Origin of the sequence: Thioclava electrotropha (assembly GCF_002085925.2) — a bacterium.
GTDB classification, from domain to species: Bacteria; Pseudomonadota; Alphaproteobacteria; order Rhodobacterales; family Rhodobacteraceae; genus Thioclava; species Thioclava electrotropha.
In genome coordinates this window covers 290,001-347,671 of the sequence record NZ_CP053562.1, presented here as the reverse complement: position 1 = coordinate 347,671, position 57,671 = coordinate 290,001, and the positions used below count along the sequence as shown (strand labels likewise).

Here is a 57,671-nt window from a genome sequence, read left to right as displayed (position 1 = left end):
GCTCGTCGGCATGGAGAGCGGGAACGTCACCCATATCGGCGAAAGCTGGACTTTCGATCCGACCGTTTCCGACTGGCTGATCCAGACCTTCGACAAAAATGGCGACGGAGCCTTCACCGGAGACGAGCTTGCGCCGCTGCAAGATGCGGCGAAGCAGAATTCGGAAGGCTCGTTCTTCTACACCCGGTTCTGGAAAGGGGCCGAGCAACTGCCCGACCCGCAAATCTACGGTTTTCAGGCGACGGTGAAGGATGGGGCCGTCACGATGGCCTTCGCGCTCGCCCTGCCCCAGGCCGAGAACCCGAACGATCTGCGCATCGAGATGTATGACCCCGAGAACCTGACCGGACTGGTGCCGGTGAAATCCGACCCGGTGGTGATCCGGGGGCTGGCCGACGGCGCGACCTGCGTGCCGAACGTGTCGGTCAATCAACCGGATGTGCATGGCGGGCCGGACAATATCCCGATCGCTCTGACGCTGGCTTGTAACGGGTGACGCCCGCGCGCGCTGGCGTGCAAAACTGAAGTTGGGAGGGGGCGCTGCCCCCGCGCTGACGGCCCTTCGCTTGCGCTTCGGGCGTTCGGCGGGGCGTCCTTCCACTGGAAGGCCGCTGATCCCGCCTCACCCCCCGGGATATTTCCGCCAAGAGGAAGAGGCTAGTCGGCCTTTAGCTTCGGGGCCGGTTTCGGATCGGCAAGCGGCGTGTCCGAGAAGCGGATCGGCGTGCGGATGCCGGGGATGCCCTCGGCCTCGATCCGCATCCCCCGCGCCTCAACCTGCGGGTCGGCGAAGACCTGATCGACGGAGTTGATCGGGCCCGCGGGGACGGTCGCCTTCTCGAGCGCCGCGAGCAGATCAGCGCGCGGCCATTGCGCGAGCGTAGGCAGGAGCGTTTCGCGCATTGCCGCGCGATTGGCCACGCGGGCTTCGTTCGTGGCGAAGTCTGGATTGGTCGCAAGATCGAGGCCCAGCACCTCGCACAGCCGCTTGAACTGCCCGTCATTGCCGACCGCGAGGATCAGGTCGCCATCCTTGGCGCTGACCACCTCGTAAGGCGCGATGTTGGGATGGGCATTACCAAGCGATGCGGCGCATTGCCGGTCGCGAGGAAGTTCATCCCCTGATTGGCGAGCACGCCCACCGCGCAATCCAGAAGCGCCATATCGACCAACTGCCCGCGCCCGGTGCGCGCCCGCGCGGCCAGCGCCGCCTGAATGCCGATCACCGCGTAAAGCCCGGTGAAGATGTCCGCGAAGGCGACGCCCACCTTTTGCGGCTGGCCTTGCGGGTCGCCGGTCAGGTCCATCCAGCCCGCCATGCCCTGGATCAGGAAGTCATAGCCCGCGCGGCTGGCATAAGGGCCATCCTGCCCGAAACCGGTGATAGAGCAATAGACGAGACGCGGATTGATCGCCGAAAGGCTCTCGTAATCGAGCCCGTATTTCTTGAGCCCGCCGAGCTTGAAGTTCTCGATCACCACATCGGCGTCCTTGACCAGATCGCGCACGATCTTCTGGCCCTCCTCGGTGCGAAAATCGGCCACGACCGAAATCTTCCCACGATTGGTTGCGTGGAAATAGGCGGCAGAGCGCCCCTCCGGCCCATCGCCTTCGCGGGCGATGAAGGGAGGGCCCCAGCGACGCGTATCGTCGCCCTCGGGCGCTTCGACCTTGATCACCTCGGCGCCGAGATCGGCCAGCACCTGACCGGCCCAGGGACCGGCCAGAATGCGCGCCAGCTCGACGACTTTCACACCTTCGAGCGGGGCCATTAGAAGAAGGCCTGCAGGCCCGTCTGCGCACGTCCCAGGATCAGCGCGTGGACGTCATGGGTGCCCTCGTAGGTGTTCACCGTCTCGAGGTTGACCATGTGGCGGATCACCTGAAACTCGCCCGAGATCCCGTTGCCACCATGCATGTCGCGGGACATCCGCGCGATATCCAGCGCCTTCCCGCAATTGTTGCGCTTGATGAGCGAGATCATCTCGGGCGCGGCGTCGGCCTCGTCCATCAGGCGGCCCACCTGCAGCGCGGCTTGCAGGCCCAGCGTGATCTCGGTCTGCATATCGGCGAGCTTCTTCTGGAACAGCTGCGTCTGCGCCAGCGGCTTGTTGAACTGCTTGCGGTCGAGCCCGTATTGGCGCGCGGCGTGCCAGCAGAACTCGGCCGAGCCCATCACGCCCCAGGCGATACCGTAGCGTGCGCGGTTGAGGCAGCCGAACGGACCTTTCAGCCCCTCGACATGCGGCAGCAGCGCGTCTTCGCCAACCTCGACGCCGTCCATGACGATCTCACCGGTGATCGAAGCGCGGAGCGACAGTTTCTGGCCGACCTTCGGCGCGCTCAGCCCCTTCATGCCCTTCTCCAGCACGAAGCCGCGGATCTTGCCGCCATGGGCCTCGGACTTCGCCCAGACGACGAAGACATCCGCGATCGGCGAGTTGGTGATCCACATTTTCGAGCCGGTGAGGCGGTAGCCGCCGTCGGTCTTCTCGGCGCGGGTCTTCATTCCCGCCGGGTCCGAGCCCGCATCGGGTTCGGTCAGGCCGAAACAGCCGATCCACTCGCCCGAGGCCAGCTTCGGCAGGTATTTCTGTCGCTGCTCCTCCGAGCCATAGGCGTAGATCGGATACATCACGAGGCTGGATTGCACCGACATCATCGAGCGGTAACCGCTATCGACCCGCTCGATCTCGCGCGCGATCAGACCGTAGGACACATAGCCCGCGCCGATCCCGCCATATTCCTCGGGGATGGTCGCACCCAAGAGCCCCATCTCGCCCATCTCGCGGAAGATCGAAGGGTCCGTGGTCTCATTCTCGAAGGCCTCGATCACGCGAGGCTGCAGCTTGTCCTGCGCATAGGCGCGGGCCGCATCGCGCAGCATCCGCTCGTCTTCGCTCAGCTGGGTTTCCAGACGCAGCGCGTCGTCCCAGGTGAACTTGCCCAGATCGGGGGCATCCTTGGCTTTGAGCGTGGGGCGGTCGGTCATGGCGGCTCCTCGGAGGCTATCTTTGGTTGCGTCGGACTCTAGGCATCGGGGCGCGCGGCGCAAACGATTAAATTTGCGAAGATGATGAGTTTTGCGCATGATCCAGCGAACCACAGCGGAGCACCCTCGCGACCATGCGCAAGAGCTATACCCCGACGATCAACGAGCTGCAGGCCTTCGCCGCCTGTGCGCGCTTGGGCACGACGACACGGGCGGCGGCGGAGTTGAACCTGACGCAATCGGCGGTGTCGCGCTCGCTCGGGACGTTGGAAGAGCGGCTGGGCGTGGCGCTGTTCGACCGGGTGCGCAAGCGGCTGTCTCTATCCCCTGCGGGTCAGGTTTTTCTGGCGCAGGCAGAGGAAATTCTGGGCCAGATCGACCGCGCCGCGATGGGAGCAATGGCTTTCGGCGGCGCGCGGGCGGTGCTGCGCATGGCGGTGCTGCCGAGCTTTGCGCGCTCGTGGTTGATCCCGCGGCTGGCGGGCTTCGAAGCCGCGCAGCCGGAGGTGAGCCTCGATCTGAGCGCGCGGCTCTTGCCCGTGGAGTTAGAGCATGAGCCCTTCGATCTGGCGATCATGCGCTCAAGGCATGAACCGGCAGGGGCGGAGGTCGAAAATCTGGTGGCGGAGGAGTTGATCGTCGTGGCCGCGCCGAACCTGATGGCGGGGCGGGCGGCGTTGGAGGATGACGCGCTGCTGGCCCTGCCGCTGTTGCAGCAATCGACGCGCCCGACGCTCTGGCTCGACTGGTTTCGCGAGAGCGGGCGCGATGCGCGGCATATCCTGCGCGGCGCGCGGTTCGATCATTTCGACATGATCCTCGATGCGGCGAGCGCGGGGATGGGGCTGGGGCTGGTGCCCGCGATCATCGCCGAAGGGGCGCTGGCCTCGGGACGGCTGGTGCAGGCGACGCCGCGCCGGTTTGCCACCGGCGAGAATTACGCGCTGATCCTGCCGGAGCGCGCGCGGGAGGCGCCGCATGTCAGCGCCTTCCGCGATTGGTTGCGGGCCGAGATCGGCGCTTAGTCGAAGACGATGACCTGCCGGATCGCCTCGCCCGCCGCGAGCCTCTCGAACCCCTCGTTGATGTCTTCGAGCTTGAGGCGATGGGTCATCAGGTCCGGGATCGGCAGTTGCCCCTGCACCATCATCTGCGCGAAACGCGGGATGTCGCGGACCGGCACACAGGAGCCCATGTAAGAGCCTTTCAGCGCGTGCTCATTCGCGGTCAGCGACACGGCGGGAATCTTGAACTCCGCCTGCGGGTTGGGCAGGCCAGCGGTGACGGTCGTACCGCCGCGCCGGGTGATGGCATAGGCGAATTGCAGCGCCGGGGCCGCGCCTGCCAGCTCGACAGCCAGGTCGACGCCGCCGCCGGTGAGGTCGCGCAGCTTTTGCACTGCGCCTTCTTCGGTCGGATCGATCGCGTGGGTCGCACCCAGTTTCAGCGCGAGGTCGCGTTTATCCTCTGCAAGATCGACGGCGACGATGGTGCGCGCGCCCGCCGCAACCGCGCCCAGCAGCCCCGCAAGACCGACGCCGCCAAGCCCGATGATCGCGCAACTTTGGCCGGTCTTCAGCCCGCCCGAGTTCAGCACCGCGCCGACGCCGGTCAGCACCGCGCAGCCCAGAAGGGCCGCCTGGTCGAGCGGGATCGATTTGTCGATCTTCACGCAGGAGGCCTCGGAGACGACTGCGTAATCCGAGAAGGCCGACACGCCGATATGGTGGTTCACATGCTCGCCGGCGACCGAGATGCGTTTCGATCCGGTGATCAGGCTGCCCTTACCCGCCGCGACGGCGGCAGGCTCGCAAAGCGCAGGCCGCCCTTCCGCGCAGGGCACGCAATGGCCGCAGGACGGCGCGAAGACGAGAACGACGTGATCGCCCGGTGCGAAGCGGGTGACATACGGCCCGACCGCCTCGACCACGCCTGCCGCCTCATGGCCCAGCGCCACGGGCATATCGCGCGGGCGATCGCCGTTGATGACGGACAGGTCCGAGTGGCACAGGCCCGCAGCCGACATCTTGATGAGCAGCTCACCCGGGCCGGGGTCGTCCAGCTCGGCCTCGACGATCTCCAGCGGCTTGCTGTCGGAATAAGGGCGCGCTTTGCCCATTTCGCGCAGAAGTGCGATCCGCGTTTTCATTCTTGCTCCTCCCCAAAACGATTTGGCGCAGCTTGGGAAAGTTCCGCGGAAGTGTCCATGCCCCTTTGACGAAGGGTCAGGCGGTGACGGTGAAGGGGGTGTCCAGAGGATGCTCTTCGAGGTTCGCGCTCTCGCCGATCCGGTCGACCACGGCGAAGAGACCGGGCGCTGCGAGCGGCGTCAGCACCCCGTGCCAGGTGCCGCGATGGAAGTTGATCCCCTGCGCACCATTGGTGAGAAACGCGCGCGGCGTACCGGGCTTGCCGTCCGCATCGGGGGCGACGATCACGAGGAACGGGTCCGCGCTCATCGGAATGAAAGCCTGCGAGCCTTCGGGGTGCCGCTCCAGCAGATCGCAGAGATAGGGCAGCGCGCGCGGTTCTGCCTTGAAGATCGAAATGCCGGCGCGACCGCCCGTCTCCGCCCCGAAATCGAGCTGCGCGCGGTCGTGATAGCGCCCGCAGAGCCCCGCATTGATGATCTTGTCGGGGTCGCCGGAGGAGTCGAGCACATCGCCGAACGGGGCAAAAGCCTCGGGTGTCAGCGGTTCGGCTTTGATCTGCATGGCGTGCCTCTGGGTTTGGGCGGAAGAGAGGGGGCGCTGCCCCCTCACCCCCGGGATATTTCAACCAAGCCGAAAGGGGATCAGCCCGAGATGGGCGAGCCGAGCTTCGGGTGGCGGTTCACATCCTTGTAGAGCAGGTAGCGGAACGGGCGGCGGCCCGCGGCGTAGCAGGCTTGCGGGCAGAAGGCGCGCAGCCACATGAAATCGCCCTCTTCCACCTCGATCCAGTCCTGATTGAGCAGGTAGACGCCCCGGCCCTGCAGCACGAAGATGCCATGCTCCATGACATGGGTTTCCGCGAAGGGGATGGTGCCGCCCGGCATGAAGGTCACGATATTGACGTGCATGTCGTGGCGCAGATCGTTCGGATCGACGAAGCGCGAGGTCGACCAGTAGCCCGAGGTATTAGGCATCTCGAGCGGCGGCTTGTCCTGATCGGCGGTGACGAAGCTTTCCGGCGCGTCGATGCCCGGCACGCGCTCATACCGTTTGCGGACCCAGACGAAGGTGCCGGGCGTGTCCTGATCATTGGCGACCGACCATTGTGCGCCCGGCGCGAGATAGGCGTAGCCACCCGCGTCCAGCTCATGGCCGACGCCCTCGATCACGAGGCGGATGTGACCGGCGAGCACGAAGATCACGCTCTGGCCCTCGGGGTCGGGTTCGGGATTGTCAGAGCCGCCGCCCGGCGCGACTTCGACGACCAGTTCGGCGAAGGTCTCGGCGAAGCCGGAGAGCGGACGGGCGAGTACCCAGGCGCGAGTGTTTTCCCAGCCGGGCAGCAGCGAGATGGTGATGTCGGACAGCACCCCGCGCGGAATCACCGCGTAGGAGGTGTTGAATTGCGCGCGCTCGCGGGCGCGCTGGTTCTGATCGGGCAAACCGCCCGTCGGGGCGTAATAGGTGTATTCCATCAAAGGTCCATGGCGTTCAGGCGATGCCACGCGATCCGCTCGACCTGCTTGCAGGCCTCACGGAATTCCGTCTCGCGGTCTTGGTCAAGCCGGCGGCGGAAGGCGTGGAGGATTGACGCCTTGATATTGTCTTTTACCGCAATGATGAAGGGGAAACCGAATTTTTCGGTATAGGCGGCGTTGAGAGCCTCGAATGTGGCGCGCTCTTCATCGGTCAGCTCATCGAGCCCGGCGCTGGCCTGCTCGGAGGTACTCTCAGCGGTGAGGCGCTTGGCCTGGGCGAGTTTACCCGCGAGATCGGGGTGCGCGGTCAGCACGCCGAGGCGTTCGGCCTCCGACGCCGAGCGGAAGATACGGGCCAGCGCCGAGGCCACGCCCTCGAGGCAATCATGCGCCGGGCCGAGTTCCAGATCGAAGGCACGCTGCGCGATCCAGGGCGAATGTTCGTAGATGCCGCCGAAGGCTTCGACGAAACGCTCCCGGCTCATCTGGCTCGGGCGTTCGCGGCGGGTATGCGGGTGGCTCGCAGTCCAATGCGCGGCAATCTCTCCCCGGGTCGCGAACCACACGCCCTCATGCGAGAGCGCGTAATCGAGGAACCGTTTCAGCCCCGCGACTTTGCCGGGCCGCCCGATCAGGCGGTTATGCAGGCCGACCGAGAACATCTTCGGGGCGCCCTCCAGCCCTTCGGCATAGAGCGTATCGAAGCTGTCCTTGAGATACTGGAAGAACTGCTCGCCCTCGATATAGCCCGGCGCGGTGGCGAAGCGCATGTCATTGGCTTCCAACGTGTAGGGGATCACGAGCTGATCTCGGGTGCCGACCTCGAGCCAATAGGGCAGATCGTCGTCATAAGTGTCGGAAATCCAGTCGAACCCGCCCTCTTCGGCGGTCAGCCGGACCGTGTTGGCCGAGCAGCGCCCGGTATACCAGCCGCGCGGGCGTTCTCCGACGACCTCGGTGTGCAGGCGGATGGCCTCGGCGATCTGGCGGCGCTCTTCGTCTTCCGCCATGTCCTTGTGCTCGACCCATTTGAGGCCGTGCGAGGCGATTTCCCAGCCTGCCTCTTTCATCGCGGCGACCTGTTCGGGGGCGCGAGCCAGCGCGGTCGCGACGCCGTAGATCGTCAGCGGCACGTTCAGCCCGGTGAACAGACGGTGCAGCCGCCAGAAACCCGCGCGCGCGCCGTATTCGTAGATCGACTCCATGTTCCAGTGCCGCTGGCCGGGCCATTGCGCGGCGCCCGCGATATCGGACAGGAACGCCTCGGAGGCCGCGTCGCCATGCAGGACGTTGTTCTCGCCGCCCTCTTCGAAATTGAGCACCATCGAGATCGCCACGCGCGCCTCGCCCGGCCAATGCGGATCGGGGGTCGTGCGGCCGTAGCCGCGCAGGTCGCGGGGGTAGCGGGTCATTAGGTGGCTCCTGTCTTCGGGTCGGATCGGGACAAGAAAGAGCAAAACGCGCGAAAGGGAAAGCCCTCTCTCGGCGTCGGAGAGGGCTTGGCAGGCGGGGCATAGAATCGTTGCGCGATTTGAGGGCCCTTGGCATGATTTCGGGCATCAAGACATTGCGTACCCTGCCCTTTCCGCTCTGCCCGGAGGCCCTCCCATGCGCCAATTACTTCGTCTTATCGCCACCACCACCCTGCCGCTTATTGGATTTCCCGGCCTGTCAGCCGCACAGGACTGGACTCAGATTGCGGCCTACTCCGCCTTCATCGGCCCGCAGGACATGCGGAATTCGAGGCGCGTGGCTCTGAGCTCTCTTGGTGCGGCCTTGCAGCAGGATCGGGCGAATTTTCATCGCTTCGGGCTAAGGGATGCGCGCGACGAGTCTGATCCGGTCTTCGCGGATCGCGCCACGCGGGCGCGTATTCCCGCGATGGTCGAGGCGGGCGGCGATACGCGGGGCAGCTTCACGCAAATGGTGCGCGCGGGGCAGCCCTTCGGCGTCTATGTCTTCGTCTGCGGCTACGGGCGCACCCCGTCTGTGATCTATATCGCCGGCTGGGGCGAAGATCACTCGGGCTGCTACTGAGTGATCGAGATCGCCGCAGCGACCGCCTTTTTCCACTCGGCGTAACGGGCTTCGCGCTTGGCCTCGTCCATCTCGGGGGCGAAGTTGCGATCGAGCGCCCAGCCCTTCGCGAACTCTTCCGGCTCGGGATAAATCCCCGCCTTGTAGCCCGCGAGCCATGCCGCGCCGAGCGCCGTTGTTTCCAACACTTCGGGCCGGTCGACAGGCGCGCCGAGGATGTCCGACAGGAACTGCATCGCCCAGTCCGAGGCCGTCATGCCGCCATCGACGCGCAGGGTCGGGCGGGCGTCATCGGACCAATCCGCCTGCATCGCCTCCAAGAGGTCGCGGGTCTGGAACCCCACCGATTCCAGCGCCGCGCGGGCGAACTCGGCCGGGCCGGAGCTGCGGGTCAGGCCGAAGACCGCGCCGCGGCAATCGGGGTTCCAGTAAGGCGCGCCGAGGCCGGTGAAGGCGGGCACGATGATCACGTCCTGCTCGGGGTCGGACTGCTCGGCCAGCGCCTGGGTCTGATCGGCGGCTTCGATGATCTTCAGCCCGTCGCGCAGCCATTGCACCACCGCCCCCGCGACGAAGATCGAGCCTTCGAGCGCGTAGGTGACCTTGCCGTCGAGCTGATAGGCGATGGTCGTCAGCAGGCGATTCTCGGACCGCACCATCTGATCGCCGGTATTGAGCAGTGCAAAGCAGCCCGTGCCATAGGTCGATTTCAGCATGCCCGGCTTGAAGCAGGCCTGCCCCACGGTGGCGGCCTGCTGGTCGCCCGCGACGCCGAGGATCGGGATTTCCGCGCCGAAGAGGTCCGCTTGCGTCACGCCGAACTCGGCGGCGCAATCCTTGACCTCGGGCAGCATCTCCATCGGCACGCCGAGCTTGGCGGCGATGGTCGTCGACCAGCGGCCCTTGGCGATATCGTAGAGCATCGTGCGCGCGGCATTCGTGGCATCCGTCACATGCGACGCGCCGCCCGTCAGTTTCCAGATCAGCCAGCTATCGATGGTCCCGAAGGCGAGCTTGCCCGCTTCGGCCTTCTCCCGCGCGCCGTCGACATTCTCCAGAAGCCAACGCAGTTTCGTAGCCGAGAAATAGGGATCCACAATGAGCCCGGTGCGCGCGGTCACGGTGTCCTCGAACCCGTCCTCGCGCAGCGCGCGACAAAATTCGGCGGTGCGGCGGTCCTGCCAGACGATGGCATTATGGATCGGCTTTCCGCTCTCGCGATCCCAGACCAGCGTCGTCTCGCGCTGGTTGGTGATGCCGATCCCGGAGATGTCGGAGGCCGCAATCCCGGCCTTCTCGATCGCGCCGCGCACGGTCGCCAGCACGCTGTCCCAGATTTCCTCGGCATCATGCTCGACCCAGCCGGAATGCGGGAAATGCTGCGTGAATTCCTGCTGCGCGCTCGCCACGGGGCGCAGCGCAGCGTCAAAGACGATCGCGCGCGAAGACGTGGTGCCTTGGTCGATTGCAAGAATATAGGTCATGGTTTCCTCCCGTTTCGCGCCTCAGGCTGCGTGCTCCTCCAGCCACGCGGCGACAGAGTTGACCTGATCGGCATCGAGCCGCAAGCCCAGCTTGGTGCGCCGCCAGATCACGTCCTCGACCTTGCGCGCCCACTCCTTCTCGACGAGCCAGCGCAGCTCGGCCTCGGTCAGCGTGCCGCCGAAATCGCGGCCCAGATCGCCCAGCGCCTTGGCATCGCCGAAGATGTCCCAGGACTCGGTGCCGTAATGGCGGATCATCCGCTCGGCCCATTTGCGATTCACGAAGGGGTAATCCTGCGAGAGCTTGGCGATCTTGGTGCCGACCTCCTCGGGGGCGAAATCGCCGCCCGGCAGGCGCGCGCCTTTCGTCCATTGACCGCCCATGCCCGGGAGATGCGGGCGCAGCTTGCCCAGCGCGTCTTCGGCCAGACGACGATAGGTCGTGATCTTGCCGCCGAAGACATGCAGGGCTGCCGGTTGCCCGCTCGGCGCATCGAGCGAGAGAACATATTCGCGCGTCGCCGCCGTGGCCGAACTCGCGCCGTCTTCATAGAGCGGGCGCACGCCGGAATAGGTCCAGACGACATCGTCGGGCGTGACCTCTTCCTTGAAATATTCGGACGCGAAATCGCACAGGTAATCGCGCTCGGCCTCGGTGCATTCGGCGGCGAGCGGCGAGTCCTCATGGGCAGCCTCGGTCGTGCCGATCAGAGTGAAGTCCTGCTCATAGGGGATCGCGAAGATGATCCGCCCGTCCGCGCCTTGGAAGAAGTAGCATTTGTCGTGATCGTAGAGCTTGCGCGTCACGATATGGCTGCCGCGCACGAGGCGGATATGCTCGCGGCTGGCGCTGCCCATCGTGCCTTTCAGAATCTGCTCGACCCACGGGCCACCTGCATTGACCACGGCGCGGGCCATATGTTCCTCGCGCCCATTCGGGCCTTCGGTCACGATCACCCAATGGCCGCCGTCGCGATGCGCCTCGACCACCTTGGTCTGCACGCGAATGTCCGCGCCATGGGCCTCGGCGTCGCGGGCATTGAGCACGACGAGCCGCGCATCCTGCACCCAGCCATCGGAATACTCAAAGGCGTGGGTGAAGCTGTCCTTCAGCGGCGCGCCCTCCGGGGCGTTGCGCAGGTCGAGCCGCGTGGTGCCCGGCAGCAGTCCCTGCCCGCCCAGATGGTCATAGAGGAACAGCCCCGAGCGGATCATCCACGACGGGCGCTTGCCCTTCATCCACGGCATGACGGTGGAGAGCATTTTCGAGACCGGTGTATCGCTCTCGAAACGCATATCGGCGCTATAGGGCAGCACGAAGCGCATCGGCCATGAGATATGCGGCATTGCGCGGATCAGCACTTCGCGCTCGGACAGCGCCTCGCGGACCAGTTTGATCTCGAGATATTCGAGATAGCGCAGCCCGCCATGGAACAGCTTGGTGGAGGCCGAAGAGGTCGCCTGCGCTAGGTCGCCCATCTCGGCCAGACGCACCCGCAGGCCCCGTCCGGCCGCGTCGCGCGCGATCCCGCAGCCGTTCACCCCGCCGCCGATCACGAAGAGATCTACTGCTTGTGGCATTTTGCGTACTCCCGCTAGCGCCTGTCGCTTGTGCACCAAAAGGCGCGTTAACTTTCGTTATTGCCAGATATAATGAATTTTCGCGCAAAATCGAGCATGAATACCTCTGCACACAAGATTCCGCGTGCTCATCACGAAACTTTTAAGGAACAATTGCGTTGGGTATGATGTGGCTCGGGATGTGCGGCCCGCGCCCAAAGCGCTGAAAGTGGCGATGTAGCTAACTCGCCTCAGGTATTGATCGAGATTAAAGTCATAACGTGAAGAGAGGGTTACGCTAGGTTAGCCTCGTCGAGAAACGGACAGGACACAGCATGTTCGATCACGAATCAGAACTGGAGATCGGGCTTGCATCAGGGATGCTGGTGCGCATCGATCCAAAGGGCGCGCGACTGACAAGCGTTGTGCTGCCAAGCGACGACGGTCCGGTCGAGCTTCTCATCGGCCCCGACCCGAAACAGAAGACACGCGATTTCCACGGGGCGACGATCGGGCGCTATGCCAACCGCATCGCCGGAGCGCAATTCACGCTCGATGGCGAGCAGTTCCAGCTAGATGCGAACGAAGGTGGGAACTGCCTTCACGGCGGTGGCAAGGGGTTCGACCAATGCGACTGGACCGTTGTCGCGCATTGGATCAACGCGGCGACACTGCGGCTCGAAAGCCCGGATGGCGATCAGGGCTTCCCCGGAAATCTCGTCGCGGAGGTGAGCTTCGCGGTATCGGACCCAGAAACTTTGAGCATCACTTACCGCGCGTGCTGTGATCGCGCTTGCCCGGTGTCTCTGACCTCGCATGGGTATTTCAATCTCGCGGGCGGCGGCTCGATCGCCGACCACCGACTGAAGCTCAATGCAAAACAGGTTCTCGAGGTTGATGGCGAGAAACTCCCCGTAGGCGGGCCGCGCGACGTGGCTGGCACACGCTTCGATTTCCGCGAACCGGCCCCGGCGCTGGGGCCCGATGGCGCGGGCTTCGATCACAATTTCTGCGTCGGCTCCGGCGGGATGCGCGAGGTGGCGGTGCTGAGCGATCCGGCCTCCGGACGCAGCATGACCATGCTGAGCAACCAGCCCGGATTGCAGGTCTACACCGCGCCGTCCGGCGACAGCTTCAACGCGATCTGCCTGGAGCCGCAAGCTTGGCCCGATGCGCCCAATCACCCCGAGTTCCCCTCGACGATCCTGCGACCGGGCGTGGAATATGTGAACCGGATCCGTCTGCAATTCTCGAGCTGATCTCCGCGACGCCGCGCCGATCGCCACGGCGCGGCCCGAGGTAGATCAGGTCAAACCCCGCAGCGCAGCGCCGGCCTGACGGTAGCGCTCGTACCCTTCGTCGAACGCCTCGCGCAACGCGGAGACCGGCTCGATCGTCGCGGCGATCTCCGGCGGCGCCGCGATGTCCAACCCGCCGCCCGTCGCGGCCATCATCCCAAGCCTTGCCGCCCCGAACGCGCCGCCATAATCGCCCGCCACCGGCAGGGCCACTGGCGTGTCGAGCGCGGTCGCGATCGCCTCGCACCAATAGCGCGAGCGCGTGCCGCCCCCGACGCCGAGCAGCGTCTCGATCCGGGTGCCAGTTCCCGCCAGCGCATCGCGGCAATCGCGCAGCGCGAAGCTCACCCCCTCGAGCACGGCCCGCGTGGTCGCGGCGCGATCGGTTGCGTGCTCAAGCCCGATGAACGCGCCGCGGATCGCCGCATCGTTGAGCGGCGTGCGCTCGCCGCCGAGATAGGGCAGGAACCGCGCCTTGCCCGGCGCCTGCAGCGGGCCGAGGCCCTCGGTCAGTTGCTTGGCGTCGCTCTCCAGAAGCCGCGCATACCAGTTCAGCGCGTCGGTCGCGGCCAGCACCACCCCCATCTGGTGCCATGTCTGCGGCAGGGCGTGACAGAAGCTATGCACCGCGCTCGCCGCATCGGGGCGATAGCCGTCATCGGCGGCGAACAGCACCCCCGAGGTGCCGAGCGAGACGAAGGCCTGTCCCGCCGCCACGACGCCGACGCCCACGCCCGAAGCCGCGTTGTCGCCCCCGCCGCCCGCAACGACGACGGTGTCAGAGAGGCCAAAGCGTGCCGCGATCTGCGGGCGCAGCGTGCCGGAGACGTCCGAGCCCTCGACGAGGCGCGGCATCTGCTCGCGCCGCATCCCGGTGGCCGCAAGCAGCGCATCCGACCAGTCGCGCGCGCCGGTGTCGAACCAGCTCGTCCCGGCGGCGTCCGACATCTCCGAGACATGCTCTCCGGTCAGCCAGAGCCGCAGGTAGTCCTTCGGCAACAGCACTTTCGCCACTTTCGCGAAACGCTCCGGCTCGTGCTTGGCGAGCCAGACAAGTTTCGGCGCAGTAAAGCCGGGGAAGACGATATTGCCGCTGATCTCGCGGAATTGCGGATCCGCGTCGAGCGCCGCCGCCTCGCGATAGGCGCGGGTGTCGTTCCACAGGATGCAGGGCCGCAGCACCGCGTCCTGCGCATCGAGCAGCGTCGCGCCGTGCATATGCCCCGAAAGCCCGATCCCGCGCACCGCCGACAGATCGTGCTGCGCGAGCGCGCCGAGCACCGCCTCCATCGCCGCGATCCATTCGGCGGGATCCTGTTCCGACCAGCCCTCCTGCGGGCGCGAGACGGTGAGCGGATGCGTCGCCTCGGCGACCACGCGCTGCGCCTCGTCGATCAAGAGCCCCTTCAGCCCCGATGTGCCCAGATCCAATCCGATAAACATGCTTGTCCTCCCGCGCGCTGATTGGCGCCGACCCTAACGTCTCTTTCGGGCATGTCGACTCCCCAGCCCTTTGCAGAGGCGCCCAGCCGCCGCCCTCTTAACGGAACCGTGAGCGCGCAGCGCGGTTGCCTTTCGAACAGCGACCCCGGAGCCTTCATGATCGCCTCTCTTTCGACCCCGCTTCTGCTCGGCGTATTTGCCATCGCCGGACTGATCGTCGTCATCTCCTCCATCAAGGCGACCGGGCTGGCCGATGTGATCGCGGATCGCACGCGGATGGGCGAGGCGCTGGCGGGCGGGATCGTGCTGGGGGCCGCGACGTCGCTGTCGGGGATCGTCGTCTCGGTCTCGGTCGCCGCACAGGGCGATGCGAGTTTCGCCTTTTCCAACGCGGTGGGCGGGATCGCCGCGCAGACCTTCTTTCTGGCGCTCGCCGACATGCTGCACAGGCGCGCCAATCTCGAACATTCCGCGGCAGAGCCTGCGAACCTCTTTCAGGCGGTGATGCTGATCGTGCTGCTATCGATCCCGCTCGCCGCGACCGCTGCACCCGACATCTCGATCTGGGGGATCAGCCCGGCCTCGGTGGTGCTGTTCCTCGCCTATCTCGGCGGCACGAAACTCGCGACCCAGGTTTCGGAAACCCCAATGTGGAAACCGGTCGAAACCCGCGAGACGCGCCGTGACGAACCCGAAGACGAGGAGGAAGCGAACCGCTCGCCGCGCGGGCCGATCATCGTCTTCATGGGCCTCGTCGTCATCATGGGCCTCAGCGGTTGGGTCATTTCGCAGGCCGGGCAGGAATTCGTCACCCGCTTCAGTCTCAGCTCCTCGCTGGTGGGCGCGCTGCTGACGGCGGTCGTGACCTCGCTGCCCGAGCTGGTGACGACGCTGACGGCTGTCCGTCGCGGCGCGCTGCAACTGGCCATTGGCGGGATCATCGGCGGCAACACCTTCGACACGCTATTCCTCGTCTTCTCGGACGGGGCCTATCGCGACGGCTCGCTGTATCACGCGGTCTCGATGTCGGACCTCTACTGGCTCGCGACGGGACTGATGATGACGGGCGTGCTGCTCGGCGGGTTGATCCTGCGCCAGAAGGACGGGCCGGCCCGGATCGGGATCGAGAGCCTCCTGCTGGTCGCGATCTACGCCTCGGCGGTGGTGCTGCAAGTCCTCGCCTGACCAAGAATTATTGCCCATAACGGGCGGATTCCCCAAATAGGCAATATACATTTGCCGCAGGGACCGTTATGCAGGCGCCTTCCGCACGGGCTGCCAGAGCAGAGCGGCCCGTCCCTTACGTCATTGCTTGGACGACTTTCCGATGATCCCCTCCCTTTCCGCAGCGCTCGCCGAGCGCGGCTACGACACTCTCACTCCCGTGCAGGACGCGGTGACCGATCCCGCGCTGGAGGGCAAGGACCTGCTGGTCTCTGCCCAGACCGGCTCGGGTAAAACGGTCGGCTTCGGTCTCGCGATCGCCCCGACCCTGTTGGGCGAGGCCGAAAGCTTCGGCCCGGCTGGCACGCCGCTTGCACTCGTCGTGGCCCCCACGCGGGAACTCGCCTTTCAGGTCATGCAGGAATTGCGCTGGCTCTACGCCAAGACCGGCGCCATCGTCAGCTCCTGCGTCGGCGGCATGGACCCGCGGCAGGAACGCCGCGCCCTCGAACGCGGCACGCATATCGTGGTCGGCACGCCCGGTCGCCTGAGTGACCATATCCGCCGCGGCGCGCTCGATCTGAGCGACATCCGCGCGGTCGTGCTCGACGAGGCCGACGAGATGCTCGATCTGGGCTTCCGCGAAGACCTCGAATTCATCCTCGGCTCCGCCACGGAAGAGCGGCGCACGCTGCTGTTCTCGGCCACCGTTTCGCCGATGATCGCGAAGCTGGCCGAGCAGTTCCAGAACGACGCGCAGCGCATTTCGACGATCAACACCGCGCAGCAGCACTCCGACATCGCCTACAAGGCACTGAAGGTTGCGGCCTCGGATAGCGATCATGCGATCTTCAACCTGCTGCGCTATCACCATGACGAAAGCGCCATCGTTTTCGCCAACACCCGCGCGGCGGTGAACCATCTCAGCGCGCGTCTCGGCAATCGCGGCCTCTCGGTCGTGACGCTGTCGGGTGAACTGAGCCAAGCCGAACGCAGCCACGCCCTGCAGGCGATGCGCGACGGGCGGGCACGGGTCTGCGTGGCGACCGATGTGGCCGCGCGCGGCATCGACCTGCCGAACCTGAGCCTCGTCATCCATGCCGATCTGCCGCAAAACCCCGAAAGCCTGCTGCACCGTTCGGGCCGGACGGGCCGCGCCGGGCGCAAGGGGATGTCCGCGCTGATCGTGCCCCCGCGCATGGTCAAACGTGCCGAGCGTCTGCTGAAATTCGCGAAGATCAACGCCGAATGGAGCGTGCCGCCGTCGGCCGAGTCGATCATTGCGCGCGATGAAGAACGTCTGCTGACCGATCCCGATTGGCGCGAGCCGGTCAGCGAGGATCAGGCAGCGTTTGCGCGCAAGCTGCTCGACCGGCACGGGGCCGAGGCTGTCGCCGCCGCTTTCCTGCGGCTGCAGCAATCGCGCAACGCCCCGCCCGAGGATCTGCTGCCGCCCGACACCAAGGGCCAGTCCGAGCGCCAGGAATTCGGCCCGAGCCGTTGGTTCACGCTCTCGGTCGGGCGCAATGACCGGGCCGAGCCGCGCTGGCTGCTGCCCTTGCTGCGCCGCCATGCCGATCTCGACAAATCGTCGATCGGTGCGATCCGCGTGCGCGATGACGAGACCTTCGTTGAGATCGCCGAGAAGAGCGTCGCGAAATTCGCGGCCTCGCTTGGTCCCGATGGCGAGCTCTCCGATGAGATCAAGGCCCGCGCCCTGAACGGTGAACCTGATTTCGGACCGCCCCCGAAAAAGCGCCGCGCCGACAAGCCGCATGGCAAACCGGAACGCGGCGACCGTGGCGAGCGCCCAAACAAGGCGCCCCATCGCAAGGGCCCGCCCAAGGCACCGCGCGACGACGCCCCGGAAGAGAGTGCGAAGACGAGCGGTTGGAGCCCCGACGACGAGGCCGTGTTCGCAGCCCTCGCGGACATCCCGCCGAAGAAACGCAAGCCCAAGCCCGAAGGCGGTGCTGCCCCGAAGGGTAAGAAGCCCCGCGCGAAATATGCGGGCCCCGGCAAAGGGCCGCATCCGGGCAAAGGCGGGAAGCCCAAGCCCGGCGGCCCGAAGAAGCCGCGCAAGTGATGGTATGATTTTGCAAAAGGCCCGCAGCGATGCGGGCCTTTTTCATATGCTCTCAGAAGCGCCGGGGTCAGCGCCCCGTTACCGGGTCAGCCGGAGATAGAGCGACAAAAGCTTGTCCGGCAGCGTGCTCAGCTCGTCGATCTGGATGAACCCGTTGCGCCCGAAAATCGCGGCCTCCTGCTCCTTGTTTCGCGGCCCGAGCCCCACGCAGAAGACATCGATCCCCAGCGCGCTCAGGCTGCGAACGGCGCGCTGCGCGTCGCGGACAAGATAGTCCGGGTCGGGCGAGTCGATATCCGAGGGCTCGCCGTCGGTGATCAACAGCAGCAGGCGACGATGCCGCGGCACCTGCGCGAGGTCCTTCCCGGCATGGCGCAGGGCGGCCCCGAGCCGCGTCGAATAGCCCGGCTTCAGGCCCGACAGCGCCGAACCCGTCTCTTCATCCAACGCGTCGGAGAACCGCTTCACCGCAACGACGCGCACGTCTTCGCGCCCGGCCGAGCAGAAAGCGTTGATCGCGAAAGGGTCGCCGATTTCGTTCATCGCATGGGCGAGAACCGCCGTCGCATCGCGCTCCATGTCCAGAATGCGATGCTGCGTTCCGGGGACGAGATCGGCGGTCGATTGCGAGATATCAAGGAGCAGGCTGACCGCGAGATCGCGCGTCGGCGGGGCCTGCCGCTCGTAGAGGCGATGATCGGGAAACTCGCCCGCCCGCAGGGCCGTCGCCGCCTCGATACAGGCGTCGAGATCGAGCACTTCTCCCTCCGCCTGCCGTTTCTCCCGGCGCGCGCGCCCGATCTGCGCCGAGCGCACAAGACCGGTGATGCGCGACAGAAGCGGCCCCTGCGCGTCCTGCAACTCCTGCCAGAAGCGGCGATTGCCCGGCGTCGCGGGGTATTCCTTGACCACCGTCCAATTCGCGCGTTCCCGACCGATCTCGTAGTCGTATTCGGGATAGGAGGCGACCGCCCGCCCCTCCTCGGCGTCCTCGGTCACGGGGGCGACCTTCTCGACCCTGTCGCTTTCGGTCTGCTCCTGCTGTTGCGATTGCTTGACCGCACCCGGGGTCGGCTCGGAGCGACGCAGCTGCACGGTATCGACCTGAACTTCGAGGGTCTGCGCCTCTTCCGGGGGCGGTTCGTCGAGGGCCCACAGACCGAGATTGTCGTCGCGATAGGCGGGCTGAACCACGTAATCCTTCGCGTTGAACTGCACGCGAAGCTGCCCGAGATCGTTGCCCAGCAGATTGCCGATCTCGCGGCTGATCGCCGGATCGGCCCAGCGCTCGCGCGCCTCCATGAACATCCGGCGGCCTTTCTGAACCCACCCGTCGGGATCGTCGAAATCGGGATCGATCAGCGCCCGCGCCAGCCGTGCGAACAGGCTGGGCGCGGTCGGTAGCCCGCCGGGTTGGGCGACGTGAAAGCCTTGCCAGAGCCTGCGCAACCCGGGCATTTCCTGCGCCGCCAGTTCCTCGACCCGCGCATCCTCGATCAGAGACACGACCGCCATCTGAAGCGGCTTGAGCTGCCCGATTTCGAAACGGGTTTTGGTGAAGTTGATATGCGCCCCGATATGGGCGAGCGCGGCGCGGAACAGGGGCTCCGTCTCGCCGCGATAGCCGGGCAAGCTGGGCGGCACGAGAATGACATTGCCCGCGAAGGACACCCGCCGCGCGGCTTTCTCTCCCATGCCCGTGGGCGCGACGCGCAGCGGCGGGGTCGCGCCGGAAATCGCCGTGAGATAGGCCCGCAACCGGCGCTCGTGATCGTAGAAGCTTTGCTCTCCGCTTTCGTGTTCAAGCGCGCGCTGCGCCTCGGCGGTCTGCAAGGAGAAATAGGCGCTTCGCTTGTCGGCATCGCGCCCCGCCAGACGCAATCCGGTCGCCACCCAGTCCTCGAGCGCCTGTTCGGAGAGCCGCCCAACAAGCCGTTCCAAATTATCGAGAAAGGGATACACGGACTCCGGCGCTTGCGTGGTGATCCGCGTCATCAGCGCGAGCCACGCCGTGAACTCCTCCGGCTCGTATCTCTGCGCGACCGTGTCCGCCGCAGTGCAGACGCGCTCCGCCGCGCGGGGCGAGACCCGGATCGCGACATGGGACACGAGCTTTGCCAAGGCGATCGTCGGCCCCGCCCCGAGTTTCGGCGCAAGAGCCAGCGAACTGCGCTCATAGGCGCGGGGGACCGTCCGCCCGTATCCCGCGCCCCGAAGCCGTTCGCGCGCCCGCAGCCAGTCGGCTATCTCGGGCGCCGAGAAGGCGCTGCGGATCGCGCCCGGCAGGTCAGGGGTGGCTTCGACATTCATGCTGTCAGGCACAGGCATCGACGACCGCATCGAGCGCACCGCGCATATCCGGGTCATCCGTGATGGGAACGATGATCGCATGTTTGCAGGCGTCGGTCAGCGTCATGCCCGTCTTTATGAGGCGACCGGCATGGATGAGCATCCGCGTGGACGCCCCTTCCTCGAGCCCCTGCCCGCGCAGATGCCGCGACTTCTCGGCGATCTTCACAAGCTTGTCGGCGATGTCGGCGGCGATATCCGCCTCGGACGCCACGATGGAAGCCTCGACCGAGGCCATCGGATAGGTGAAATCGACCGCGCTGAAGCGTTGCTTCGTGGATTCCTTGAGGTCTTTGAGAACGCTCTGGTAGCCGGGATTGTAGGAGATCACGAGCTGGAAATCGGGATGCGCATGGACGAGTTCGCCCTTCTTCTCGAGCGGCAGAATCCGGCGATCATCGGTCAGCGAATGGATCACCACCGTCGTGTCCTGACGCGCCTCGACCACCTCGTCGAGATAGCAGATCGCGCCGTGACGCACCGCCATCGTGAGCGGCCCATCCTGCCAATGGGTGCCTTCGGGGCCGAGCAGGAAGCGCCCGACAAGATCCGAGGCGGTCATGTCCTCGTGGCAGGACACCGTGATGAGCGGCTTGCCCAGACGCCATGCCATATGCTCGACGAAGCGGGTCTTGCCGCAACCGGTCGGCCCCTTGAGCATCACCGGCAAGCGCGCCGCATAGGCGGATTCGTAGAAGGCCACCTCGTCGCCGCTCGGGTGGTAGGTCGGCTCTTCCTCAAGCCGGTACTGATCGATCGTCATAGAAGATCCTCGCGTTTGATTGGCCGGCGGATGTCTCCGCCGGCCCTGCTCGCCTGCCTCACCGGTGAGTGGGGTCGGACTTTTCGTTGGGGATACCGTCGATCGGGCATTCCTCGGTACCGACGGTCGAGCGGGTCATCGCCTCGACCATCTCGCGCGTGCCTTCCGGATCTTCCGCCCATTTGGTGTAGAAGTCGTAGGGGCACTCGGCGAGGCCGTTGGTGTCGTCACCCGAGTTGATCATGCCGGTATAGCCACGGTGCACGAGCTTGAAGAGGTGGTTCTGGCTCTGCATGTTCTTGCGCGCATCGCGGATCGCGGAGACCGAGAGCTGACCGTACTGGATGCCGTATTCCTCTTCGCCGCATTCGCCCAGCGTGCGGCCGTCGAAGCCGACGATGGCCGAGTGGCCGAAATAGGAATAGACGCCGTCGAAGCCTGCCGCATTCGCGACCGCGACATAGGAGTTGTTCGCCCAGGCCATCGCCTTGGCCATGATCACCTGCTGGTCCTTGGCCGGATACATGTAGCCCTGGCAGCGGATGATCAGCTCGGCACCCTTCATCGCGCAGTCGCGCCAGATTTCGGGGTAGTTGCCGTCATCACAGATGATGAGGCTCATCTTCATGCCCTTCGGGCCTTCCGAGACATAGGTACAGTTGCCCGGATACCAGCCCTCGATCGGAACCCAGGGCATGATCTTGCGGTATTTCTGAACGATTTCGCCCTCGTTGTTCATCAAGATGAGCGTGTTGTAGGGCGCTTTCTTCGGGTGCTCTTCGTGGCGCTCGCCGGTCAGCGAGAACACGCCCCAGACATTGGCTTCGCGGCAGGCGGCGGCGAAGATTTCAGTCTCTTCGCCCGGCACCGACGAGGCGGTCTCGTACATCTCGGTCTCGTCATACATGATGCCGTGTGTCGAGTATTCGGGGAAGATCACCAGATCCATGCCCGGCAGACCCTTCTTCATGCCTTTCACCATGTCGGCGATCTTGTGGCAGTTCTCGAGAACCTCGGCCTTCGTGTGAAGACGCGGCATCTTGTAGTTGACGACGGCGACGCCCACGGTATCGGCGCTGCTCGAAATATCTCCATGATACATGTTGTTACCTCTGCTGTTGGTGGAGTTGTCGAATGCCTTTCCGGTTGATCCGGGAAGGCGGGTTTATGGGGTCAGATCGCCATGTGTTTGGTGACCGTTTCCTCGGTGAGATCCGCGATCGCGCCATCGGCCACGACGCGACCGTTCTCGAGCATCGTGAAGTTCTGCGCGGCACGTCGCGCGAATTTCACGTTCTGCTCGACAAGGAGGATCGTCAGTCCGAGTTCGGCATTGAGGCGGATGATGATGTCCTCGATCTGCTCGACGATATTGGGCTGGATGCCCTCGGTCGGCTCGTCCATCAGGAGGACCTTGGGGCCGCTTGCGAGCGCGCGGGCGATGGCAAGCTGCTGTTGCTGACCGCCCGAAAGCACGCCGCCGGGCCGGTCGAGATTTTCCATCAGATAGGGGAAGATCTTCGGGACGATTTCGGGAATGGCGCGCGGGCCCTGTGCCGCGAAACCGCCCATCAGGATGTTCTCGCGGATCGTGAAATCGGGGATGATCATCCGGCCCTGCGGCACATAGGCGATCCCCGCCCGCGCGCGCCGGTAGGTCGCATCAGCCGAGATGTTCTGCCCGTCGAGCACGACGTCGCCGCTCTGGCGGTCGGTCAGCCCGAGGATGGAGCGCAGAAGCGTGGTCTTGCCCACGCCGTTGCGGCCCAGAACGGCGAGGATCGTGCCGCTCGGCGCGCTCATCGAGACGTCGTGTAACGCCTGGCTGCGGCCGTAGAAGCTGTTGAGATTGCTCAGAGAAAGCATCAGTGAATCCCTCCCGAACCGAGATAGGCTTCGCGCACCTTTGGATCGGTCTCGATCTTTTCCATCGGGCCCTCCGCGAGCAGCTTGCCCATTTGCATGACCGTGATCCGCTCGGCGATCTTGCGCACGAAAGCCATGTCGTGCTCGACCACGAGGATCGTGTGGCTGCCCTTCATTTCGTTGATGATTTCGGCGGTGCGGAAGGTCTCCGCATGGGTCATGCCCGCAGTGGGTTCATCGAGAAGGATGACCTTCGCCTGTTGCGTGATCAGCATCCCCAGTTCCAGCCATTGCATCTGGCCGTGGGACAACTCACCCGCGACCGTATCGAGCACCGGCTCGAGCCGCGTCATCGCGATCACGTCCTCGACCCGCGCCCGGTCCTCCGCCACCATGTGCAGGCGAAGGTTGCGGAATACGCCGGGTTCTCCCGAGGCCGCGACTTCGAGGTTCTGCCGCACGGTCAGATCGCGGAAGACGCTCGGGATCTGGAATTTCCGCCCGATCCCGTGCCGCGCGATGATGTGCTCGGGGCGGTTGGTGATGTTCTCGCCAAAGAGATGGACGCTGCCTTGGGTGGAAGCGGTCTTGCCGCTGACGAGATCCATCAGCGTGGTCTTCCCGGCGCCGTTGGGGCCGAGGATGACCCGCAACTCGCCCTTCTGAACCACGGTGGTGAACCCGTCCACGGCTTTGAACCCGCCGAAATCCACCGTCAGCCCGTCGATCGTGAGTGCTTCATTCATGTCCGTCCCTCCTATTCCGCGGCTTTCGGGGCCGGCTCTGCGGGCGTGCCCTTCCGGCGGCGTTCGAACCGCCCCAGAAGATCGCGCGCGATGCCCGCAAGCCCGTTCGGCAGGTAGAGAACGACGAGGACGAAGATCCCGCCGATGATCAGCTTCCAGGCTTCCTTGAAGATTTCGGTCTCGCTGACGGTGGCCTCGACCGTGTTGATCAGGATCGCCCCGATACAGGCGCCGAGCAGCGAGTTGCGCCCGCCGACCGCGGCCCAGACGACCATCGAGATCGAGAAGCCGATATCCATGAAACTCGGCGAGGCGAATTCGGCGGCGACCACATAGAGGAGCCCCGCGAAGCCCGCGATCCCGGCAGAGATCGTGAAGAAGAAGATCTGATAGGCCGCGACGTCGTAGCCGAGATAGCGTGCCCGGGTCGGATCATCGCGCGTCGACTGCAAGATCAGCCCGGCCCGTGTCGAGACCAGCCAGCGGCCCAACAGCAAGACCACCGTGAGCGAGACGGCGACCACGTAATAGGTCTCGACCATATAGGGGTCGAATTCGAACCCGCCGATGGTCAGCCAGCCCAGATCGGTCAGCCCGTTGAACCCGTTGGTGATTGGCTGCGCGTCGATGAGTAGCAGCCGCACCAGAAGCACGAGCGCCAGCGTGATGATCGCGACATAGACGCCCGAGACGCGCAGCCGGAAGATCGACGAGGACAGCACGAAGGCGACGATCAGCGGGATCACGATCGACATCGCCATGCCGAACCATTGCGACTGGAACGGAATCCAGAGGAACGAGCCCTTGTTGATGCAGCACAGATCGGTGACGGCCCCGGGCTCTGCGTTCCAGAGCATGAAGTCCGGCACCGGCTTGTCGGAGCCCTGCTGGAGGCTCGTGGCGCTCATCAGCTTGAGCGACATCGCCGTCATATAGGCGCCGAGGCCGAAGAAGAGCCCCTGCCCCAGATTGAGGATCCCGGCATAGCCCCAGGACAGCGCGATCGCGATGCCGAGCATGCCGAAGACGAGATATTTGGCGATGCGGTTGAGCCAGAACACATCGTCGATCACCAGGGGCGCGCCGAGAACCATCACGATGAAGACGGCATAGACGGCCCAGTCGGCATGACTCTGAAGACGGCTCGTGGAGCTGGGAAGTGTGGAGGACGTTTCGCTGGACATCGCTTACCTCGACTTGAAGGAGAACAGGCCGCGCGGGCGCCACAGGATCAGGGCGATGACCACCGCGAAGACGACGGCGCGGGCGATGATGTCGTTGGACGCCAAGGCGACGATGCCGTTGATCTGTCCGAGAATGCCCGCAGCGAGGATCGTTCCGAGAAGGCTGCCGACCCCTCCGACCACGACGACGAGGAAGCCATCGACCACGACGGACGCGCCCATCTCGGGCATGACCGTCTTGAAGCCTGCGAGCAGCACACCGGCGATCCCGGCAAGGCCCGAGCCATAGGCGAAGGTCAGCGCCGAGACGCGGCGCACGTCGATACCGCAGGCCGCCGCAATCTGGGGATTGCGCATGATCGCGCGCACCTGAACGCCCATCGGGGTGCGATACATCAGCCACCAGGTCAGACCCGCGAGCATCAGCGTCACGACGATGATGAAGGTGCGATAGGGCTGGATCGTCATGCCCGCCACGTCGATCGGCTGGGTGAGGAAGGCCGGAACCGTCATGTTCTGCAGGCCCGGGCCGAGACCGTCGATATGGATACCGAAGAAGCTCAGGCCGAATTCGAGGCGGATCAGCTGTTGCAGCAGGATCGCCACGCCCCATGTCGCGAGCAGCGTGTCGATGATCCGTCCGTAGAGCCTTCGGATCACCAATCGCTCGATCACGAGCCCCACGAGCCCGGAGGTCACGAAGGCCAGAGGCAGCGCGAAGAACAGGTTGAGCCCGAGATGGAGCCCGGCGAGCACCGCCGTATAGGCCCCGATCATGACGAGCTCGCCATGCGCCATGTTGATGACGCCCATCGCGCCGTAGGTGATCGACAGGCCAAGCGCGATCAGCAGCAGGATCGAAGACAGGGACAGGCCGATGAAGATGATGTCAGACATAGGGAATTCCGCCTCGCTCGGATGGGCACCGGACATCAGCCCGGTGCCCGGTTTGCGTCACAGCTTGGTGGTGTCGAGACCGGCGCCGGTGCAGAACAGGTTCTCTGCCGTCTCGCCGTAAGCGACGTAGGGCAGCGGCTTGGTCGGTGCGTCATAGGCGTTGACGATCGTGCCCTGACCATCGGCGCCCCACTGCGCGATGCGCGGCGTGAGGTAGGTGTGCAGGTTTTCCGGATCGACGGTGACGGTGCCGTTCGGGGCCTCGAAGACCTGACCCTTGATGCCTTCGCGCACCGCATCTGCCGAGATGTCGCCAGCCTTCTCGACCGCCTGCTTCCAAAGATAGACCTGGAAGTAGCTGCTCTCGAGCGCGTGGTGCGTCACAGCCTTGGGATCGTTGACATATTTGCGGTAGCGCTCGATGAAATCGCGGTTGCGATCGGTGTCGATGGCCTGGAAATACGGGAAGGAGGTGTAGCTGCCTTCGGCGAATTCCGGACCCATCGCGGCGATCTCGATTTCCGAGGTGACGGTCGCGCAGATCGGCAGTTTGTCGTGGGTCAGGCCCTGGTTCTTGAACTCGCGGTAGAAGGCCACGACCGAGTCGCCCACGACATTCGACAGAACCACGTCGCAGCCGCTTTCCTTGATCTTGGAGACCATCGCGCCCCATTCGGAATGGCCGAGCTCGAGATATTCGTCCGCGACCCACTCGCCGCCATTCTGCTCGATGAGGATCTTCGACACTTTCGCCATCTCGCGCGGGTAGATGTAGTTCGAGCCGACGATGAAGAACTTCTTCTTGCCGAGCGTGTTGGTGATCCACGGGATGAAGTTCGACAGCTGCTGGTTCGGCACCGCGCCCGTGTAGACCACGTTCTTGGAGCACTCGAAGCCTTCGTAATAGGTCGGGTAGAAGTAGAGGCTGTTGCGCTTTTCGAAGACCGGCAGAACGGCCTTGCGGCTCGCCGATGTGTAAGAGCCGAACACGGTCTGCAGGCGATCGCGGATCACCAGCTTCGAGGCCTTCTCGTTATAGGTCTTCGGGTCGGATGCGCCGTCTTCGAGGATCGGCTTGATCATCATCCCGTTCACGCCGCCTGCGGCGTTGATCTCGTCGATCGCCATCATCGTGGCATCGGCGAGCGATTTCTCGATGATCGAAAGGCCGCCGGTCAGCGAGAACAGGACGCCCACTTCGATTTCACCCGAGGCGCGCGCGGGGCTCCCGATCATCGACGGGCCGAGGGCGGCTGCGGCGCCGAAAGCGGTCGTGTGTTTTAGGAAGTTTCTCCGGTTCGTTTTCATTTCTGTCTCCCGTGTTGAGGTTTTGTTTTGATTTTTCAGGCCGTAAATGCGCAGGGAGGACTCCCGTGCACGAGCGTTTGGTATGTGACCGATTGTGTGAGGTGCCGTGACCGGACCGCGGGGGTCCGGATCATTTTGGCGAAGGGGGCTCCGGGTGTTCGGAGCGATTGGCATCGTTGCCATTCAGCGCCGCCACGAGGGCGGGGTTGCGTGCGCTCTGGTACGCCCGCAGCGATGGCGCGGCCTTTGCACCATCCTGAAAACCAAAAAAGCCCGCGAAGACACTACAGTGTCTTCAGCGGGCTTTCTGTGCCGAACCGATGGACATCATTGGCCATCGATCTGATTCGACTATACATCATCCGGTCTTGATGACAACAATTCGTTTGCGTTGATGATCGCGACCGCCATTTCCTCTACGGAAATCCGCTTACCCATCGCCTGCGCACGAATGGTGCCATAGGCTTCCCTCTCGGAAATCTTGTGCATTTCCATGAGGATAGACTTCGCCTTCGAGATCTTCTTCTGACCGGAAATCTTCTTTTCGAGCTTGCCGATCTTGTCGTGGAAATCCGCCGCCTGCATCCAATTGGAGCGTGCGACGACAAGATTTGTCAGCATACCGAAAGTCCGGACCGGCTTCGAAATCACCGCGAATGCGTTGATGTCGAGCACCAGTTCGATCATCGCCGGGTTCTCGTAATTCACGATGCCGATCACCGTCGGACCGGGTTTCTCGGACTTCCGCAGCATGCTGCTCAGGGCACTCTGGCTCTCGAAGAAGACGCCTGCGAAAACGACATCCGTCCCGCTCGGCAGCGCCTTGGCGGGGGGCCACATCAGTTCCGCGCGGCAGCCGATGCGTTTGAGCTGATCCATGAGCGCCTTGCCATCTGCGTCCGGCGGGTGGACGACGATGACCGAGAGGTCGCGCAAATCCTTGAGACGCAGCCGGGGCATCAGCTTCCGCCCCCTCCGGCTCCGAATTGCGGAGACGTCATCTGCAAGTCTTCATCATATTCAACGAGATAAGGGTCGGGCCGCACCGGTGCCTGCGCTTCGCGCACGATCTCGAAAGCCCCGCTTTCGCCGACGACGGCAACCCGGGGCCAGAGGCTCGTGTGATGGGTGTCCCCTTCGACCTGCACGGGGCCCTGCGGCGCCTCGAAGCTGAAATTCGGCAAGGTGCGCAAGACGCTATCGCGATCGGTCGCCCCGGACCGGCGCACGGCTTCCGCGAAGAGATAGACTTGGAAATAGGCGGCTTCCGTCCCTGCCGAAATCGGCTGATCCGGCCCGAACCGGCGCGCATAGGCCGTGACGAAGCGACGGTTCGCCTCGGTATCGAGCACGCTGAAATAGGGCGCGGCCGTCACGTTGCCGATCGACGCATCCTTGCCGACCGCCAGCAGCTCGGGCTCGCCCGAGGTCAGGCTGGCGATGGGCTGCTTGCTGCGATCGAAGCCCGCGCGGTCATAGGCTTGGTAGAAGCGGACCGACCCTTCGCCCACGACCGTGGAGAATACGACCGCAGGCCCCGCAGCCTTGATGCGCGAGATCGCCCGCTCGATATATTCCTCGTTATGGCGCAGGGGGATGTAGATTTCATCGACGACCTTCGCCCCGCGATGCATCAGCAAATCCCGCATGATCCGATTGGATTCATAGGGGAAAACGTAGTTCGACCCGACGAAGACAAACCGGTCGCCATAGGTCTGCGTGAGATAATCCGCCAGCCAACGCGAGTTCTGGTTCGGGGCAGCGCCCGAATAGACGCAGCTGCTCGAAAACTCGAACCCTTCGTAGAGCGTGGGGTAGAACAGCAGCGCGCGGCGTTGCTCGACCACGGGCAAGACGGCCTTGCGCGCGGAGGACATGTAGCAGCCGAAGATGGTCTTTGCGCCAACATCGATGAGGCGCTCCGCCTCGCTCTTGAAGCGCAACGGATCGGAAGCCGGGTCGCTGTCTTCGATCAGAAGTTCACGACCATCGATACCGCCTGCATTGTTGATTTCTTCGATAGCCAGCAGCGCAGCCTGACGCTGCGTGCGCTCGATCACCGACGTTACACCGGTTTGGGAAAAAAGGAGGCCAACTGCGACCGGCTCGTTGTCAAAAGCCATTAATACGGTTCCATATCTTTCAACGAGAACTCCCGCGAATGCGGAGTCCGGGGGAACGGTCACATACGAATCGAATAGCAAATGACTGACGTCGCGGCAAGATCGACGCATTGCAAAACGCATCTGAAATCATGCGATGAAATTTTTTCCGCATTATTTTCAGCGCCTTACATCGTTACATCAAAACATTTGCATATTGAAACGAATCACGCCATCGTGTTGACGTAGCGTTCAACGAAGAGCGCCGCATCTGGCAATGAAAGCCCCTTACGAACCATGTGAATGGATTCGTGAGGGGCTTTTGCGTTTTCGGCCCGGCGATTTGCCGCCCCAAATGGAGAGACCACAGAGCCCTAACCCGATTGGCGCACGCGCCCAATTACTCTGAGATCAGTATAACCGGTCACAAACGACGGCAGGATCAAGCTGCCGAACTGATCGACCCCTTATCCACTCCGCCCCGGCGAGACTTTCGTCAGCGTTTGCCCACGGCAAGCGCCCGGCCTTCGCATGCCTGCAAAAACAAGAACATCAGAAACAGTCCAACAACGAGGAACATCATGACCACGACGGAAAAGCATCTCGAGCCAGAGGCGCTCGAACATATCGAAGAAGAGATCGATCACGCGCTCGGCGATGAATACGAACATGAACCGGTCCCGGCAAAAGCCCGGCGGAGCATGTTCTCCGTCACGATGGTCTGGATGGGTTTCCCGATGATCATCACCGGCGCGATGACCGGCTCGATCCTCGTGCTCGGCATGGGGTTCAGCTCCGCGCTGACGGCGATGATCATCGGCAACCTGATCATGCTGGTCTATGTCGGTCTGCTCGGGCAGCTCGGTGCGACGAAAGGGATGAACTTCGCCCTGCTCGCCAGCATCGTCTTCGGCCGCAAGGGCTATGTCTTCGCCTCCGGCCTGCTCTCGACGCTTCTACTTGGTTGGTACGCGGTGCAAACCGGCATCACCGGCGCGCTCGTCAGCTCCACCTATGACCTGAACTACGTCGTCATGACGCTCATCGCCGGTGCGCTTTATATCGGCGTCACCTTCGTGGGCGTTAAAGGCCTGCACCTGATCGGCATGATCTCGGTGCCGCTTTTCGTCATTCTGGGCCTCTTCGTCGTCGGCGACGCGGCTTCGACGACCAGCTGGGACGCGATCATGTCCTACCCGGGCAATAATGGCGTCGCGACGATGTCGATGGGCGTCGGCCTGACCGTGGTCATCGCGCTCTTCATCGACGCCGGCACCGTGAGCGCCGACTTCAACCGTTGGGCCAAGGACACGAAAAGCTCCTGGGTCGCGACCTTCAGCGCCTTCCCCTTCGCCAACCTCGCCGCGATGCTGGTCGGCGGCATCATGACCGCAGCCCTGGCCGTTCCGGATGCCAACCCCTTCGGCACCGACAACATGTTCGGCTATATGAACAACATGCAGATGACCTGGCTGAGCGTCCTCGCCTTCCTGTTCCTCTACGTGAACCTCGGCTCGGTCTGTGCCCACTGCCTCTATAACGCCGCCACCGGCTGGTCGCGCATCCTGCGCAGCCACATGCGTCTTTTCGCAGTGATCCTCGGGGCCATCGGCATCGTCATCGCGGCCACCAATGTCTGGGCTTTCTTCATCGAGTGGCTGTCCCTGCTGGGCATCCTCGTGCCGCCGATCGGTGCGATCATCCTCGTGGACCAGTTCCTCGTGCGCAAGAACTCCGAGATCGACCGCGACTGGCGCTGGACGGCCTTCATCGCCTGGGCCTGTGGCTCCGCGGTGGCCTTCGTCGTCGAGTGGTATCTGCCCCATCTGTCGACCGCCATCTCGGCCGGACTTGTCGGCGGCGTTGCTTACTATCTGATCTCCACGTTGAGCGGGAAAACCGCGACCGCCTGATCCGTAACGATCTTCCGGAGCGTCGCCTGAGATAGGGCGTCGCTCCACTTTGACATGAGGAAAAACCATGACCCTTGATTATGAAATCTTCGAGCTTGGCACCTTCGAGTTCCAATGCGGCCTCGCCGTGCCCAACGCCCGTCTCGCCTACAAGACCTTCGGCAAGCTGAACGCGGCCAAGGACAACGTGATCGTCTACCCGACGTGGTATTCCGGGCAGCATTACGACAACGAATGGCTGATCGGGCCCGGCATGGCGCTCGACCCCGAGAAATACTTCATCATCATTCCGAACATGTTCGGCAACGGGCTCTCCACCTCGCCCTCGAACACGCCGGAGCCCTATAACGCGGACCGTTTCCCGAACGTGACCGCCTACGACAACGTCAAGGCGCAGCATCGTCTGGTGACCGAGAAGTTCGGCATCGAGAACATCCGCATGGTGACCGGCTGGTCGATGGGCGCGCTGCAGACATTCCACTGGGGGGCGATGTATCCCGAGATGATGGATCTGATCGCCCCGTTCTGCGGGTCGGCGAAATGCTCCCGCCACAACTATGTCTTCCTCGAAGGGGTGAAGGCGGCGCTGCGGGCCGACGCCGCGTGGGAAAACGGGCGCTACACCTCTAAGCCCGAAAAAGGCCTGCGCGCGGTTGGCCGCGTCTATGCAGGCTGGGGCTTCTCACAGAGCTTCTATCGGGAAGAGCTCGACCTGAAGACCCTCGGCTACGCCTCGCTCGAGGATTTCCTGATCGGCTTCTGGGAAGGGTTCTTCCTGCCGAAAGACGCCAACAACCTGCTGACCATGGCCTGGACCTGGCAGAATGGCGATATCAGCGCGAACGAGCTGTATAACGGCGATTACAAAGCGGCGCTCGGCGCGATCAAGGCGAAAGCCTATGTCATGCCCGGCCAGACCGACCTCTATTTCCCGCCGGAAGACAGCGAGATCGAAGTCGCCAACATGCCCAACGCCGAGTTCGTCCCGGTTCCGTCGATCTGGGGCCATTTCGCTGGCGGCCCCGGGACGAACCCCGACGACGTCAAATTCATCGACGACAAGCTGAAAGAGCTTCTGGCCTCGTGAACCGAGCCGAAGCTTTGCGGATATCGGAAAGGGCGGCTCATGGCCGCCTTTTTCATTGGCGCGCCTGATGACGATGCACGAATACATAACGCGCCCTTTTGGGCGTGATCAGACTGTAATTTCTGGGTATTTGTTTGGTTGCGGGAGGGCGCATTGGCCTTGACCGAACGATCTCTGAGTTCAGCTAAGGCGGCAAGAGCGCCGACGACAAATTTACCAAAGAGCTGAATTGGACTGAGTTCCGTGGCGCGCTACAGCCCTCGCGACCTGTCCATCGTCAGATTATTTGGGAGATCTCGGCCCTTGCGTTCCTGCTGGCTCGTCGCGATGGCGATCGCCGAACAGACGGTGTGGAAATGACGCAAGCGTGATAGCGCGCATGATCGCAGACAGACAGCACGCGATTTGTAAACGACGCGGACGCGGGCCCTTAAGGCTGTCGCCCAAGCGTTGGATAATGCGCTGCCGGTGTCTCTCGATGACCTGCTAACCGTGGTTCATGGGCCCCTGAACGCAATGGGTCTCGCTCATGTCTAGATCGTTGCCAGCGCCGGCATGGCGACGGCAACCTGCGCGAGGTGAAAATGCCCTATTAATATGTACAGTAGCCTATATTTTCTAATGCCTCTATGCTATCTCAAAAAAAACACGCGGGAAAACTTCTGAGGCCCCCATGAGCATTCGGATGGTCGTTGCAGACTGGATTGCAAGCGGATTGATTGAAGAACTTGAAGCAGAGGCTGACTTCGCTTGGGAAGCCCTTTCCAATGACACTATGGCGAAACAGGCAGCAGACTATCGTGTTGCACTTGAAGCGATCATCGCGGAACCTCATCGAGCGCGCGAAATCGCTGGGGAGGCTATCGGCCCCAAGTGCTCTGACTGAATAGATGTGGTGGTTGCCGTCCTCTCCGTTTCGTTGCTTACAGCAGCACGATTTTGACACATCGCGATGCTGCCTGGAGAGGACGGCAACCACCACATCTATTTCTATTCACGCGGACCTTAGCCGGGCAACTGACTCGTCGAAAATGTAGCAATTGCCCAGTAGCTCGTAGTCGGCCGCCAAAAGATCACGCAGTATCGCAACGTCTTCATCTTCAATTTTAAATTCTCGATTTAATGATGCACTTTCATTCAAACGCCTCAAATCAAAATGCTCACCGAGACGATTGGATACATATTGAGTGAAGGCGCTCAGGTCCTCCAGCTTGAACACTCGGTCATACCACTGCAAGTCATGTCCGATATGGTAGCTCAAAAGTTCTGTGTGTACTCGTGCTGGCCGAGAGCACTTTCGGTATTTGTCATAATTATGGACAAATTCGGAGAAGGTAGGATTTAGAGGCAGCAATGCATTTTGTAGCTCATGTATTTCACCATTGCGTCGCCGGAAGTTCTCTACCGTAACCTTGTCGCGCCAAGCTGAAATCAATCTTGACAACGGATCACGAACCACCACGACCTTGGAATAACCCTCTGGCGGCAGCTTCACACGTGCAAAGCTCAGAGTTTCATATCCTGAGCGTTGATGGATGCCGGGGACACGGGCCGGCTTTCTGAGACCCAGCTTAGTCAAGCTCTTACGCAAAATCGAGGGGCGCTCTTCTTCGGGATGCTCAAGCGCCCAGAACGCCGACTTAATGCTCGTACACGCAACTTTGGGCACAGAGATATAAAGCAGCCGCGCTCGATGTGAAACAATTGCCATTGGTTTACTTTTATCAAGTTGCGTCCCGTTATCAAAGTTGCCTAGCACGGTCAATGGTCTTGACCGGCTGGACCACCTTCACCAACTCTGATGATATAACTGTCCCGCGATGGCATCAATGTGCCAATCAAGGTGGGGTTGCAACGCCCTCCCAAAGGAGAGCAGCTTTGTTGCGTAGATTAGTCTTGGGGTGCATAGTGTGTATCCAGCGTGGTAGGATAGCCCCACATCGCTGGGCCATACGATGAGGAATTGGCCAGCCGACAACGAAGCGCTCATGCGCCGGGGCTCGCTGACGATCTCGTTGGACCCCCAGATTAATTGGGTTACCCTATCGACAGGCAAGCGTGGCCGTCAGTAGATCTACAGTGACGCCACCATCCAGACGTGCCTTTAAACGAAAGTCTTGTCCAGCATGGCGCTGCGGCAGACCGCCGGGTTTGTGGAGAGCTTCCTCAAATTGAACGGCGTGCACTGGGTGGCGTCAACTTCAGCACACCGTCTCGCCGGCAGGAGACCCTAGCCGTGACTATCCCGTATCGCGACCCCAAGGGGCTTTCATCCGCTGGTCGACAGCGCGGACATCAAGGTCAAGAGATAAGCCGAGCGGAATACCTGCAAGCATGTTGCCCCAAAACAGCAGGTCTGGTGCAATATCCACCTTGGCGTCGATGAGAAACCGCAGGAGATCCGAGCCGTCGAGAGCACCAGAAGTGGCATTGGCGATGCCACTATGCTGTCGGAATCGCTCGATCAGATCTCACCCTAGCAGGAGATAACTAACCTCGACGCAATATAGCCCCACCGAGTGGTGTAGGCGTGTCAACCTTCGGAAAGGTCCGGGCTTGATCAGGTAGCCACGAGGACATCCAGACGTCGGAATTGTCGGTACTGCGCGCAAGTGCTTCAAGACACACGTATCTCCGCGCGACCGTCCACTCATCGTTGATTTCGAGCATCAAGGCGCCGACGAGCCGGGTGATCGCCTCGTCATTCGGGAAAATGCAGATAAAACCTGACCTGCGCTTAAACCCCCTGTTCACCCGCTTGAGCGGGTTCATAGGTGGGATCTGGGCCCAGCGCTCGGACGGGAAGTTCATGCAGGAGAGGACATCCTCCCTATAGCTTTATATGAGCAAACCGAGCTTGGGCGACTTCTCGCCTTCTACGAGCGAGCAGGTACCCAGACGGTTGCTCTGACACAGTAGGCTGGAATGGACCTGCGGAAATCCTAAGCCCACCTCGCTCCGCGGCTTGCGCCTCAGGTAGACCGCAACACACGCGCGGAACGATCCAAGCGCATGCGCGAGGCGCCTACCAAGCGCATGCGCGAGGCGCCTAGAAAAGCCGAAGAATTACATCGGCCGGTTCCGAAGGGATCTGCGGCCCCATCCTAGGGACACCCCCAGGGGCCTTCTGTGATCAGATCACCGGCAAGCTCGCGCAGGTCTCGCGGCTACTGCAGCAGCCTTTGAAAAGCAAAGGAAAGATCACGCCCTGCATTAGCCCGAAGTGGACTACACCTCAAAGGGCAAGGGGCAGGTGCGCTACAAATTCTGCACAAAGGGCAGCATTGCCTTGACGATCGATAGGGCTTCGTGATCGAGAGGGATGCGCCCCAAGCGCCCCCTCCGATGGCCACACTCTGGCAAAGGCCTTGGATCAGGCGGAAAGCCAGACAGACCATAGCCCTCAACTGGCTGTGGCCGACTTCGGCTATCGCGACCATGACATGGTGGCGACCCGCTGACCAGCGACACTCGCCGCGGCCTGACGCCAATACCGATCTCAGTCGTTCGCCGCCGTAGCGCGATCGAAGTGGAGATCGGTCGCATGAAAACCGACGGGCACCTGTCACGCAGTCCGCTGAAGGGCTCCTTTGGCGACACTCTCTTCGCGGACCTCTGTAGCTGCGAACACATCCTCCCGACGCCCCCAACCTTCCGGCTGTGTTTGTCTTGGTTGTCGCGACGCTCCTGAAGCGGCCCCGGACGTTGGACTATGTCATCATGCCCTCAAACCAACTTGACAGTGTTGTTCAGGATGAACGCAGATCCGATGGACCCACGATCGTTCATGCACTAAATGTCAGTTCGGACTACACTGGCAGGTGAGCTAGTCAGAGCATCTCATCGAAGGTACCATCACGCACCCTGATAATGGCTAAACGAGTCGGCAAGAGGAAGCGGACATGAAACGCAAAAAAACGCGGCATAAAACCTTCAAGTTAAGTTCAGTTGGAAAATTTTAAGTTTACGCATCAATGCTGGAAGCGCGCAAGCCGCCCCCGCTCCGCGCAATAAAAACTAAATTCAAAAAATCTCTCCAATATAGTTGGACGAAGCAAAGATGCCGGAAATAAAAGAGAATAAGAAAACTATGTACTGCATGGGCTTCTGGCCAATTGAAAACAACCAAAAACGAAATTTGGAACACTATAATAAATTATTACCAGAATCCATGAGGCTTCTGCGTGGAAGGCGCTTGCATCTTTTCTACGACGGGAAAGGGATCGCCGAAAGTTTCGCAGCAGAGGCTGAAAAATATGGCATTGAAGCCTCCAAAACCAGAGTCCGCATTTCAGACCTTCCGACGTTCGACGCCGTCTTGCCGATAATTTCAACCTGTGAGCGCTTAGTATCGGAAGGCAAGCACCATGATGACACGCCCGCTCGCGAGAAAATGTCAATGCACCTGAAACGCGACTATTTACTGTCTGGCGCAGACGCGTTCCGGTCTATGGTGGCTATTTGGACGTCCAAAATCCCTCTTCTCGCCGAATTTTCCCGTTCGGCACCCGTTGGCGTAAAGAGCGTCGCTTGGGTGGATGCTTCAATTGCGAAGTTCAAAGGCAGCCGAACGAATTGGAATTTCCTGCGTCAGTCGTGGCCAAAAGACAGGGTTGCACACTATGCCAGCCCAATGTTTTTCCATGGTGCACCCTTGCCGCTGAACGCAAGCTTCCTCTCTGCATCCATTGACCTCTGGCCGAAGGTTAACGCCCTCTTTCTTGAAGAACTCGCGAAGAGAGCAGGAGACGGGTATGTTCATGATGAAGAAACGATCATGAGCGGCGTAGTGATGCAAAATCCTGAACTTTTTCATACGCTCGGGAGGCCTGTAAGGGGCATTAGGCGCCTCCCCTTGAAGTTAGCGTCTTTGGTTCAATGAGCTTGGTCGACACTATAAATCCCTCATTCGCCAAATTCTCATGAGAGTTGCGCGCGTGATGGAAGCATCATCCAACTCCTCAGTTCATGACGTGGAACATCAGTCAAAATGGTTAAGCATTCTGGTGCCTGCTCACAACGCCGAACCATACTTAGCGAAGTGTCTCGGCAGCATATTCGCCAATATCCGTGAGCTGCCCGAAAATGCGGCCGCATCGATCGAGCTTATCGTTCTCGATGATGCCTCCAAGGACGGTTCAAGAAAGATAATTGAAGACTTTCGTTCTCGCTTTTCAGAGACGGTTTCGGTCATCGAACATGATGTTTCCAGCGGTGTGAGTGCCGCCAGAAACAGTCTAATTTCGCAGGCGAAGGGCGACTATATTTGGTTTATCGATGCCGATGATTTAATAGCACCCGGCATCATGGTCGATCTTCTTGATATCGTAAGCCGTGTCAAACCTGACTATATCATGTGCGACTACGCAACTTTTTCGAATGAGCCGACCGGGCTCTCGAAAAGGGCTCACAAAGCGACGTTCACAGGGCCGTCGAATGTCCTGATTGACGATCGTTCGACGGCGCTTTCCGGTCTCTTTGAAACTGGCGCTCTTCATCCCTGGTCGAAGATACACCGGCGATCTCTATATGGGGATACTTTGACGTTTCCGATCGGCAGGATCTACGAAGATCTGCTTGTCATGCCGTTGCTTGCATCGCGCGCGGAGAGCTTCTTCCATGTGGCAGAAACTTGGATTTTGCATCGAAAGCACCGCGGAAGTTTGATCGGTTCAAAAGCCGTAAAGAACACCGAAGATAAATGCTTCGCGCTAGTTACGCTCGCTGACGAGTTCGAGAAGGAAGGTGACAGCCTGTCACGCCGGTTTCAAAGCTCGTTCTACTATTTCATGGGGCGCCATCTGCGCGTTCTCTTCAAACAGCTCGTGCGCAGCGCCGATGTCGAGACAGCAAAGCAAGCGTATCGGACATGTTCGAAGATGTTGAGCAGCACTACCATCCGCATCGATGACCGCGTGCGCAATTCACTGATCAGACGAGGCCGATTGGGGAAACTGGCTGGGCTGCTCCTCTGGAGAAGCCGGGCGCAAAAACGGTTCGAGTAGGAAGGTAGCTTCCTCGCGCCGGCCGTAACATTGACGCCCCTCACTGCCCCTGCAAGAACGTGGATAGCGTCGAGCAAATCGACATGTCTATGCTAACTTCGTAATCCAGACCTAGAAAATTTGAGCAATGTCGACAGCAAATGAACCTGATTGGCCTATCTTGGTCATCTCCCTGCAGGATGCCGCCGAGCGCCGAGCAATGGTCTCGAAGCAACTCGAAGCGCTTGGTTTGTCGTTCAAATTCTTCGACGCAATCGACGGCCGCTCCGGATTGCCAGCAGCTTACGAAAACCAGGTCGACCGCCCCGGCACCGAGCTATATTTCGGCCGCCCGATGAGCGATGGTGAATATGCCTGTGCTCTATCACATCTCGCAGTTTATCGGAAAATCATGGAAGAAAATCTTCCTGGTGCGATTATCCTTGAAGATGATGCCATTATCGGAAGCGCTTTCGCGCTATTCTTGAAGGAGAAAGGCTACGAGCACGCTCCGCTCATCCAACTCGATCATCTTAACGCACGTGTGCGGCGAGTGGGCGCAACCTCGACAAAGCTCGAAAGCTGCGAGCTTTGGCATTTATATCGAAATGCGTTCCTAACGACTGGCTATGCGATCAACCAGCAAGCAGCTTCATTCATTTTAGAGCAGGCTTTACCTTTGCGATGCCCCGCAGACTGGCCCTGTGACTTACGTCCACTCGGCCCCTATTGTACAGTGCCCCGCCTCGTCGACCACCCGACGGCAGAACAAGTCCCGTCGTCGCTTGGTGTCACGCGAAACACTTTGGCCAAGAGGCAAAAGCGAAATCTAAAATACGGATGGAAATATCTTGAGAGCAGCTATTGGAAAAAAAAATGGCTAAAGATTACCGCAAGACGTCTGTCATGATCGCAGCCCTAAAACTCGAGCTTCGAGCGGCCCGCAGTTAGCAGGCATAGGAACACCATTGGTGTCCGGTCGCGGCTGGATGAAAATTTAGTTGGAGGGTAGATCCAACGATTTTTCAAACGGATCCGCACGAAAGCAGCTGTGAAAAATTCTCAAAATCAAGTATTGCCGCCAACTCAGGCAGTTCAATCTCCGGAACAGCCGCTTCTGATTTTCGATCGTAGAGTTTTCAGCACCCGCGTCGCAAGCTGAAAATTCATCGAACATCATTCTACGATCTAGGCGCACGTTATTTGATTTAATTTCTCCGGAAACCCTACGACGTATTTTCTCACGCCACCTTTCAAAGCTAATCGCATCATAATGTAGTATTTTAACTTCAGGGGGAGGAGAGGCCAACTTATTAACAAGAATGGAAACATCTTTTCCTGCGACTTCTGCATGATGTGGGCCAATATAGTCGAATGCACCTGCGGCGCGAAAGACGTGCCTGCCCTCGCCGTGCCCTGTAACATTGTCCGTAAAAAAATATTTATCCTGGCCATAAGCGATTAGCGGGATCAACTTGCGAAGTAACTTAGGGAGCTTTCGTGGAGACCTGAAACGAAATGGAGTTCTGAAACCGGTCGAGCTCCACCTAGACCATTGGTCATCACAAGGAAGCCATACGGCCTCAGCCACAGGCAATCTGATCGAAAGGACACCTTCAGAAAGAGCGGAAAGAAATTTTGCGTCCAGCCCAGCCCCAAAAAGGAACTCGTCCGCATCCAACGTAATCAACCAAGGGTTCTTGGCCACCCGACATGCAAATTGATGCACAGAATTTTGAACGGCCTCAAATACTTTAGGTGGCCCTAAGTGAGGCCGAATCTCGGGGATTTCCTGAATAGAAAAAATAGTATAATCTCTACTGCCCACCCTTGACCTAAGGAAATCCCTAAGAGATTCTACATCAGCTCCATCATAAAATACCAACACGTCGCCAAAACCTAGGTTGAGATGATATTCTATAAAATGCGCCACGTCCTCAAAATCTTCTTTCATAAGCGAGACAATTGAAAGCATTACGAAGCCTCCTCCGATGAAATTTCAATCGTAACCGAAGGCTTCGAAGTCTTCAGCATACAATGACCTAATCGTCGAAATCTGGGATGGGGTAGCGATACGTTTAGACGTTCGAGATGAGTTCTTACGAAGCGCGCTCACACGCTCGGCGGCACCTTGGTCTACCCCCGCCATAATAAGAATAGCCTTGAGGTCCTCGGCAAGCGTTTCGACCTTGCCTATGTAGTCATATTGAAAATGTCCCCAGCCTATATTGTCGACTTGACGCCGCCAATGCCTGTCAGTCCGAAGCCTACATGTTTCATGACAGGCTTGAACGTATTCCAGAAATGCAGCAAAGTTATCGCGCTCACTTCGACCTTCAACGCATCCAAATCTCCTTAACTTTTCAATATGGTAAAAATGGGAAGGGTTACGTCGCTCGGTTACAAAATCTCGGAATGCAGACTCAATTCTGTCTACAGGGTGGCGAACGAAGGTAAAAGACTTGAAGGAGGGCGAGGCTAGTCGAGCGATGTTAGTATCCCAGTGTTCGCGCCCTTGCGTAAGAACCTCAGCCTCTTGATGGATCAATCCTTGGTATTGCAATCCCGTGGTCAGCTTAAAAATAGCATGAGAAATCGACGTGCAAGCGGCTTTCGAATTTTTTGTGAAGACAACATTCGGGCGCTCCACAGAGGCCATGTGATCAAGCACTATCATGTCCGCGAGCGGAGTTCGCGCTCGCCTTAACTTCTTGCGATACCGCGTCGACAAGGGGGCCACGAACGGATAATACCACTTTTTTCGAGGCTCTGGTTCAAGCCAGACATCATTTGAGATCGCACCGAAAAAATCCGCGGTCTCCTTACTTCTAGTAACAGTCACTTGATTCCTCCTGCATCGAGGCGCCGGCGTTACCCCATTGTGAATAGAGTTTTCAACCGATTCTTGCTCACCTCGGCATGATTAAGCTACTGCAGCAGCGCCCAATGCTCTACTGTCGAATTTTGCACTGCCCCGAACTGGCGATTTCGGCGCTTGTGCTTTGCGTACGTTTTTGGACCGCCGGACATCGGAGTTTCTGACCTCCGCTGTGTTCCCAATTAAGGTGTTCGTCTTGGTAGCAGGAAAAGCGACTGCCACTCTAACTGAACCAGCTATCTTCGCATCGGGCAATATCCGGCCCCGTTCCTTCCCCCCGACCTGCGGGGGAAGGCCCTTCGCTTCCTGATCCGTATCTGCGCGATGCCTTTTTTCGGAGGCCAGCCGCTTCCCCGCGGGCTTTTCTCCCGCCCCGCACCTTTGGTGCGGTCCCCGATCCGTCATATCGCGCCTTAGCCTCGATTTCACCGGCCGGTGGGTTTCATTATCGCGTTTCTGCGCCAGTCCAGAAGGAGCCGACTTGGCGCGGGGTGGGGTAGTCCCCGGATCATAGCCTGCGCTTTGTGGCCGGTGCGCGGACAGACCGTGGCCAACCCTCTTTGATATTCGCAGGCGCGAGGAAGAGGATCGGGTGTAAACCGGGTGCACCTGCGCCGCCTCTTACGAGGGCGCAGGCACTTGTCCCCCAAGGAGGATCGCGATGGCCAAGTGCATCGATTGCACCGTAAGATCGTCGGAAAGAGGGTTAGTGGGACGTTCGAGCGTTCGGCAGATGCCGAACACCGGCGCGGCGATCGCACTTCAGTTAATAAGCGACAGTACGGCGTCTGAGGCAGCGACCAAGGAAGGAGCGATTTTTATGGGGAAGCAAAACGAGAAAGCCCATCAGGCAGGCGCCGGGTCAATCCGCTCATCCGAAGACTATGCGATTTACCCGCACCGAGATAACGTTTCCGCAGGCGCGACTCCCTTCAAACTTGATGACTATGGGGACAAGGGCGCGCTCGATGAGGGACAGATAGTGGCTCTGTCCGATCGACACAGACTTTCCATGGAGCAGGCGCGCGAACTTTCACTACTGCTCGGGTATTCCCTTGATATCGATACGCGTCTGAGTTTTTTCACGATCAGCCGAGCGACTGTTGAACGTCGGTTGCATGATCGCAAACTCGCAAAGCGCAATCGCGATACGGAACTTAGCGCCGTCGAGGCCAATGCCTTATTCGACAGTTTCGGCTTCAGGGTCGTGGTGGTGGAAGAGGCGGATGCATCGAAGGCCGCAGTGAACCATCAGGAAGCTGCTAAGACGCGAACCGATAGCGTGACCTATGTCAGTCTGGACGAGGCACGACGCATCTTGCAGCCGGATGATCGTCGCAAGGAACAGGACAATCGAAGGCTACATGTTGTGGAATCATGCTGCTACGTGGCGCAAGATGCTGGCTGGCCGCTGACCTACACGACGGATAGCTCGTTGACGAAGAACCAACGGGGCGGTCGTTTGATAGAGCTGGTCAAGGATGTAATTGAGATGGTCTCAGAGGGCGGGAGAGTGGCGAGCGTTCACACCCTGAAGAGCGACATTGAATTGGTTAGACGCCGCTTCGAGATGCGAGGTGACCTCTCCTCGAAGTCCCATAAAAAGTAGAGATTGGTTCGTCTAGTCGTCTCGTCACTGCAATGCGATCGAACTGGAGAGCCGCGGAAGGCGTCGTCACCAATCCGCTACATTCCCCTCCAAGAACAGGACGTAAACTGCAGGCATACGGCGAGAATGCCGCCGGACATCTAGCTGAACATTCTGCGATCTGATCAGCAGAGTCAGTGCATTTGCTCTGACTCAAAGAGATCGCGCCATCAGAGCTAATCGGGTGCAATCAATGCACTTGGTTCCCCCCGTACCTGGTCATGCATGCTCATGGCATGACCCGCGTTCCCGCCCCCTCCGTTCAAGACGACGCTGCCGAGATGCAGATCGAGGCTGCCCTTGGGCAACTCGTTCGCCTGTTGGCGCAGCACGTGGCGTGTGATCTGGCGGCGAACGCTCCTGCAACGAAGGAGCAGCCCGATGCAGCAACCCACCCCGAAGAAGACTGACCGCCCCCGCGCCTTGCTGACGGTGCGCGAGGTCGCTGAGCTCGACCATTGCTCGGAGAAGACGGTGCGCCGCGCGATCGCGGCGGGCCTCTTGGAAGTGGTGCGCGTGGGCCCCGGCGGGCGTCTTTTGCGCATCGATCCTGCGGCCCACGCGGCCTACCGCGCAGTGTCGCGCTGGTAGCCACCGACGCCCACCAATGTCCATTTATGTCAACACCTTAGGGGACATTCGGGAATAGGCCCACCCCGCTAGTTGCGGACTAATCGTGTTATCCTTTTCCCGAATCGGGCGCTCTGTCCTGCCCTGTCCACCCGAGACCATAGCTGACCAGAGGAAGCGTCCCCGATGAACATGCAGAACCAAAAAAAGCTCGACCTCGCCTTCATTCCCGAAGGCACGCCGATGTTCTCCGACCTGATCACGATGTTGGAGGCTGCCGAGGACCTCTCCGGGATCCGCCGCCGCGATATGATCTCCGGCCTTAGCCGCGTCGCCAAAGCGCTTGGCCGTCTGCCTCAGGACGTCCCCTGCTTCGGACGCTGGCTGCAACCCCGGCTCGCAAAGATCACCCCGGCGTCCCTCAACCTCACCTCCAAGAGCTGGCAGAATGCCGTGAGTGACGCGCGCGCCGCGATGGCGCATGTCGGTATCTTGGAACGCCGTTCTAGCCGCATCTACGATTTGATCGGAGAATGGCAACACCTGTGGCAGATCGTGCTTGAAGCCAAGGATCCCACCCTGCCGCTGGCACTTCGCCGCTTCGTGTTTTTCCTGAGCAACCGGGGCACCCTCCCTGCGAACGTATCCGGCGAGGACGCGGACGCCTATCTTGAGGCGCTGATCCACAACGAGATCAGCAAGAACCCCGAAGTTCCTTACCGCGCGGCTGTGAACGGTTGGAACCTAGCGGTCAAACGCATCCCCGAGTGGCCCCGCATCACCTTGTCTCTCCCCTCGCGCCAGAACGTCATCAAGCTTGATGAAGCGGCCCTGCCCCAGAGTTTCATCGCGGATCTCGACGCACTTATGGCACGGCTCGCGACCCCTGACCCTCTTGCAAGTGACGGCCGCACACGGGCTCTGCGCCCGGTCACCCTCAAGCAATACCGCCGCCAACTCATCCGCTTTGCCTCCGAGCTCGTGCATTCCGGCGTTTCGCCTGAGACGCTGACCAGCCTCGACGTCCTTCTCGACCCGACGATGGCGGAACGTGGTTTGCGTCAAATGCTGTCGCGCACGGAGAACTCGACAACGAAGATGATTAGCGAAGTTGCCGCTTTGCTGCGCAACTTGGGCAAAATCACCGGCCAGTCGGAGGACGTGCAGAAGCGTCTCAAAGGGCTCGCGGGCAAGGTGGCAACCAGCCCGCAGCGGGGGATCACCCGCAAGAACCGGGACCGCCTGCGCGTACTGCAGGATGAACGCCGGGCGCAACGTCTCCTCAACCTTCCCGAACACCTATTCAACCAGTCGCCGCGCACGGGAGCGCGTTCCTATCAGCGTGCTTTGGCTCGCGAAGATGCCCTCGCGATCGCGATCCTTCTTTACTGCCCGATCCGGATCCGGAACCTGGCGGGGATCCACCTCGAGCAGCACCTGCAACGTCCCGGCGATGGCCGCGTATTTCTCGTGCTGACCGAGGACGAGGTGAAGAACGGCCAACCGCTCGAGTTCGAGCTTCCGCGCGAGGTCGTCCTCATGATCGAGAAGCATCTTGCAACCCGTGCGCCGGAGTTATGTCCCAAAGGTACGCCGTGGATTTTCCCGCGCCGCGACGGCTCCAACTCCGTCGACCCGAACCAACTTTCAGAGAGGATCAAAAAGCGGATCCGCAAGGAGACGGGCGTAGAGATGAATGCGCATCTCTTCCGCCATTTCGCGGTCATGAACTGGCTCGATGCCAGCCCCGGATCCTATGAGGCCGCCCGCCGCCTCCTTGGCCATTCCGAGGTGAGCCATACCATCAACATGTATTCCGGCCTTGAGAACAAGGCAGCGACAAAGGCCTTCGCCGAACTCGTCGGCCGCAAGAAAGGCCCTCGCAAATGAGCCTCATTCTTCCCATCGAAGACTGGCCCGAAGCAGATCGGGTCATGTGGGCCACGCTGCGCGCGCAAGGCGGGCCTCTCGACGATCATGGCGCACTCGCGCATCTGCGCGCGAGCTCCCTCGAGACACTGGGCATAAGATATGGCCGCTGGCTGGGGTGGCTCTCCCGCACAGAACGCGATGCCTTGAGGCTGCCGCCTGCAGAACGTGCCTCCCTGCCGCGCCTTCAAGCCTGGCTCGCGGATTTGGCGCATACCGCGCCAATGACCCGGTTGATGTTTGTCGACGGTGTCATTCGTGTCCTCAGCGCCGCTGCACCAGATGCGGACTGGGTCATGCATCGCCGCTTGCGCGGGGCCCTGAAGCTTGAGGCCGGTCGCGGCGAACCTACACGCAAGCGTGGCCGCATCGTCTCCACAAGAGTGCTGCTTGAGGCAGGCCTGCACCACGCGGGGCCGCTCGCCGACGCAGCGGAGACTCCGCTCGAGGCGATGAAGCGACGTCGCGATGGAACGATGATCGCGCTGCTGGCCCTGATGCCGATGCGCCGTCGGTCCTTCTGTGAGCTCACGCTCGGCCAATCGGTTCTCGTCATGAATGACGAGATCACCATTTCGCTTTCCGAGGAGATGACCAAAACGGGCGTAGCTTGGGAAGCCTCCGTCCCATGGCAGGTCGAGCCCGTCCTGCGACGCTATATCGAAGATGTCCGCCCCTACCTGATGGCGCGCGGCAATCAGGACCATGCCCGACTCTGGGTGGGCAAGAAGGGTGAGATTCCGGAGGAGAACTATCTGGGATCCCGTATCGGCGATCTCACCCTACAGCTCACCGGCAAACGGATCCCGCCGCATTTCTTCCGCGATGCCGCGGCGACGACGCTGGCGCGGCTCTCGCCCGATGCAGCGCGTCTGATCCGCCCGGTCTTGGCGCATTCAGGGTTCAAGACGGCAGAACGCCATTACATTCATGCCCAGACTATCGAGGCCGGCCGCGATTACGCTGCACTCGTCAAAAGCCTGAAGGGAGGCAAATCATGACCCGAGTTGCCATTTACGCCCGTTTCTCAACCCAGATGCAGCGCGAAGCCTCGATCGAAGACCAGGTTCGCCTGTGCCAGGAACGCGCCGCACGCGACGACTGGACGGTGAGCGAGGTATTTTCCGATATGGCGCTTTCGGGCGCGACCATTCTGCGCCCGGGGCTGCAAAGCCTCTTGGAGCAAGCGGGCCGCGGGGCCTTCGACATCGTGCTCGCCGAAGCCCTCGATCGCCTCAGCCGCGACCAGGCCGATGTCGCGACGCTCTACAAAAGGCTCACGTTTCATGGGGTGAAGATCGTGACGCTTGCGGAGGGCGAGGTCACCGAGCTGCATGTGGGCCTCAAGGGCACGATGAACCAGCTCTTCCTCAAGGATCTTGCAGCCAAAACCCGCCGCGGCCTGCGCGGCCGTGTTGAAAGCGGGCATTCCGGTGGCGGCAATAGCTATGGCTATGACGTGGTGCGCCGCCTCGGGCCAGACGGCCTGCCGGTTACGGGAGAGAGAACGATCAACCCCACTGAGGCCGAGATCATCAAGCGCATTTTCAAGGAGTTCAGCGAAGGTCATTCGCCCAAAGCCATCGCCAAGCGCCTGAACGCGGACCATGTCCCCGGCCCGCGTGGCGCGCTCTGGCGTGATACCGCCATCCGTGGCCATCGGATCCGGGGCACGGGGCTTCTCAATAACGAGCTCTATATCGGGCGCCTCGTCTGGAACAGGCTGCGCTACATGAAGGATCCCGAGACCGGTAAACGCGTCTCACGGCGCAATCCGCCGCAGGAATGGATCATCAATGAGGTCCCGGATCTGCGGATTATCGACGACAACCTCTGGGAAGCGGTGAAGCGTCGGCAGGGCGAGATCGATGCCGAGCCCCGAGTACAGGCGATCCGAGCAACAAGGTTCTGGGAGAAGAAGCGCAAGGTCCATTTGCTGACGGGTCTTCTGCGCTGCGGCTGCTGCGGAGGTGGCTTCGCGGCCGTGGGCAAGGATTACCTCGCCTGCTCGGCGGCACGCAAGCTCGGCACCTGCACGCAGCGCCGCTCGTTCAAGCGCGGAGAGCTTGAGGCCCTTGTTCTCGACCTGCTCCGCGAGCGCTTGATGCAGCCCAGAGCGGTCGCCGCCTTCATTGCTGCCTACGGAGAAGAGGTGAATGCTGGGCGCTCGGAGGAGACCGCCAAACGCGCGCGCCATGAGGCTGAACTCGCACAGCTCACTCGTCGGTTGGAAGGTCTCTACGACGCCATTGCTGACGGCCTGCGCACGGCCGGGCTCATGGCGAAGCTCGAAGACCTGGAAGCGCGCAAGATCATCGTCGAGGCAGAACTGACAGCGCCCCAACCTTCTCCGGTGCGTCTTCACCCGGGGCTGAGCGAGATTTATCGACGCAAGGTTACGGACCTCGCACAGACGCTTTCCGACCCTGCAATCCGCACGGCGGCGCTTGAGACCATCCGAGGTCTCATCAGTTCGGTGACAATACATGTCGATGGAGAGAAGGTTACAGTCGAACTCGAGGGCGCCATCACGGCGCTCATTGGACTTGCCCAGCCCGAAGCTGCGCAGCGTCTTGATCCAAGTTCGGTAGAAGTGGTTGCGGGAGTAGGATTTGAACCTACGACCTTCAGGTTATGAGTTTGTGCACGACCTTTTCGCCAGATTGCTTCGCTCGACGCCACAGCCCGCCAAGCCATTGATTCAGATATTTTATTCTGGACAACAACTACGCTCATGACTCATCACTAAGGCATCGTTTTCGCTGCCTCGTGCTTCCATAGCGCTTCCATGGAAACAGTTAGGTGGCTCGATGGGAGACACTACCGATGCCGAAATTGACCAAGCGTGTGGTTGAGACGCTGCCCGTGCTGGAAAGGGACTACATCAGCTTTGACAGCGAGGTAAATGGCTTCGGTGTCCGGGTACTTCCCAGCGGGCGGCGTTCATATCTGGTGCAATATCGCAGTGGCGGGCGGACGAGACGGATCGCTATCGGCCAGCATGGCGCGATTACCGTAGACGAGGCGCGCAGGAAAGCCAGAGAGTTGCTCGGCTCTGTCGCCGCTGGCAAGAACCCCGCCGAAGTGATCGCCCAACATCGTGGTGCTCCTACGCTCTCTAGTGTCGGTGAGCGTTTTCTTCATGAGCATGTTGCGGTGCACTGCAAGCCCTCCACTGCGCGGGAGTATCGACGTGCGCTAGAGCTGTTTGCCTACCCCGCAATGGGCAACCACAAAATCATCGACGTTAACCGCGCTGACATTGCCAAGCTGCATCACGCGAATCGGGCGCGCCCCTATCAGGCAAACCGAACGCTCGGCGTTCTGTCTAAGTTATTTACGCTCTGCGAGGTCTGGGGGTTGCGGCCAGACGGGTCGAACCCTTGTCGCCACGTGCCCAAGTATCGGGAAGAGAAACGAGAACGCTTTCTAAGCAAAATTGAACTGCTTCGACTAGGCGAGACGCTGACTGCATGTGAGGCCGAGGGCACCGAAACCGTCTTCGTCGTCGCGGCTTTCCGTCTGCTGATCCTAACAGGATGCCGATTGAGCGAGATACAAACGCTGAAATGGTCTTTCGTGAGTGGTCGATACCTCGAGCTGCCCGACAGCAAGACCGGTGCGCGACGAATTCCTTTGCCGCCAGCAGCACAGGCCGTTCTTGAGCGTTTGCCGCGTCGCGACGGAAATCCGTTTGTGATCGCAGGTGCCCTAGCCGGTCAGCGCGTCACCGATCTCCAAAAACCATGGCGTCGCATTCGAAAATCCGCAGGCCTCGAAGACGTGCGCATCCACGATCTGCGCCATACTTACGCCTCGAACGCTGTTGCAAATGGCATGCCAATCCAGATGGTCGGAAAGCTGCTTGGACATACGCAGATACAGACGACTATGCGTTACGCCCATCTGGCGGATGACCCTGTGATGCAAGCAGCTGAACGGAATGCGGCGATGTTGAGCGGAGCAATGAATGGTGCCTGATGTTGAAGGAAAAATGACAATCGGCAAGGGGCAAGAGCGCCATTTCGATTGGGGCGTGCTTCCACTCTCAGAAGGTTTTCGCGCCTACGAAACGAGCCGAAACCGTACAGACGACTGGCGCTTTATGTCTCTGCTCGATGTGGTGCGGAAACAGTTTAAGCAAAACGGCTTTCACATCTTCACGCTTCGAAATACCGCGCGTTATGTCCGACTGCGTCTGAGACGCCAGATTGATCCCTTGGACGCGATGCGCATAAGTTTCGTTTGGGAATTAAGCGTCGGATTAGCTGACGCGATTGGATATTTCTTGCCCAGGTCCGCGGACGACAATCCCGTGTTGATCCCAAAGGAATCTTGGAAGCACGGCACCTTCGACTGGGACAAAGCTGAGCTAACGGGCTCCGGCTTCATCTTTGCCGATGTCAGAGTTCTTATGCCGCACTCGTCCTGGCTAGTGAAAGACCATTCCTACGACGTTGAGACACTTCCGGCGTTAAAGACATTCCCTCCTTCTGACGAACACCGTAAGGCGCTCGGAATACCTGCAACGTCGGGTGCGAACTCGTCACAATCCGAGCCCGAGAGACTCGGTAGGCCTTCTTATCGGGCCCAGATCGAGCAAGCGTATTTCGAGCTGAGTGTCAGAGACGGTCTCCCAGAGAAAGAACTCATTTACGAGATCCGCGAGCGCGTCAAAGAGCATACTGGTCAAACCACGGATAAAGGCCTCGGCGATTCCGCCATTCGCAAACATATCATCCGCATTCGCCGCGAAACGCCTTCGCGGAAAAAGTGATAAAGTGTTTTTCTATTTATCAGCAATTGCTTAGCGCAAACCACGGTCGCAAGCATCGGTTCATCAACTCAACCGATGAAAGGACTGCGATGAAACCGACTGCACCCGATGCCGACTATCTCGACCGGCTCATCACCGAACGGGATGCTGCCGATTTTCTCGGCTACACAATGCGCGCGCTACAAAACTGGCGCACACGCGGAGGTGGCCCCCTTTACGTGAAGGTGTCACCCCGGTCGATCCGATACCGCAGGCGCGATCTTAACGCCTGGGTCGAAAGCAAGCTGGCCAAACATTCGACCGAAGCCAGCATAGGTGGGGGGCACGATGTTTAGTCCCCCACCGCCCCCTCGCTCCTTAAGCGAATTCCTTGTCGACTACTTCGACTCCAACGTCTGCGCTCATGCCGATGATGCTGGACTGGTAATCACCAACCTCGTCGGTGGGAGCGCCTTCGCCGTAACGCACAACCGAGACGCAAACCTCGAAAACGGGTCGGGAGATTTAGTGATCTCAGTGACACTTCGGATAACCGTCTTCGACCCAGATCCCACAAAGTTCTTATGAGCATGTGGGTTCCAGGGGAACACCGACGAACCCGGGAGCAGCCACGGCTTGCAGTGCTTCGCTCCTGGGGGACTGTCCGCCGCCAGGCGGGCGTCCTCCAGGCGCGAAGCGCCTTCAAAACGTTTGGAAGCCTGGCGAAAGGGGGGTCTTGTAACACCCCCCTCCACGAATACGACAGCGTAGACCAGAGCAAATGAAAGCACAGATCCTACATAGCGGCTTCGACGGTCTCAGATTCACTCTACAGGCTGAAATCACCCCGGAGCTACGTCGAGAACTGGTGCTCGCGAAATCCCAAGCCAAAGAACACGGGTACGATATTGAGCTTCGTTTTGGCGATGTAACTTTGTCCGTGACGCAAAAGGGTGGACGGACGCTAAACGCGAACACCGGGGAGCTTGGCGCGATCTGGATGTTCCAAGACCCCGCCGACCGCATTCCCAACAATCCCGGCGTTACCGTGGACTTCCGCGCCCTTGGGTTGGCCACCGGCGGACTAGACCACGCCGAGCGACATTTTCGACAAGTGATGGACGCGCTTGCCATTCCTTATGGCGAACACCAGCTCCGTGTCTCGCGTGTGGACTTTGCCGTGGATCTGCTCGCCCCTTGGTTCGAGCCAGAGCGGATCGCGCTTGTGGCTCCACCGGGAACGAAGGTGACAGAATACACAGGGCCAGAGGAGACCGTGACGCAGGCCACTGGAAGCCGCGTCACGGGACTACGGGCGGGCAACGTCGATAACCGGCAGCTCGCGATCTACGACAAGCGAACAGAAGTCATCCAGAAGGCGAAGGATGGTTGGCTGGCCATCTGGAACGCGGAACGGACATCCTGCGGGCAAGAACCTTTGGACCTCTCCGATCGTCTCGCAAGCCAAGTCTGGCGATTCGAGCTGCGGCTTGGTTCAAAACAGCTCCGGGGCCGGTTCGAGATGCACTCATGGGCCGATCTGCGGGAAAGACTCGGAGACGCCTACCACGATGCCTTGCAGCGCCTGCGGTACTGCATCCCTACCAGTGACAGCAACCGCGCCCGGTGGCCCGTACACCAACTGTGGCGGCTCTTTGAAGACACCATCGGCAATGACCTCACCGTCTATTGCTGCGGCGTCCTTCCCTCGGATGTGATCCTTGCCAACCGCACCGCGAAGATTCGGGAGCTGGATCGGCAGCTTCTGGGCCTGTTCGTCACCCGCGCCGCGGTTTCGGGAGTTGCGCCGGATGAGTTCTATGATTTCATGGAGAGACACACGGAAGCCCTGCGCTGGTATAGCGAAGAGCACCCGAAGACGCTGGAAGAGCGGTTGCAGAAGGCGGGTGGGAAATATCGTTGGACTTAGGAACCGGCTTAATCGACCGTTCGCCACGGCTTACTCGTGCGCTCGTCATGCTAAATCTGCAGGCATTGCAAACACCGCCAATGAAGCTCATCGCAGAGCAGCCTCCTACTGGTCGCCACTTGGCCCGATCCGACAGACAGTCGCACGAAGCCGAGATGCTATTTTTGGGCGCGTCCGTCAGCTTTGCGTAGATAACTCGCGGCCCATTGCAACGTCAGCATAAACCCTAATAGGTTTTTTGAACATGCGCCTGAGCCCAGGAAAGCACTTCATCTGGGCCAACTCGCGGCGAAAGCGATTGATTGACAGTCAAGTACGCAACTCGTTTCCCACCAGAGATGATTTCTGGTGGGTTAACGCTCCGCGGGTTGTAGGGACTGAGGTTAGAGAATGGACCGCCGTATTCTGAATACTTATTGAATATAGACGTTGAGCTGTACTTATTCCCATACTCGCCAAACCTATTGAATAGCGATTTCGCATCAAACTCGTTCGGATTCAAGTTCCCGAGAAACACACCGTCAGCCGCTTGTATGTACGTGCCGCCACTCTGCGCGAGAGCAGTGATATCGCTCCGGGAGACATTTCCTAGAAGCAATTGGTCGATGTCATATTTGAGACTATTGAGAAAAGAGCTAAGCGGTATCCTGTCTGCAACAAACCTGTTCTCAGACACCTTTCCGATCTCTATGTTTCTGATGATCAGCTTGGGCGGTGTTGTCGTATATGGATTTTCAGGACTGAAGCGGCCGTATTGCCCGCCGTAAGGGCAGTAGGGATTGAATATGCTTGTGCTGCTATATTTACTACCATAGGGGCCATACTTGTTAAGAATCGAGTCAGTATCGAAACTACTTTTGGTAATCTTACCGAGAAACTGCCTATCTTCTGCCTCAAGATAAGAACCACCGTGTTTCTCCGAAAATTCAGCGTCTTCAGCGGATGCTGCACTATAAAGATCTGTCAGCATTTTCTCCAGAAGCGCCTTTGTTTTATCGTCCTCCGCCGCCATTTCAGCGTCCCTCCTGAAAAAGCTTTTCAATCAACTTCTGAATTTCCATAGCGGCCTCTGCTGGCGGGAGGTTTGATATTAGTGCTGCTGCGGACGCCAGGGCTATGTTCCGATTTCGAAGTTTCTCAATTCTTAGATACGGCCAGTAAAGGAACGCCGATATCCCGGCCGAGGGAAGAGTCCAAATATACTCGCCGTTCACAAGCGCAAAAACAACGGCGACAGCTCCAAGTAGGAAAAGAACACTTGTGCCGCCCATCAACAAGAATTCCGTCCGATTATTTCCGTCAATGACGCTTTGAATCTGGCTATGCAGCTCTTTGCTGATCGGCGGATGCTCCGTCGACTTGGACGAAGCACATGCATTTTGCGTATCAGATGTAGCGCTCGACGTTGGGTCCGTTTTTTGCTGCGCGTCAGTCAATTCACTGTCCTCGCCGGGGCCAAAATCCAAAACTACACTAATGATCATTTAGGGTAAAGATTGCAGGGTCCCTAAGGACTTTTATCTCGCTGCGAGCGGCTAGCCGCAGCGTCCCCGTGTGAGTGGCCGATACGGGCTGCGAGCTGCTGACCACATAGCCTTGGACCAAAATTGTCAGCTCCTACCGCAAACCTGTCGAGAGACAGCACCAATTGCTATTCCGAGTTCAAATGAGATGGAGCGCCTTGGAAAAATTACGGACTTTACATCCATGAGATTCGTCCCAAAAATTTAATTATGTGGCCTCCCGTTTTCGAGACGTCTAATTCTTCAGCTTCCACGCGGTGCTCCGGCCATCCATCAAATCTGCACGCATATAATCCGCTGCGGAGTAATATTTGTGCACAAATTCTTTTCTAAATTGAGAAGATTTATACTCCCCTAAAAAGTCGGCGAGTTTCGGAAACTCTGCAATATCGACTTTAGAAGTATGGTCGTCGAACTTCACAGAGTTGTGCTCCCATTCGTCGACCATTGTATTTAGGTAAGCCTCCATCTGAGAAACCGCGTCGAAGACCTTCCTAGGCTTTGAGAACAAATTCTCCATGTTCTCAACATCTTTCGCGACGGCTTCCAGAGTAATTTGCATTGCGTTTATCTCGTTTAATGAGGAATCATATACTTCTAGCGAAATAGCATCCCGCGTTACTGCGGCTCCGTTGTCCAAAAACAGGAGCCTCGAACGGATTTTTCTTCGGAGCCTCTTAATTTCCCCAAATACTAAAGTCAAAGAGTCTAGAATCCTCATTCTCGCGGAATCACTTAATTCATCCTTTCGTTTCTTCTGCTCGTAGCGGGAATAAACGATGGCTCCAGCTTGCGTAACTATAACAACCGTTAGGAGATTAAGGAGCGCCTTCGCGATCTCCAGCTCGATTCCGTCAGGGTGGAGCTGACACGCGACAAAAGCGAAGAGCCCTAGGACGATTAGTGCGCAAATGGACAGAATGATGATCAACGAGCGCATAATTCTTCCTTAATTTAAAATCGTCCGAACAAACTCTGAGGACGGCCTATTGCCAGTTTCATTACGATTACGATCTCCGCCTTTTGCATCACACGCAGTATAGGCTGCGCAACCTGCGACGCGTTTCGTTAGGCTAGTCCGCCCTAACCGATATGGCAACTCAACCGAGTGGCAAGCTGACCCAAGCGGCTGAGTGGGCACCTTACAATGGCTTAAGGGGCATCAACCTGCCAAGGACTTTCGCTAAGTTAGAATCGGAACTCGGTTGGTCTTTACGCCGATCAGTGCAAGGTTCGAAATCGCCCGACCCGCGGAGTTATCATTTCGCGTAGCGGGGCGGGCGATCGCGGCCGTCCGCGTTCGCCAATGATCAGCTTTGGCTTGTAACGGACTTTCCGAGGTGACCATCAAGACGAGCCAAGCGACCTATCGGGCGCCCTTAAGCTGCGAAATTTTCATTTCATCCGTGACAATCAGTAGTCATTCGCCAAGCCACATCGAGCTGTGTTCAGCCCTCCACTTCATCGAAGATGAAACCATGTTGTGGGCCGATTGTCCATTCAGCGCTCATCGAACGATTCCAACGCATCAATAGCAAGGTCGAGCGCCTCCGCCATTCTACCGGCACCGCTGCGAAAATGCGGCAACACTTCCTCAGGAAAGAGGAAACGAGTTTCCAAATTTTGTTGAGCAAGGTTTTCAAGATAGTGATTGAAGCCATCTAGGCTGATGAGCGCATTGATCACGACATCAAGTTCATCATTTTCCAAAAGCCCTAGATCCGCATTCAAACTGTCTGACAGAAGTCTCCGAATCTTGCCGACCGAGAACACTCCGCCTTCGGGAGAAGGAGCTTCGACATTTTCCTTCAACGCGCGTGAGTAATTGCGGAACTCGGCAGCCAAAATCCTACGCAATGTCCTGCGCTTCGTGACTATCTGCCGGCGTTGCTCGACTCTGGAAATTCGTGCATTCGCGATCAGCGTGCCAATTACGCCAAAGAAGCCCACGACGCCGACAATCGTAGTCTGAAAGCGCTCAAGGAGGTCAAGAACTTCAGGTGACGTCATGTGGCTACCGGACCAATTTATGTGCTGCGCAATACCTGTGCCGTATGACCATAGGAGACTTCAACTGTTGCTCGTTTGCAAGCGCTCCTATTAGGCGTCGCTTGCTTCCACATTGCTTCCACGGGGCTGAGCACAACGCAAGACACCGCCCTAAGGCGGCGTTTAACGTATTGATGTAACTGTAGTTTGTTTGGTTGCGGGAGTAGGATTTGAACCTACGACCTTCAGGTTATGAGCCTGACGAGCTACCGGGCTGCTCCATCCCGCGTCCGTTGAGCGTTTGCCTTTATGTCAGGTTATGAGCCTGACGAGGCGATCGCGTTAGGCAAACTCTCGAGGAGAGTTTGTAGCGATTGCGGGGTGCTCGATCCCGCGTTTGTTTCCCGAGGGCTTTATGTTTTTGCGATCGGGATTTTGTTTGTCATCGTTGTTTGAGAGATGAAGTTTTATCGCTTCTTTCTAGGTTTGGCGGTGACCTACTCTCCCACGTCTTAAGACGCAGTACCATTGGCGCGACGGCACTTAACGGCCGGGTTCGGAATGGAGCCGGGTGTTTTGCTCGTGCTATGACCACCAAACCGAGGAAGAAGCGATGAAGTTCAAGTCATGCGGCGCTTGCCGCCTCCAGCATTGCGCTGGCGCGGAGCGTTCTACACTAAATTAATGCATGCTGTTTGATCGGATGCCAGAGGTCTGGCTTCTACCGGATCAAATCAAGCCAATCGGGCAATTAGTACTGGTCAACTGAACGCGTTGCCGCGCTTACATCTCCAGCCTATCGACGTGGTGGTCTTCCACGGCCCTCAAGGGATACCTAGTTTTGAAGGGGGCTTCCCGCTTAGATGCTTTCAGCGGTTATCCTGTCCGGACATAGCTACCCAGCACTACCGTTGGCACGATAACTGGTCCACCAGTGGTCCGTTCACCCCGGTCCTCTCGTACTAGGGGCAACTCTTCTCAAGTATCCTACACCCACGGCAGATAGGGACCGAACTGTCTCACGACGTTCTAAACCCAGCTCACGTACCTCTTTAAACGGCGAACAGCCGTACCCTTGGGACCTGCTCCAGCCCCAGGATGAGATGAGCCGACATCGAGGTGCCAAACGGTGCCGTCGATATGGACTCTTGGGCACCATCAGCCTGTTATCCCCAGAGTACCTTTTATCCGTTGAGCGATGGCCCTTCCACTCGGGACCACCGGATCACTATGGCCGACTTTCGTCTCTGCTCGACTTGTCAGTCTTGCAGTCAGGCTGGCTTCTGCCATTGCACTCAACGACCGATTTCCGACCGGTCTGAGCCAACCTTCGCGCGCCTCCGTTACACTTTGGGAGGCGACCGCCCCAGTCAAACTACCCACCACGCAGGGTCCCGGATCCCGATAAGGGACCGCGGTTAGACATCAAGCAGGCGAAGGGTGGTATCTCAAGGATGGCTCCACGAAGACTGGCGTCCCCGTTTCAAAGCCTACCACCTATCCTGCACATCACATGCCTGATGCCAGTGCGAAGCTATAGTAAAGGTTCATGGGGTCTTTCCGTCTAACCGCGGGTAGTGTGCATCTTGACACACAGTTCAATTTCGCTGAGTCCACGTTTGAGACAGCGGGGAGATCGTTACGCCATTCGTGCAGGTCGGAACTTACCCGACAAGGAATTTCGCTACCTTAGGACCGTTATAGTTACGGCCGCCGTTTACCGGGGCTTCAATTCGGAGCTTGCACTCCTCCTTTTAACCTTCCGGCACCGGGCAGGCGTCAGACTGTATACGTCGCCTTACGGCTTCGCACAGCCCTGTGTTTTAAGTAAACAGTCGCCACCCCCTAGTTTGTGCCCCCCACCCTCACTTGCGTGAGAATGGGGCCTCCTTCTCGCGAACTTACGGAGGCATTTTGCCGAGTTCCTTAAACGTGGTTCTCTCAAGCGCCTTGGTATTCTCTACCAGTCCACCTGTGTCGGTTTCGGGTACGGTCCGATAGTGGGGCTATTTCCAGGAACTGCTAAGCGGCCCACACAATCCAATAAGTGTGAACAACCCTCGCAATCCGTCACCACCACATGGCCCAGGAATATTAACCTGGTTCCCATCGACTACGCCTTTCGGCCTCGCCTTAGGGGCCGGCTTACCCTGCTCAGATTAGCTTTAAGCAGGAACCCTTGGACTTTCGGCGACAGGGTCTCTCACCCTGTTTGTCGCTACTCATGTCAACATTCTCACTTCTGATCACTCCACCGGATGCCTTACAGCCCGGCTTCACAGTCAGAACATTGCCTCCAATACTCCGAGAACGGAGATAAGGAGGCAGCGTTCTATATCACAGAACGCTCCGCTACCACGCACATCACTGTGCATCCAAAGCTTCGGCTCATGGCTTGAGCCCCGTTACATCTTCGCCGCAAGACCTCTTAACTAGACCAGTGAGCTGTTACGCTATCTTTAAAGGATGGCTGCTTCTAAGCCAACCTCCTGGTTGTTTTGGAAGTCTCACATGCTTTCCCACTTAGCCATGAATTGGGGCCTTAGCTGTTGGT

Annotated in this window: 46 protein-coding genes, 1 tRNA gene, 2 rRNA genes and 3 pseudogenes (2 of these 52 cut by a window edge); 22 read left to right on the top strand and 30 right to left on the bottom strand. The window is 60.1% G+C overall.

Features of this window, described 5'->3' with window-relative positions:
• Positions 1-496, top strand: the 3' portion of a protein-coding gene (locus tag AKL02_RS01725; protein ID WP_165757023.1) for a DUF1007 family protein. Its footprint begins 110 nt before the window's first position; only the last 496 of its 606 coding nucleotides appear in the window; the start codon falls outside the window, past its left edge; its stop codon occupies positions 494-496.
• A gap of 161 nt (positions 497-657) precedes the next feature.
• Here AKL02_RS01725 and AKL02_RS01720 read toward each other — a convergent pair.
• Together AKL02_RS01720 and AKL02_RS01715 are read right to left on the bottom strand one after the other, a co-directional pair.
• Positions 658-1,772 (bottom strand): annotated as a pseudogene (locus AKL02_RS01720) (CaiB/BaiF CoA transferase family protein).
• Positions 1,772-2,992, bottom strand: a complete 1,221-nt coding sequence (locus tag AKL02_RS01715) for an acyl-CoA dehydrogenase (RefSeq protein WP_083079086.1) — start codon at positions 2,990-2,992, stop codon at positions 1,772-1,774. The pseudogene AKL02_RS01720 and the gene AKL02_RS01715 overlap by 1 nt, the downstream one beginning before the upstream one ends.
• 134 nt (positions 2,993-3,126) lie before the next feature.
• On the opposite strand from AKL02_RS01715, the gene AKL02_RS01710 reads away from it, so the two are divergent.
• Positions 3,127-4,017, top strand: a complete 891-nt coding sequence (locus AKL02_RS01710) for a LysR substrate-binding domain-containing protein (RefSeq protein ID WP_083079087.1) — start codon at positions 3,127-3,129, stop codon at positions 4,015-4,017.
• On the opposite strand, the gene AKL02_RS01705 is transcribed toward AKL02_RS01710, so the two are convergent.
• The 4 genes from AKL02_RS01705 to puuE form a co-directional block, all read right to left on the bottom strand.
• Positions 4,014-5,141, bottom strand: a complete 1,128-nt coding sequence (locus AKL02_RS01705) for a zinc-dependent alcohol dehydrogenase family protein (RefSeq protein ID WP_083079088.1) — start codon at positions 5,139-5,141, stop codon at positions 4,014-4,016. The two genes, AKL02_RS01710 and AKL02_RS01705, sit on opposite strands and share 4 nt — an antisense overlap.
• Positions 5,142-5,217: 76 nt before the next feature.
• Positions 5,218-5,706 (bottom strand): ureidoglycolate lyase, encoded by a 489-nt coding sequence (locus AKL02_RS01700; RefSeq protein ID WP_083079089.1) that lies wholly within the window; start codon positions 5,704-5,706, stop codon positions 5,218-5,220.
• A gap of 80 nt (positions 5,707-5,786) precedes the next feature.
• Complete coding sequence (locus tag AKL02_RS01695; RefSeq protein ID WP_078522089.1) at positions 5,787-6,620, bottom strand: bifunctional allantoicase/(S)-ureidoglycine aminohydrolase; 834 nt, start codon at positions 6,618-6,620, stop codon at positions 5,787-5,789.
• Complete coding sequence (gene puuE / locus AKL02_RS01690; RefSeq protein WP_083079090.1) at positions 6,620-8,035, bottom strand: allantoinase PuuE; 1,416 nt, start codon at positions 8,033-8,035, stop codon at positions 6,620-6,622. Before puuE ends, AKL02_RS01695 begins: the two co-directional genes overlap by 1 nt.
• A 196-nt stretch (positions 8,036-8,231) precedes the next feature.
• Between puuE and AKL02_RS01685 the strand changes: the two genes are divergently transcribed.
• A complete protein-coding gene (locus AKL02_RS01685; protein WP_083079091.1) occupies positions 8,232-8,660 on the top strand; it encodes a hypothetical protein in 429 nt (142 codons plus the stop codon).
• Here the strand turns inward: AKL02_RS01685 and glpK are convergent.
• Positions 8,654-10,144, bottom strand: a complete 1,491-nt coding sequence (gene glpK / locus AKL02_RS01680) for a glycerol kinase GlpK (RefSeq protein ID WP_083079092.1) — start codon at positions 10,142-10,144, stop codon at positions 8,654-8,656. The two genes, AKL02_RS01685 and glpK, sit on opposite strands and share 7 nt — an antisense overlap.
• 21 nt (positions 10,145-10,165) lie before the next feature.
• Entirely contained in the window at positions 10,166-11,725 is a 1,560-nt protein-coding gene (gene glpD / locus AKL02_RS01675) for a glycerol-3-phosphate dehydrogenase (RefSeq protein WP_083079093.1), read from the bottom strand.
• Between the two features lie 314 nt (positions 11,726-12,039).
• Here glpD and AKL02_RS01670 point away from each other — a divergent pair, with 314 nt between their 5' ends.
• Positions 12,040-12,963, top strand: a complete 924-nt coding sequence (locus tag AKL02_RS01670; RefSeq protein WP_083079094.1) for an aldose epimerase family protein — start codon at positions 12,040-12,042, stop codon at positions 12,961-12,963.
• A 45-nt stretch (positions 12,964-13,008) separates the two neighbouring features.
• Here AKL02_RS01670 and xylB read toward each other — a convergent pair whose 3' ends face one another.
• Positions 13,009-14,445, bottom strand: coding sequence for a xylulokinase (gene xylB / locus AKL02_RS01665; protein WP_083079095.1), 1,437 nt, complete (start codon positions 14,443-14,445; stop codon positions 13,009-13,011).
• 156 nt (positions 14,446-14,601) lie between these two features.
• On the opposite strand from xylB, the gene AKL02_RS01660 reads away from it, so the two are divergent.
• Together AKL02_RS01660 and AKL02_RS01655 are read left to right on the top strand one after the other, a co-directional pair.
• A complete protein-coding gene (locus tag AKL02_RS01660; RefSeq protein ID WP_083079096.1) occupies positions 14,602-15,630 on the top strand; it encodes a sodium:calcium antiporter in 1,029 nt (342 codons plus the stop codon).
• Between the two features lie 142 nt (positions 15,631-15,772).
• Positions 15,773-17,695 carry a DEAD/DEAH box helicase gene (locus AKL02_RS01655; RefSeq protein ID WP_083079097.1) on the top strand — a complete coding sequence of 641 codons (1,923 nt, stop codon included), beginning with the start codon at positions 15,773-15,775 and terminating at the stop codon, positions 17,693-17,695.
• A 78-nt stretch (positions 17,696-17,773) separates the two neighbouring features.
• Here the strand turns inward: AKL02_RS01655 and AKL02_RS01650 are convergent, their stop codons facing one another.
• From AKL02_RS01650 to AKL02_RS01605, 10 genes are all read right to left on the bottom strand, one after another.
• Entirely contained in the window at positions 17,774-20,023 is a 2,250-nt protein-coding gene (locus AKL02_RS01650; RefSeq protein WP_083079126.1) for a nitric oxide reductase activation protein NorD, read from the bottom strand.
• Positions 20,010-20,807, bottom strand: coding sequence for a CbbQ/NirQ/NorQ/GpvN family protein (locus AKL02_RS01645; RefSeq protein ID WP_078522099.1), 798 nt, complete (start codon positions 20,805-20,807; stop codon positions 20,010-20,012). The genes AKL02_RS01650 and AKL02_RS01645 overlap by 14 nt, the downstream gene beginning before the upstream one ends.
• Before the next feature lie 58 nt (positions 20,808-20,865).
• On the bottom strand, positions 20,866-21,909 hold the full coding sequence (locus AKL02_RS01640) for an aliphatic amidase (RefSeq protein ID WP_078522100.1): 1,044 nt from the start codon (positions 21,907-21,909) through the stop codon (positions 20,866-20,868).
• Between the two features lie 71 nt (positions 21,910-21,980).
• The gene (urtE, locus tag AKL02_RS01635; RefSeq protein WP_083079098.1) at positions 21,981-22,673 is read right to left on the bottom strand and encodes an urea ABC transporter ATP-binding subunit UrtE; all 693 of its coding nucleotides are present in this window, start codon (positions 22,671-22,673) and stop codon (positions 21,981-21,983) included.
• On the bottom strand, positions 22,673-23,419 hold the full coding sequence (urtD, locus tag AKL02_RS01630) for an urea ABC transporter ATP-binding protein UrtD (RefSeq protein WP_083079099.1): 747 nt from the start codon (positions 23,417-23,419) through the stop codon (positions 22,673-22,675). The genes urtE and urtD overlap by 1 nt, the downstream gene beginning before the upstream one ends.
• Before the next feature lie 11 nt (positions 23,420-23,430).
• Complete coding sequence (urtC, locus tag AKL02_RS01625) at positions 23,431-24,603, bottom strand: urea ABC transporter permease subunit UrtC (RefSeq protein ID WP_083079100.1); 1,173 nt, start codon at positions 24,601-24,603, stop codon at positions 23,431-23,433.
• 3 nt (positions 24,604-24,606) lie between these two features.
• Entirely contained in the window at positions 24,607-25,500 is an 894-nt protein-coding gene (urtB, locus tag AKL02_RS01620; RefSeq protein ID WP_078522104.1) for an urea ABC transporter permease subunit UrtB, read from the bottom strand.
• Positions 25,501-25,557: 57 nt separating this feature from the next.
• Positions 25,558-26,808: a transporter substrate-binding protein gene (locus AKL02_RS01615; protein WP_078522105.1), complete on the bottom strand. Its 1,251-nt coding sequence runs from the start codon at positions 26,806-26,808 to the stop codon at positions 25,558-25,560.
• A gap of 351 nt (positions 26,809-27,159) precedes the next feature.
• Positions 27,160-27,768, bottom strand: a complete 609-nt coding sequence (locus AKL02_RS01610) for an ANTAR domain-containing response regulator (protein ID WP_078522106.1) — start codon at positions 27,766-27,768, stop codon at positions 27,160-27,162.
• Entirely contained in the window at positions 27,768-28,931 is a 1,164-nt protein-coding gene (locus tag AKL02_RS01605) for a transporter substrate-binding domain-containing protein (RefSeq protein ID WP_078522107.1), read from the bottom strand. Before AKL02_RS01605 ends, AKL02_RS01610 begins: the two co-directional genes overlap by 1 nt.
• A 560-nt stretch (positions 28,932-29,491) precedes the next feature.
• Between AKL02_RS01605 and AKL02_RS01600 the strand changes: the two genes are divergently transcribed.
• The 3 genes from AKL02_RS01600 to AKL02_RS01590 all read left to right on the top strand — a co-directional run bounded on the left by AKL02_RS01600 (position 29,492) and on the right by AKL02_RS01590 (position 32,796).
• Positions 29,492-30,823 carry a purine-cytosine permease family protein gene (locus AKL02_RS01600; protein ID WP_078602194.1) on the top strand — a complete coding sequence of 444 codons (1,332 nt, stop codon included), beginning with the start codon at positions 29,492-29,494 and terminating at the stop codon, positions 30,821-30,823.
• A gap of 67 nt (positions 30,824-30,890) precedes the next feature.
• The gene (locus AKL02_RS01595; protein WP_078540372.1) at positions 30,891-31,910 is read left to right on the top strand and encodes an alpha/beta fold hydrolase; all 1,020 of its coding nucleotides are present in this window, start codon (positions 30,891-30,893) and stop codon (positions 31,908-31,910) included.
• Between the two features lie 673 nt (positions 31,911-32,583).
• Positions 32,584-32,796 carry a hypothetical protein gene (locus AKL02_RS01590; RefSeq protein ID WP_083079101.1) on the top strand — a complete coding sequence of 71 codons (213 nt, stop codon included), beginning with the start codon at positions 32,584-32,586 and terminating at the stop codon, positions 32,794-32,796.
• 108 nt (positions 32,797-32,904) lie between these two features.
• On the opposite strand, the gene AKL02_RS01585 is transcribed toward AKL02_RS01590, so the two are convergent.
• Entirely contained in the window at positions 32,905-33,621 is a 717-nt protein-coding gene (locus tag AKL02_RS01585; protein WP_083079102.1) for a sulfotransferase family 2 domain-containing protein, read from the bottom strand.
• A 244-nt stretch (positions 33,622-33,865) separates the two neighbouring features.
• Here AKL02_RS01585 and AKL02_RS21260 point away from each other — a divergent pair.
• A pseudogene (locus AKL02_RS21260) lies at positions 33,866-34,381 on the top strand (transposase); the annotation flags it as partial.
• Between the two features lie 100 nt (positions 34,382-34,481).
• Here the strand turns inward: AKL02_RS21260 and AKL02_RS01580 are convergent.
• A pseudogene (locus AKL02_RS01580) lies at positions 34,482-34,781 on the bottom strand (transposase); the annotation flags it as partial.
• 1,189 nt (positions 34,782-35,970) lie between these two features.
• Between AKL02_RS01580 and AKL02_RS01575 the strand changes: the two are divergent.
• From AKL02_RS01575 to AKL02_RS01565, 3 genes are all read left to right on the top strand, one after another.
• A complete protein-coding gene (locus AKL02_RS01575) occupies positions 35,971-36,792 on the top strand; it encodes a hypothetical protein (protein ID WP_083079104.1) in 822 nt (273 codons plus the stop codon).
• A 58-nt stretch (positions 36,793-36,850) separates the two neighbouring features.
• Entirely contained in the window at positions 36,851-37,915 is a 1,065-nt protein-coding gene (locus AKL02_RS01570) for a glycosyltransferase family 2 protein (protein ID WP_232621769.1), read from the top strand.
• Between the two features lie 127 nt (positions 37,916-38,042).
• Positions 38,043-38,804, top strand: a complete 762-nt coding sequence (locus AKL02_RS01565; protein ID WP_083079106.1) for a glycosyltransferase family 25 protein — start codon at positions 38,043-38,045, stop codon at positions 38,802-38,804.
• A gap of 87 nt (positions 38,805-38,891) precedes the next feature.
• Here AKL02_RS01565 and AKL02_RS01560 read toward each other — a convergent pair whose 3' ends face one another.
• Together AKL02_RS01560 and AKL02_RS01555 are read right to left on the bottom strand one after the other, a co-directional pair.
• Positions 38,892-39,869, bottom strand: a complete 978-nt coding sequence (locus AKL02_RS01560; RefSeq protein WP_133051989.1) for a glycosyltransferase family protein — start codon at positions 39,867-39,869, stop codon at positions 38,892-38,894.
• Between the two features lie 24 nt (positions 39,870-39,893).
• Positions 39,894-40,565, bottom strand: coding sequence for a sulfotransferase family protein (locus tag AKL02_RS01555; protein WP_165757025.1), 672 nt, complete (start codon positions 40,563-40,565; stop codon positions 39,894-39,896).
• Positions 40,566-41,433: 868 nt separating this feature from the next.
• Between AKL02_RS01555 and AKL02_RS01550 the strand changes: the two genes are divergently transcribed.
• From AKL02_RS01550 to AKL02_RS01510, 9 genes are all read left to right on the top strand, one after another.
• A complete protein-coding gene (locus AKL02_RS01550; RefSeq protein ID WP_083079109.1) occupies positions 41,434-42,381 on the top strand; it encodes a hypothetical protein in 948 nt (315 codons plus the stop codon).
• A gap of 420 nt (positions 42,382-42,801) precedes the next feature.
• On the top strand, positions 42,802-43,011 hold the full coding sequence (locus AKL02_RS01545; protein ID WP_083079110.1) for a helix-turn-helix domain-containing protein: 210 nt from the start codon (positions 42,802-42,804) through the stop codon (positions 43,009-43,011).
• A 165-nt stretch (positions 43,012-43,176) separates the two neighbouring features.
• On the top strand, positions 43,177-44,880 hold the full coding sequence (locus tag AKL02_RS01540) for a tyrosine-type recombinase/integrase (RefSeq protein WP_083079111.1): 1,704 nt from the start codon (positions 43,177-43,179) through the stop codon (positions 44,878-44,880).
• Positions 44,877-45,920 (top strand): tyrosine-type recombinase/integrase, encoded by a 1,044-nt coding sequence (locus AKL02_RS01535; RefSeq protein ID WP_083079112.1) that lies wholly within the window; start codon positions 44,877-44,879, stop codon positions 45,918-45,920. The genes AKL02_RS01540 and AKL02_RS01535 overlap by 4 nt, the downstream gene beginning before the upstream one ends.
• Positions 45,917-47,557, top strand: coding sequence for a recombinase family protein (locus AKL02_RS01530; RefSeq protein ID WP_083079113.1), 1,641 nt, complete (start codon positions 45,917-45,919; stop codon positions 47,555-47,557). The genes AKL02_RS01535 and AKL02_RS01530 overlap by 4 nt, the downstream gene beginning before the upstream one ends.
• A gap of 188 nt (positions 47,558-47,745) precedes the next feature.
• On the top strand, positions 47,746-48,900 hold the full coding sequence (locus AKL02_RS01525; RefSeq protein WP_083079114.1) for a site-specific integrase: 1,155 nt from the start codon (positions 47,746-47,748) through the stop codon (positions 48,898-48,900).
• Positions 48,890-49,696, top strand: coding sequence for a hypothetical protein (locus AKL02_RS01520; RefSeq protein WP_083079115.1), 807 nt, complete (start codon positions 48,890-48,892; stop codon positions 49,694-49,696). The genes AKL02_RS01525 and AKL02_RS01520 overlap by 11 nt, the downstream gene beginning before the upstream one ends.
• 89 nt (positions 49,697-49,785) lie before the next feature.
• The gene (locus AKL02_RS01515; protein ID WP_083079116.1) at positions 49,786-50,031 is read left to right on the top strand and encodes a helix-turn-helix transcriptional regulator; all 246 of its coding nucleotides are present in this window, start codon (positions 49,786-49,788) and stop codon (positions 50,029-50,031) included.
• Between the two features lie 425 nt (positions 50,032-50,456).
• Positions 50,457-51,605 carry a hypothetical protein gene (locus AKL02_RS01510; protein WP_083079117.1) on the top strand — a complete coding sequence of 383 codons (1,149 nt, stop codon included), beginning with the start codon at positions 50,457-50,459 and terminating at the stop codon, positions 51,603-51,605.
• Positions 51,606-51,831: 226 nt separating this feature from the next.
• Here the strand turns inward: AKL02_RS01510 and AKL02_RS01505 are convergent, their stop codons facing one another.
• From AKL02_RS01505 to AKL02_RS01475, 7 genes are all read right to left on the bottom strand, one after another.
• Positions 51,832-52,617 (bottom strand): hypothetical protein, encoded by a 786-nt coding sequence (locus AKL02_RS01505; RefSeq protein ID WP_083079118.1) that lies wholly within the window; start codon positions 52,615-52,617, stop codon positions 51,832-51,834.
• Between the two features lies 1 nt (position 52,618).
• Positions 52,619-53,041, bottom strand: coding sequence for a hypothetical protein (locus AKL02_RS01500; RefSeq protein WP_133051990.1), 423 nt, complete (start codon positions 53,039-53,041; stop codon positions 52,619-52,621).
• Between the two features lie 322 nt (positions 53,042-53,363).
• Complete coding sequence (locus AKL02_RS01495; protein WP_133051991.1) at positions 53,364-54,059, bottom strand: hypothetical protein; 696 nt, start codon at positions 54,057-54,059, stop codon at positions 53,364-53,366.
• 569 nt (positions 54,060-54,628) lie between these two features.
• Positions 54,629-55,138: a hypothetical protein gene (locus AKL02_RS01490; protein ID WP_083079121.1), complete on the bottom strand. Its 510-nt coding sequence runs from the start codon at positions 55,136-55,138 to the stop codon at positions 54,629-54,631.
• A gap of 191 nt (positions 55,139-55,329) precedes the next feature.
• Positions 55,330-55,406, bottom strand: a tRNA-Met gene (locus AKL02_RS01485).
• Positions 55,407-55,601: 195 nt separating this feature from the next.
• Positions 55,602-55,716: ribosomal RNA gene (gene rrf, locus AKL02_RS01480) — 5S ribosomal RNA — on the bottom strand.
• Between the two features lie 131 nt (positions 55,717-55,847).
• Positions 55,848-57,671, bottom strand: a 23S ribosomal RNA gene (locus tag AKL02_RS01475) (it continues 1,009 nt past the right edge of the window).

Bases quoted from the DNA above. Each gene is read 5' to 3' on its own strand.
- AKL02_RS01550 (WP_083079109.1), top strand. From the start codon at position 41,434: ATGGCCAAGTGCATCGATTGCACCGTAAGATCGTCGGAAAGAGGGTTA.
- urtD (WP_083079099.1), bottom strand. From the start codon at position 23,419: ATGAATGAAGCACTCACGATCGACGGGCTGACGGTGGATTTCGGCGGG.
- AKL02_RS01605 (WP_078522107.1), bottom strand. From the start codon at position 28,931: ATGGCTTTTGACAACGAGCCGGTCGCAGTTGGCCTCCTTTTTTCCCAA.
- AKL02_RS01705 (WP_083079088.1), bottom strand. From the start codon at position 5,141: ATGAAAACGCGGATCGCACTTCTGCGCGAAATGGGCAAAGCGCGCCCT.
- AKL02_RS01600 (WP_078602194.1), top strand. From the start codon at position 29,492: ATGACCACGACGGAAAAGCATCTCGAGCCAGAGGCGCTCGAACATATC.
- AKL02_RS01655 (WP_083079097.1), top strand. From the start codon at position 15,773: ATGATCCCCTCCCTTTCCGCAGCGCTCGCCGAGCGCGGCTACGACACT.
- AKL02_RS01515 (WP_083079116.1), top strand. From the start codon at position 49,786: ATGAAACCGACTGCACCCGATGCCGACTATCTCGACCGGCTCATCACC.
- xylB (WP_083079095.1), bottom strand. From the start codon at position 14,445: ATGTTTATCGGATTGGATCTGGGCACATCGGGGCTGAAGGGGCTCTTG.
- AKL02_RS01595 (WP_078540372.1), top strand. From the start codon at position 30,891: ATGACCCTTGATTATGAAATCTTCGAGCTTGGCACCTTCGAGTTCCAA.
- puuE (WP_083079090.1), bottom strand. From the start codon at position 8,035: ATGACCCGCTACCCCCGCGACCTGCGCGGCTACGGCCGCACGACCCCC.
- AKL02_RS01585 (WP_083079102.1), bottom strand. From the start codon at position 33,621: ATGGCAATTGTTTCACATCGAGCGCGGCTGCTTTATATCTCTGTGCCC.
- AKL02_RS01535 (WP_083079112.1), top strand. From the start codon at position 44,877: ATGAGCCTCATTCTTCCCATCGAAGACTGGCCCGAAGCAGATCGGGTC.
- AKL02_RS01650 (WP_083079126.1), bottom strand. From the start codon at position 20,023: ATGCCTGTGCCTGACAGCATGAATGTCGAAGCCACCCCTGACCTGCCG.
- AKL02_RS01540 (WP_083079111.1), top strand. From the start codon at position 43,177: ATGAACATGCAGAACCAAAAAAAGCTCGACCTCGCCTTCATTCCCGAA.
- AKL02_RS01700 (WP_083079089.1), bottom strand. From the start codon at position 5,706: ATGCAGATCAAAGCCGAACCGCTGACACCCGAGGCTTTTGCCCCGTTC.
- AKL02_RS01560 (WP_133051989.1), bottom strand. From the start codon at position 39,869: ATGCTTTCAATTGTCTCGCTTATGAAAGAAGATTTTGAGGACGTGGCG.
- AKL02_RS01530 (WP_083079113.1), top strand. From the start codon at position 45,917: ATGACCCGAGTTGCCATTTACGCCCGTTTCTCAACCCAGATGCAGCGC.
- AKL02_RS01670 (WP_083079094.1), top strand. From the start codon at position 12,040: ATGTTCGATCACGAATCAGAACTGGAGATCGGGCTTGCATCAGGGATG.
- AKL02_RS01505 (WP_083079118.1), bottom strand. From the start codon at position 52,617: ATGGCGGCGGAGGACGATAAAACAAAGGCGCTTCTGGAGAAAATGCTG.
- AKL02_RS01570 (WP_232621769.1), top strand. From the start codon at position 36,851: ATGGAAGCATCATCCAACTCCTCAGTTCATGACGTGGAACATCAGTCA.
- AKL02_RS01615 (WP_078522105.1), bottom strand. From the start codon at position 26,808: ATGAAAACGAACCGGAGAAACTTCCTAAAACACACGACCGCTTTCGGC.
- AKL02_RS01520 (WP_083079115.1), top strand. From the start codon at position 48,890: ATGGTGCCTGATGTTGAAGGAAAAATGACAATCGGCAAGGGGCAAGAG.
- AKL02_RS01640 (WP_078522100.1), bottom strand. From the start codon at position 21,909: ATGTATCATGGAGATATTTCGAGCAGCGCCGATACCGTGGGCGTCGCC.
- AKL02_RS01575 (WP_083079104.1), top strand. From the start codon at position 35,971: ATGCCGGAAATAAAAGAGAATAAGAAAACTATGTACTGCATGGGCTTC.
- AKL02_RS01490 (WP_083079121.1), bottom strand. From the start codon at position 55,138: ATGACGTCACCTGAAGTTCTTGACCTCCTTGAGCGCTTTCAGACTACG.
- urtB (WP_078522104.1), bottom strand. From the start codon at position 25,500: ATGTCTGACATCATCTTCATCGGCCTGTCCCTGTCTTCGATCCTGCTG.
- AKL02_RS01715 (WP_083079086.1), bottom strand. From the start codon at position 2,992: ATGACCGACCGCCCCACGCTCAAAGCCAAGGATGCCCCCGATCTGGGC.
- glpD (WP_083079093.1), bottom strand. From the start codon at position 11,725: ATGCCACAAGCAGTAGATCTCTTCGTGATCGGCGGCGGGGTGAACGGC.
- glpK (WP_083079092.1), bottom strand. From the start codon at position 10,144: ATGACCTATATTCTTGCAATCGACCAAGGCACCACGTCTTCGCGCGCG.
- AKL02_RS01695 (WP_078522089.1), bottom strand. From the start codon at position 6,620: ATGGAATACACCTATTACGCCCCGACGGGCGGTTTGCCCGATCAGAAC.
- AKL02_RS01685 (WP_083079091.1), top strand. From the start codon at position 8,232: ATGCGCCAATTACTTCGTCTTATCGCCACCACCACCCTGCCGCTTATT.
- AKL02_RS01565 (WP_083079106.1), top strand. From the start codon at position 38,043: ATGTCGACAGCAAATGAACCTGATTGGCCTATCTTGGTCATCTCCCTG.
- AKL02_RS01710 (WP_083079087.1), top strand. From the start codon at position 3,127: ATGCGCAAGAGCTATACCCCGACGATCAACGAGCTGCAGGCCTTCGCC.
- AKL02_RS01590 (WP_083079101.1), top strand. From the start codon at position 32,584: ATGAGCATTCGGATGGTCGTTGCAGACTGGATTGCAAGCGGATTGATT.
- AKL02_RS01660 (WP_083079096.1), top strand. From the start codon at position 14,602: ATGATCGCCTCTCTTTCGACCCCGCTTCTGCTCGGCGTATTTGCCATC.
- AKL02_RS01610 (WP_078522106.1), bottom strand. From the start codon at position 27,768: ATGCCCCGGCTGCGTCTCAAGGATTTGCGCGACCTCTCGGTCATCGTC.
- AKL02_RS01645 (WP_078522099.1), bottom strand. From the start codon at position 20,807: ATGACGATCGATCAGTACCGGCTTGAGGAAGAGCCGACCTACCACCCG.
- urtC (WP_083079100.1), bottom strand. From the start codon at position 24,603: ATGTCCAGCGAAACGTCCTCCACACTTCCCAGCTCCACGAGCCGTCTT.
- AKL02_RS01525 (WP_083079114.1), top strand. From the start codon at position 47,746: ATGCCGAAATTGACCAAGCGTGTGGTTGAGACGCTGCCCGTGCTGGAA.
- AKL02_RS01510 (WP_083079117.1), top strand. From the start codon at position 50,457: ATGAAAGCACAGATCCTACATAGCGGCTTCGACGGTCTCAGATTCACT.
- urtE (WP_083079098.1), bottom strand. From the start codon at position 22,673: ATGCTTTCTCTGAGCAATCTCAACAGCTTCTACGGCCGCAGCCAGGCG.
- AKL02_RS01545 (WP_083079110.1), top strand. From the start codon at position 42,802: ATGCAGCAACCCACCCCGAAGAAGACTGACCGCCCCCGCGCCTTGCTG.